Annotated in this window: 56 protein-coding genes; 17 read left to right on the forward strand and 39 right to left on the reverse strand. The window is 73.2% G+C overall.

All coding sequences use genetic code 11. The features are described from left to right. Positions 1-420: 420 nt before the first annotated feature. From ACIBMZ_RS17545 to ACIBMZ_RS17555, 3 genes are all read left to right on the forward strand, one after another. Positions 421-1,083, forward strand: coding sequence for a response regulator transcription factor (locus tag ACIBMZ_RS17545; protein ID WP_396694908.1), 663 nt, complete (start codon positions 421-423; stop codon positions 1,081-1,083). 130 nt (positions 1,084-1,213) lie between these two features. Beyond that, positions 1,214-3,334, forward strand: a complete 2,121-nt coding sequence (locus ACIBMZ_RS17550) for a M14 family zinc carboxypeptidase (protein ID WP_396694910.1) — start codon at positions 1,214-1,216, stop codon at positions 3,332-3,334. Positions 3,335-3,427: 93 nt separating this feature from the next. Next, positions 3,428-4,108: a fasciclin domain-containing protein gene (locus tag ACIBMZ_RS17555; protein ID WP_396694911.1), complete on the forward strand. Its 681-nt coding sequence runs from the start codon at positions 3,428-3,430 to the stop codon at positions 4,106-4,108. 144 nt (positions 4,109-4,252) lie between these two features. On the opposite strand, the gene ACIBMZ_RS17560 is transcribed toward ACIBMZ_RS17555, so the two are convergent. From ACIBMZ_RS17560 to ACIBMZ_RS17590, 7 genes are all read right to left on the reverse strand, one after another. Further along, the gene (locus ACIBMZ_RS17560; protein ID WP_396694913.1) at positions 4,253-5,536 is read right to left on the reverse strand and encodes a citrate synthase; all 1,284 of its coding nucleotides are present in this window, start codon (positions 5,534-5,536) and stop codon (positions 4,253-4,255) included. Between the two features lie 301 nt (positions 5,537-5,837). Then, positions 5,838-7,985, reverse strand: coding sequence for a sulfatase-like hydrolase/transferase (locus ACIBMZ_RS17565; protein ID WP_396694915.1), 2,148 nt, complete (start codon positions 7,983-7,985; stop codon positions 5,838-5,840). After that, positions 7,978-9,477: a methyltransferase gene (locus tag ACIBMZ_RS17570; RefSeq protein WP_396694917.1), complete on the reverse strand. Its 1,500-nt coding sequence runs from the start codon at positions 9,475-9,477 to the stop codon at positions 7,978-7,980. The genes ACIBMZ_RS17565 and ACIBMZ_RS17570 overlap by 8 nt, the downstream gene beginning before the upstream one ends. 10 nt (positions 9,478-9,487) lie before the next feature. Next, positions 9,488-9,685: a hypothetical protein gene (locus ACIBMZ_RS17575; RefSeq protein WP_396695372.1), complete on the reverse strand. Its 198-nt coding sequence runs from the start codon at positions 9,683-9,685 to the stop codon at positions 9,488-9,490. 160 nt (positions 9,686-9,845) lie between these two features. Further along, the gene (locus ACIBMZ_RS17580) at positions 9,846-11,273 is read right to left on the reverse strand and encodes an ATP-binding protein (protein ID WP_396695362.1); all 1,428 of its coding nucleotides are present in this window, start codon (positions 11,271-11,273) and stop codon (positions 9,846-9,848) included. 17 nt (positions 11,274-11,290) lie between these two features. Next, complete coding sequence (locus ACIBMZ_RS17585) at positions 11,291-12,046, reverse strand: response regulator transcription factor (RefSeq protein WP_396694920.1); 756 nt, start codon at positions 12,044-12,046, stop codon at positions 11,291-11,293. 76 nt (positions 12,047-12,122) lie between these two features. Further along, the gene (locus ACIBMZ_RS17590) at positions 12,123-12,347 is read right to left on the reverse strand and encodes a hypothetical protein (RefSeq protein ID WP_396694922.1); all 225 of its coding nucleotides are present in this window, start codon (positions 12,345-12,347) and stop codon (positions 12,123-12,125) included. 168 nt (positions 12,348-12,515) lie between these two features. Between ACIBMZ_RS17590 and ACIBMZ_RS17595 the strand changes: the two genes are divergently transcribed. The 3 genes from ACIBMZ_RS17595 (at position 12,516) to ACIBMZ_RS17605 (ending at position 15,135) form a co-directional block, all read left to right on the forward strand. Then, on the forward strand, positions 12,516-13,460 hold the full coding sequence (locus ACIBMZ_RS17595) for a serine/threonine-protein kinase (RefSeq protein ID WP_396694924.1): 945 nt from the start codon (positions 12,516-12,518) through the stop codon (positions 13,458-13,460). A gap of 53 nt (positions 13,461-13,513) precedes the next feature. Further along, positions 13,514-13,933 carry an OsmC family protein gene (locus ACIBMZ_RS17600; protein WP_350697330.1) on the forward strand — a complete coding sequence of 140 codons (420 nt, stop codon included), beginning with the start codon at positions 13,514-13,516 and terminating at the stop codon, positions 13,931-13,933. Between the two features lie 332 nt (positions 13,934-14,265). Then, positions 14,266-15,135 (forward strand): hypothetical protein, encoded by an 870-nt coding sequence (locus ACIBMZ_RS17605; RefSeq protein WP_396694926.1) that lies wholly within the window; start codon positions 14,266-14,268, stop codon positions 15,133-15,135. A 62-nt stretch (positions 15,136-15,197) separates the two neighbouring features. Here the strand turns inward: ACIBMZ_RS17605 and ACIBMZ_RS17610 are convergent, their stop codons facing one another. The 4 genes from ACIBMZ_RS17610 to ACIBMZ_RS17625 form a co-directional block, all read right to left on the reverse strand. After that, positions 15,198-15,644 (reverse strand): response regulator, encoded by a 447-nt coding sequence (locus ACIBMZ_RS17610; RefSeq protein ID WP_350697328.1) that lies wholly within the window; start codon positions 15,642-15,644, stop codon positions 15,198-15,200. 58 nt (positions 15,645-15,702) lie between these two features. Continuing rightward, entirely contained in the window at positions 15,703-16,062 is a 360-nt protein-coding gene (locus ACIBMZ_RS17615) for an STAS domain-containing protein (protein WP_396694928.1), read from the reverse strand. A 77-nt stretch (positions 16,063-16,139) separates the two neighbouring features. Continuing rightward, complete coding sequence (locus ACIBMZ_RS17620) at positions 16,140-17,201, reverse strand: B12-binding domain-containing protein (protein ID WP_396694929.1); 1,062 nt, start codon at positions 17,199-17,201, stop codon at positions 16,140-16,142. Further along, positions 17,198-18,940, reverse strand: coding sequence for a SpoIIE family protein phosphatase (locus ACIBMZ_RS17625; RefSeq protein WP_396694931.1), 1,743 nt, complete (start codon positions 18,938-18,940; stop codon positions 17,198-17,200). Before ACIBMZ_RS17625 ends, ACIBMZ_RS17620 begins: the two co-directional genes overlap by 4 nt. Before the next feature lie 276 nt (positions 18,941-19,216). Here ACIBMZ_RS17625 and ACIBMZ_RS17630 point away from each other — a divergent pair, with 276 nt between their 5' ends. Further along, a complete protein-coding gene (locus ACIBMZ_RS17630) occupies positions 19,217-19,570 on the forward strand; it encodes an STAS domain-containing protein (RefSeq protein WP_396694933.1) in 354 nt (117 codons plus the stop codon). A gap of 62 nt (positions 19,571-19,632) precedes the next feature. Beyond that, complete coding sequence (locus ACIBMZ_RS17635) at positions 19,633-19,989, forward strand: STAS domain-containing protein (protein WP_396694935.1); 357 nt, start codon at positions 19,633-19,635, stop codon at positions 19,987-19,989. Between the two features lie 90 nt (positions 19,990-20,079). Here the strand turns inward: ACIBMZ_RS17635 and ACIBMZ_RS17640 are convergent, their stop codons facing one another. Beyond that, on the reverse strand, positions 20,080-20,382 hold the full coding sequence (locus ACIBMZ_RS17640) for a hypothetical protein (RefSeq protein ID WP_396694937.1): 303 nt from the start codon (positions 20,380-20,382) through the stop codon (positions 20,080-20,082). A 229-nt stretch (positions 20,383-20,611) separates the two neighbouring features. Here ACIBMZ_RS17640 and ACIBMZ_RS17645 point away from each other — a divergent pair, with 229 nt between their 5' ends. Further along, entirely contained in the window at positions 20,612-21,592 is a 981-nt protein-coding gene (locus tag ACIBMZ_RS17645) for a 4a-hydroxytetrahydrobiopterin dehydratase (protein ID WP_396694939.1), read from the forward strand. Between the two features lie 39 nt (positions 21,593-21,631). Here the strand turns inward: ACIBMZ_RS17645 and ACIBMZ_RS17650 are convergent, their stop codons facing one another. The 5 genes from ACIBMZ_RS17650 to ACIBMZ_RS17670 are packed head-to-tail and all read right to left on the reverse strand — an operon-like array spanning position 21,632 to position 25,669. Next, complete coding sequence (locus tag ACIBMZ_RS17650) at positions 21,632-22,933, reverse strand: NAD(P)/FAD-dependent oxidoreductase (RefSeq protein ID WP_396694941.1); 1,302 nt, start codon at positions 22,931-22,933, stop codon at positions 21,632-21,634. Positions 22,934-22,981: 48 nt separating this feature from the next. After that, positions 22,982-23,269 carry a DUF6510 family protein gene (locus tag ACIBMZ_RS17655; protein ID WP_396694943.1) on the reverse strand — a complete coding sequence of 96 codons (288 nt, stop codon included), beginning with the start codon at positions 23,267-23,269 and terminating at the stop codon, positions 22,982-22,984. Positions 23,270-23,281: 12 nt separating this feature from the next. Further along, on the reverse strand, positions 23,282-24,004 hold the full coding sequence (locus ACIBMZ_RS17660; RefSeq protein WP_396694946.1) for a ferredoxin reductase: 723 nt from the start codon (positions 24,002-24,004) through the stop codon (positions 23,282-23,284). An 8-nt stretch (positions 24,005-24,012) separates the two neighbouring features. Next, positions 24,013-24,612, reverse strand: coding sequence for a sulfite oxidase-like oxidoreductase (locus tag ACIBMZ_RS17665; RefSeq protein WP_396694948.1), 600 nt, complete (start codon positions 24,610-24,612; stop codon positions 24,013-24,015). Positions 24,613-24,652: 40 nt separating this feature from the next. Continuing rightward, positions 24,653-25,669, reverse strand: a complete 1,017-nt coding sequence (locus ACIBMZ_RS17670; RefSeq protein WP_396694950.1) for a TerC/Alx family metal homeostasis membrane protein — start codon at positions 25,667-25,669, stop codon at positions 24,653-24,655. A 263-nt stretch (positions 25,670-25,932) separates the two neighbouring features. On the opposite strand from ACIBMZ_RS17670, the gene ACIBMZ_RS17675 reads away from it, so the two are divergent. Beyond that, on the forward strand, positions 25,933-27,099 hold the full coding sequence (locus ACIBMZ_RS17675; protein WP_396694952.1) for a CaiB/BaiF CoA transferase family protein: 1,167 nt from the start codon (positions 25,933-25,935) through the stop codon (positions 27,097-27,099). 1 nt (position 27,100) lies between these two features. Here ACIBMZ_RS17675 and ACIBMZ_RS17680 read toward each other — a convergent pair whose 3' ends face one another. After that, a complete protein-coding gene (locus ACIBMZ_RS17680; protein ID WP_396694954.1) occupies positions 27,101-27,508 on the reverse strand; it encodes a DUF2267 domain-containing protein in 408 nt (135 codons plus the stop codon). A gap of 142 nt (positions 27,509-27,650) precedes the next feature. Between ACIBMZ_RS17680 and ACIBMZ_RS17685 the strand changes: the two genes are divergently transcribed. Beyond that, positions 27,651-27,923: a DUF2795 domain-containing protein gene (locus ACIBMZ_RS17685; RefSeq protein WP_396694957.1), complete on the forward strand. Its 273-nt coding sequence runs from the start codon at positions 27,651-27,653 to the stop codon at positions 27,921-27,923. Positions 27,924-28,190: 267 nt separating this feature from the next. Here ACIBMZ_RS17685 and ACIBMZ_RS17690 read toward each other — a convergent pair whose 3' ends face one another. From ACIBMZ_RS17690 to ACIBMZ_RS17705, 4 genes are all read right to left on the reverse strand, one after another. Next, on the reverse strand, positions 28,191-28,853 hold the full coding sequence (locus ACIBMZ_RS17690; protein ID WP_396694959.1) for a hypothetical protein: 663 nt from the start codon (positions 28,851-28,853) through the stop codon (positions 28,191-28,193). 44 nt (positions 28,854-28,897) lie between these two features. Next, positions 28,898-29,869: a pirin family protein gene (locus tag ACIBMZ_RS17695; protein ID WP_396694961.1), complete on the reverse strand. Its 972-nt coding sequence runs from the start codon at positions 29,867-29,869 to the stop codon at positions 28,898-28,900. A gap of 32 nt (positions 29,870-29,901) precedes the next feature. After that, complete coding sequence (locus ACIBMZ_RS17700; protein ID WP_396694963.1) at positions 29,902-30,837, reverse strand: hypothetical protein; 936 nt, start codon at positions 30,835-30,837, stop codon at positions 29,902-29,904. A 195-nt stretch (positions 30,838-31,032) separates the two neighbouring features. Further along, positions 31,033-31,377, reverse strand: coding sequence for a MazG-like family protein (locus ACIBMZ_RS17705; protein WP_396694965.1), 345 nt, complete (start codon positions 31,375-31,377; stop codon positions 31,033-31,035). A gap of 108 nt (positions 31,378-31,485) precedes the next feature. Between ACIBMZ_RS17705 and ACIBMZ_RS17710 the strand changes: the two genes are divergently transcribed. Next, the gene (locus ACIBMZ_RS17710) at positions 31,486-31,632 is read left to right on the forward strand and encodes a hypothetical protein (protein ID WP_396694967.1); all 147 of its coding nucleotides are present in this window, start codon (positions 31,486-31,488) and stop codon (positions 31,630-31,632) included. A 31-nt stretch (positions 31,633-31,663) separates the two neighbouring features. Here the strand turns inward: ACIBMZ_RS17710 and ACIBMZ_RS17715 are convergent, their stop codons facing one another. Then, positions 31,664-32,779 (reverse strand): erythromycin esterase family protein, encoded by a 1,116-nt coding sequence (locus ACIBMZ_RS17715; protein WP_396694969.1) that lies wholly within the window; start codon positions 32,777-32,779, stop codon positions 31,664-31,666. Between the two features lie 65 nt (positions 32,780-32,844). Then, on the reverse strand, positions 32,845-33,234 hold the full coding sequence (locus ACIBMZ_RS17720; protein ID WP_396694971.1) for a MerR family transcriptional regulator: 390 nt from the start codon (positions 33,232-33,234) through the stop codon (positions 32,845-32,847). A 63-nt stretch (positions 33,235-33,297) separates the two neighbouring features. On the opposite strand from ACIBMZ_RS17720, the gene ACIBMZ_RS17725 reads away from it, so the two are divergent. Further along, positions 33,298-33,894, forward strand: coding sequence for an NADPH-dependent FMN reductase (locus tag ACIBMZ_RS17725; RefSeq protein ID WP_396694973.1), 597 nt, complete (start codon positions 33,298-33,300; stop codon positions 33,892-33,894). A gap of 104 nt (positions 33,895-33,998) precedes the next feature. Here ACIBMZ_RS17725 and ACIBMZ_RS17730 read toward each other — a convergent pair whose 3' ends face one another. The 3 genes from ACIBMZ_RS17730 to ACIBMZ_RS17740 all read right to left on the reverse strand — a co-directional run bounded on the left by ACIBMZ_RS17730 (position 33,999) and on the right by ACIBMZ_RS17740 (position 37,744). Beyond that, complete coding sequence (locus tag ACIBMZ_RS17730; protein WP_396694975.1) at positions 33,999-34,616, reverse strand: hypothetical protein; 618 nt, start codon at positions 34,614-34,616, stop codon at positions 33,999-34,001. 13 nt (positions 34,617-34,629) lie between these two features. Beyond that, complete coding sequence (locus ACIBMZ_RS17735) at positions 34,630-36,414, reverse strand: DUF4012 domain-containing protein (protein WP_396694977.1); 1,785 nt, start codon at positions 36,412-36,414, stop codon at positions 34,630-34,632. A gap of 79 nt (positions 36,415-36,493) precedes the next feature. Continuing rightward, entirely contained in the window at positions 36,494-37,744 is a 1,251-nt protein-coding gene (locus ACIBMZ_RS17740; protein WP_396694979.1) for a glycosyltransferase family 4 protein, read from the reverse strand. 162 nt (positions 37,745-37,906) lie between these two features. Here ACIBMZ_RS17740 and ACIBMZ_RS17745 point away from each other — a divergent pair, with 162 nt between their 5' ends. Then, positions 37,907-38,461: a low molecular weight phosphatase family protein gene (locus ACIBMZ_RS17745; RefSeq protein WP_396694981.1), complete on the forward strand. Its 555-nt coding sequence runs from the start codon at positions 37,907-37,909 to the stop codon at positions 38,459-38,461. On the opposite strand, the gene ACIBMZ_RS17750 is transcribed toward ACIBMZ_RS17745, so the two are convergent. Continuing rightward, a complete protein-coding gene (locus tag ACIBMZ_RS17750) occupies positions 38,442-39,908 on the reverse strand; it encodes a polysaccharide biosynthesis tyrosine autokinase (protein ID WP_396694983.1) in 1,467 nt (488 codons plus the stop codon). The two genes, ACIBMZ_RS17745 and ACIBMZ_RS17750, sit on opposite strands and share 20 nt — an antisense overlap. 366 nt (positions 39,909-40,274) lie before the next feature. Here ACIBMZ_RS17750 and nhaA point away from each other — a divergent pair, with 366 nt between their 5' ends. After that, complete coding sequence (gene nhaA, locus ACIBMZ_RS17755; protein ID WP_396694985.1) at positions 40,275-41,600, forward strand: Na+/H+ antiporter NhaA; 1,326 nt, start codon at positions 40,275-40,277, stop codon at positions 41,598-41,600. A gap of 15 nt (positions 41,601-41,615) precedes the next feature. On the opposite strand, the gene ACIBMZ_RS17760 is transcribed toward nhaA, so the two are convergent. From ACIBMZ_RS17760 to ACIBMZ_RS17800, 9 genes are all read right to left on the reverse strand, one after another. Continuing rightward, positions 41,616-41,894: a hypothetical protein gene (locus tag ACIBMZ_RS17760; protein WP_396694987.1), complete on the reverse strand. Its 279-nt coding sequence runs from the start codon at positions 41,892-41,894 to the stop codon at positions 41,616-41,618. After that, positions 41,891-42,253: a DUF1622 domain-containing protein gene (locus tag ACIBMZ_RS17765; RefSeq protein WP_396694989.1), complete on the reverse strand. Its 363-nt coding sequence runs from the start codon at positions 42,251-42,253 to the stop codon at positions 41,891-41,893. Before ACIBMZ_RS17765 ends, ACIBMZ_RS17760 begins: the two co-directional genes overlap by 4 nt. 48 nt (positions 42,254-42,301) lie before the next feature. Further along, the gene (locus ACIBMZ_RS17770; protein WP_396694991.1) at positions 42,302-42,889 is read right to left on the reverse strand and encodes a TMEM165/GDT1 family protein; all 588 of its coding nucleotides are present in this window, start codon (positions 42,887-42,889) and stop codon (positions 42,302-42,304) included. A gap of 248 nt (positions 42,890-43,137) precedes the next feature. Further along, positions 43,138-44,103 carry an L-histidine N(alpha)-methyltransferase gene (gene egtD, locus ACIBMZ_RS17775; RefSeq protein ID WP_396694993.1) on the reverse strand — a complete coding sequence of 322 codons (966 nt, stop codon included), beginning with the start codon at positions 44,101-44,103 and terminating at the stop codon, positions 43,138-43,140. Further along, positions 44,100-44,882, reverse strand: coding sequence for an ergothioneine biosynthesis protein EgtC (gene egtC / locus ACIBMZ_RS17780; protein WP_396694995.1), 783 nt, complete (start codon positions 44,880-44,882; stop codon positions 44,100-44,102). The genes egtD and egtC overlap by 4 nt, the downstream gene beginning before the upstream one ends. 22 nt (positions 44,883-44,904) lie before the next feature. Next, positions 44,905-46,239, reverse strand: coding sequence for an ergothioneine biosynthesis protein EgtB (gene egtB, locus ACIBMZ_RS17785; protein ID WP_396694997.1), 1,335 nt, complete (start codon positions 46,237-46,239; stop codon positions 44,905-44,907). After that, entirely contained in the window at positions 46,236-47,471 is a 1,236-nt protein-coding gene (gene egtA, locus ACIBMZ_RS17790) for an ergothioneine biosynthesis glutamate--cysteine ligase EgtA (protein WP_396694999.1), read from the reverse strand. The genes egtB and egtA overlap by 4 nt, the downstream gene beginning before the upstream one ends. 143 nt (positions 47,472-47,614) lie before the next feature. Beyond that, entirely contained in the window at positions 47,615-48,370 is a 756-nt protein-coding gene (locus ACIBMZ_RS17795; protein ID WP_396695001.1) for a hypothetical protein, read from the reverse strand. Between the two features lie 16 nt (positions 48,371-48,386). Further along, positions 48,387-48,995: an RNA polymerase sigma factor gene (locus ACIBMZ_RS17800; RefSeq protein WP_396695003.1), complete on the reverse strand. Its 609-nt coding sequence runs from the start codon at positions 48,993-48,995 to the stop codon at positions 48,387-48,389. Positions 48,996-49,493: 498 nt separating this feature from the next. On the opposite strand from ACIBMZ_RS17800, the gene ACIBMZ_RS17805 reads away from it, so the two are divergent. Together ACIBMZ_RS17805 and ACIBMZ_RS17810 are read left to right on the forward strand one after the other, a co-directional pair. Further along, on the forward strand, positions 49,494-50,849 hold the full coding sequence (locus ACIBMZ_RS17805; RefSeq protein WP_396695005.1) for a protein kinase: 1,356 nt from the start codon (positions 49,494-49,496) through the stop codon (positions 50,847-50,849). A 97-nt stretch (positions 50,850-50,946) separates the two neighbouring features. Next, positions 50,947-52,209 (forward strand): nucleotide sugar dehydrogenase, encoded by a 1,263-nt coding sequence (locus tag ACIBMZ_RS17810; protein WP_396695007.1) that lies wholly within the window; start codon positions 50,947-50,949, stop codon positions 52,207-52,209. Between the two features lie 35 nt (positions 52,210-52,244). Here ACIBMZ_RS17810 and ACIBMZ_RS17815 read toward each other — a convergent pair whose 3' ends face one another. Continuing rightward, positions 52,245-54,731: an ABC transporter permease gene (locus tag ACIBMZ_RS17815; protein ID WP_396695009.1), complete on the reverse strand. Its 2,487-nt coding sequence runs from the start codon at positions 54,729-54,731 to the stop codon at positions 52,245-52,247. Then, positions 54,728-55,519 carry an ABC transporter ATP-binding protein gene (locus tag ACIBMZ_RS17820; protein ID WP_396695011.1) on the reverse strand — a complete coding sequence of 264 codons (792 nt, stop codon included), beginning with the start codon at positions 55,517-55,519 and terminating at the stop codon, positions 54,728-54,730. Before ACIBMZ_RS17820 ends, ACIBMZ_RS17815 begins: the two co-directional genes overlap by 4 nt. Positions 55,520-55,583: the final 64 nt, after the last annotated feature.

Consider the following 55,583-nt stretch of genomic DNA (forward strand, 5'->3'; position numbering starts at 1 on the left):
CGAACGCGCGCCGCCCGGATGCTCGACCCAGGCCGCGAACGCGCGCCGCCCGGATGCTCGACCCAGGCCGCGAACGCGCGCCGCCCGGATGCTCGACCCAGGCCGCGAACGCGCGCCGCCCGGATGCTCGATCCTGGCCGCGAACGCACGGACGGGTCAGCTCGACAGGCGTCGAGGGTGGTCGACCACCGCGACGGCGAGCCGCCCCCAGCGCACAGACCTGGCAGCGACGCGCGGATGACAAATCCTTCCAAGCCGGACGAAACGGGTGCGTGTCGGCCTGCGTCGAGCGGCGGCCAGACCCGTTCGGCCAGAGGTTTTTGTCGTTACGATCTTGTATCCGCACTGGTCACCACTGCTTAACATCCGACAGACTCGCAAGGATTCGGGAAGGCTGCGGCCTCCGCGAGGCCGAGGAGGATGTGCGTGCGGGTGCTCCTGGTGGAAGACGACCTCCGTGTGTCGGCGGGTCTCTCCGCGGCACTGCGGCGGCGGGGGCACGAGGTCGTGCAGGCACTGACGGCCGCCGAGGCGGTCGAGGCGGAGCCGGTGGACCTCATCCTGCTCGACATGAACCTGCCGGACCGCGACGGTCTGGAGGTGTGCCGGCGGATCCGCCAGCACAACGAGGGGGTCGCGATCATCGCCGTGACGGCGCGCGCCGAGGAGCGCGACCGGGTGGCCGGGCTGCGGGCCGGGGCCGACGACTACGTGGTGAAGCCGTTCTCGATGGTCGAGTTGCAGGCCCGGATCGAGGCGGTGATGCGGCGGACCACGCGTACCGCCCGGCCGGCGACGCTGGTGCAGGTCGGCACACTGCGCATCGACGTGGACGCCCGGCGGGTGTGGGTGGCCGACCGGGAGGTCGGCCTGTCCCGCAAGGAGTTCGACCTGCTGCTGGCGCTGGCCCGGCAGCCGGGCACCGTGGTGCCCCGGGACCGGTTGCAGTTGGAGGTCTGGCAGACCACCTGGGCGACCCGGCACAACCTCGACGTCCACGTGGCGGCGCTGCGCGCCAAGCTCGACGACGCCGGACTGGTCGAAACCGTACGCGGAGTCGGTTATCGCCTCCGGGCGGACTGAGCGTCGACTCAGGTCCGGGTTCGGACGAACCTCAAGGCATCCTCAAGAATCCCTGCTCGCAGCCCCGAAGTCGGCCGTCTGCGGGTGTGCTGTCGGTATCCAGCCCTCCCTCCTGTTTGGAGAACCCCCCTTGAGATACAGACGGACAACGGTCGGTGTCTTCTCCACACTTCTCGTCGCCGTGCTCGCGGCGACCGCCCAGCCGGCCCCGGCGCTCGGGCAGCCCACCACCGCGCTGGCCCAGGCGGAGCCGAACCAGGTCCAGGGCCTGACGGTCGTCCAGGGCGACGGGTACGCCACGCTGGCCTGGACGCACGTCGACGGCGCCACCGACTACCAGATCGAGCGGACCGCCCTCGCCGAGGACGGCACCGCCTCCGGTAACGGCGTGATCGTCGGTGTCTGGCGGCCGAACCGTCAGGTCAACAACTCGGAGCCCACCTTCGCCGACGCCGGCTTCGTGCCGGGCAACCGGTTCCAGTGGCGGGTACGCGCCCGCTTCGGCACCGAGGCGCAGCCGTACTCGGCGGCCGTCAACGGCACCACCAAGGCGCACTGGGGCGACCCGAACGTCGCCGGCCAGAACCTGCGTACGCAGTGGGAGAACACCCTCGGCGCGCAGTACACCAGCGACGTCAACGAGTACGCCTACACGGCGACCATCGACGAGCTGAGCGAGCGGGTACGCGTCGTGGAGCTCGGCCGCACCATCAACAACCGGCCGATCAACATGTTCGTCATCGGCTACCCCACCCCCCCGGCGACCCCGGCGGCCGTGGCCGCGACGAACCCGCTGCTGCTCAACTGCAACGTGCACGGCAACGAGCCGGGCGACCGCGAGGCGTGCTTCATCATGGCCCGCCAGCTCGCCTTCACCGACGACCCGGCCACCCTCGACCGGCTGTCGAAGACCACCGTGCTGATCCTGCCGACCATCAACGGCGACGGTCGGGCCGCCAACAGCCGGGGCAACTCCACCGGTCAGGACCTGAACCGGGACTACTCGCTGATCCGCCAGCCGGAGACGCAGACCTTCGTGGAGATGATCCGCGACTACCGCCCGATCGCCAGCTACGACGGTCACGAGTACGGCAACGCCAACACCGGTGACCTGCCGATGCTGCCGCCGCGGCACGCCAACGTGGCGCAGGGGATCTTCGACGAGTCGCAGAACATGATCGAGGGTCACATGTACACCCAGGGCGCCAAGGACGGCTGGTGGGCCTGCCCGTACGGCTGCACCGGGGCCAGCGTCGGCCTGGGTGAGGAGACCATCCTCCGGAACACGCTGGGTCTGAAGAACGTGGTCAACTCCCTGCTGGAGCTGCGCAGCTCCGGCGGCCCGACCCGGCCGGACGAGACCAACACGGCCAACAACCGCCGCCGCAAGACCTACTCGGCGCTGTGGACGTTCAACCAGTTCCTCGCGTACCACCAGGCCAGTGCCACCAACCTCAGCAGTGCCCGGGCCGAGGCGATCAAGTTCCAGTCGGCGAACACCGGCCGGATCGTCTTCCGCGGTTCCCGCCCGATCGAGGCCTACCCCGCGCCGCACCCGGGTGACACCCCGCCGCCGGTCGACGCCCCCACGCCGGCTCGGATCCTGGAGCAGGCGCCGTGCGCGTACAAGCTCACGGAGGCGCAGTACAACGGCGCCCGGACCGACGGTCCCGCCGGTCGGCAGACCACCGTGGCCCAGCGTCTCGCCGCGCACGGCTGGAAGGTGATCAAGGTCGCCGACGGGTACGTCGTCCCGCTGTCCCAGCCGGAGCGGGGCCTGGTGCCGCTGCTGCTCGACGAGCAGGCCGTCGAGGGCCTGGTCGCCGGCGAGCGGATCGCCGCCACCGTGACCGGTACCCGCAACGGTCCGCTGACCGTCTCGGGGGTGACGTGCCTCGCCGACGCCACCATCCGTGGCCCGATCAAGGTCCAGCCGGGTGCCGCGCTGATCGTCAACGGCAGCTCGATCAACGGGCCGGTGGACGCCAGCGGCGCGGCCGGGTTCGTGCTGACCGCCAGCACGGTTCACGGCCCGGTGAACGCCACCGGCGTCCGTGGCCCGGTGGTCCTGATCGGCAACCGCACCAACGGCCCGGTCAACGTGGTCAACAACACCGGTGACGCTCCGCTGGTCGCCGGCAACACCGTGAACGGCCCGCTGTCCTGCTCCGGCAACACCGCCGCGCCGGTCAACCTGGAGGTCGTCAACTCGGTGAGCGGTCCGAAGTCCAGCCAGTGCACACGCCTGTGACCTGCTGAACCTCGACCGACCGACGTACCGGCAGGCCGGATCCGCGCCCGGCCTGCCGGTACCCACCTCTCGCCCAACCCCGTGGAGACAACCGTGACCGACACCCTCAGGCCCACCACGACGGACCCGCGCCGGGCCCGACGGCGCGCGGTCCCGGTCGCCGGTGCGGCCCTGGCCACGCTGCTCGCGGTCGCCGGCTGCACCGGCGGCACGGATCGCGCCGCCGACGCGGCGGACGCCGCGACGCCGGTCGCCGTCGCCGTGACCGGCCCGCTCTGCGAGCAACTGCCGGCGGGCACCGAACCGGGCAACCCGGGCTCGCTGGTGGGCCAGCCCGCCGACCAGGCCCTCCAGTGGATCCCCGTGCTGACCACCTTCGAGGCGGCGGTCCGGGCCACCGGGCTGGGCGGCGAGCTGGCCGGGGTGACCGTGCTGGCCCCCACCGACGACGCCTTCTCGGCGAAGTTCTCCCGGACCAACCTCGACGAGTTGCTGCTGCACGACGTCGACGACCTGCGGGACCTGCTGCGCGAACACGTGGTGACCGGGCCGATGTCGGTCTCCGATCTGGTGGCCGCCGGCACGGTACGGACCCTCGCCGACACCGAACTGAGCGTCACCGGGCAGGGCGAGGCCGCCCGGTTCGGTGACGAGGCGCAGACCGTCTGCGCCGACTACCAGGCCGCCGGCGCCCGGATCCATGTCATCAACCGGGTCCTCGGCTCGCTGCCCACCACCGCGGGCGAGGACGACGACGGCCATCCGGCGCACTGATCGTCCGTGGGGCCAACCCCCTCCTCGCGGACGCACGACGGCCGCCGATCCCCGGAACCCGGGGGCGGCGGCCGTCGTGTCGCTGTGAGAGGAAGGGACCCCTGCTATGCGCGAGGCGTTAGTAGGGGGCCCTTCCTTGCGGGGTCAGCGCTTCTCGAAGGGCAGGTAGTCGCGCTCCGTGGCACCGGTGTAGACCTGCCGGGGGCGGCCGATCTTGGTCTCCGGGTCGTTGATCATCTCGCGCCACTGCGCGATCCAGCCCGGCAGCCGGCCCAGGGCGAACAGCACCGTGAACATCTTGGTCGGGAAACCCATCGCCTTGTAGATGAGCCCGGTGTAGAAGTCCACGTTCGGGTAGAGCCGGCGGTCGACGAAGAAGTCGTCGGCGAGCGCGATCTCCTCCAGTTGCACGGCGATGTCCAGCAGCGGGTCCGGCTTGGCCATCCGGCCGAGCACGTCCTGCGCCGCCTTCTTGACGATCGCGGCCCTCGGGTCGTAGTTCTTGTAGACCCGGTGGCCGAAGCCCATCAGCTTGACGCCGTCCTGCTTGTCCTTGACCTTGCGGACGAAGGACTGCACGTCACCGCCCTCGGCCTGGATCCGCTCCAGCATCTCCAGCACGGCCTGGTTGGCGCCGCCGTGCAGCGGGCCGAACAGCGCGTTCACGCCGGCCGAAACCGAGGCGAAGAGGTTGGCGTTGCTGGAGCCGACCAGCCGCACGGTCGACGTGGAGCAGTTCTGCTCGTGGTCGGCGTGCAGGATGAACAGCATGTCCAGCACGCGGGCCATCACCGGGTCGACCTCGTACGGCTCCGCCGGCACGCCGAACGTCATCCGCAGGAAGTTCTCCACGTAGCCCAGCGAGTTGTCCGGGTACAGCAGCGGCTGCCCGATCGACTTCTTGTAGGCGTACGAGGCGATGGTGGGCACCTTCGCCATCAGCCGGACCGTGGACATCTCCACGTGCTCGGCGTCGAACGGGTCCAGGCTGTCCTGGTAGAAGGTGGAGATGGCGCTGACGGCCGAGGAGAGCACGGCCATCGGGTGCGCGTCCCGGGGGAACCCGTCGAAGAACCGACGCATCTCCTCGTGCAGCAGCGAGTGCCGCCGGATGCGCTCGGTGAACTCGGCGAGCTGCTCGGTGGACGGCAGCTCACCGTAGATCAGGAGGTAGGAGACCTCCAGGAAGGAGCTCTTCTCGGCCAACTGCTCGATGGGGTAGCCACGGTAGCGCAGGATGCCTGCATCGCCGTCGATATAGGTGATCGCGGACGAACAAGCGGCGGTATTGACGAAACCGGGATCGTAGGTCGTCATCCCGGTTTCCTTCAGCAGCTTGCCCACGCCGACCCCGGCGGGGCCCTCGACCGCGGAATGTACCGGCATCGACAGCTGCCCGCCGGGGTGATCGAGCTTGACTTCCGTCATGTGGTTCCTCGCTTCGCCGGCAGATCTACGTTGAATTGCCTTCGCTTCTACCGTAATTGCGGTTGCGGCGACACCGCCTGCCGTGGTTCGGCGGTGAGGTATGCGTCACCCGATTCCCGACCACAGCGCTGGGAAACCCCGACGACGAGGACGTACAGGCACGAAGGAAGCACGAGGAGTATCGGCACGCGACGGGTGCGGAACTGTCCGAGCGCTCAGTCACACGCCGCGCGACGGGCGACGGGCGGGTCGCGTCCAGGCGATGTCCGAGCCGTGTCCCGGCCGTGTGCGGGGGCCGACGTCAGGTGACGGCGAGCCGGCGCAGGTCACCGGCGGCGTCGACCAGGTACAGGTCGAGCTGGTTGGCGCCGGGGCGGAACAGCCGGTCGTCGGCGAGCAGTGCGGCGAAGCGGCGACCGCCCGGATCCGGGGCCACCACCGGCACCACGGCCGCGACCACCCCGTTGACCGCCACCGCCAGCGAGGTGCCGTCGGCGACCTGGTCGGGCACCGTTCCCCAGACCATCGCCGGCAGTCGGCCGTCGTCCGGGTCGACGGCCCGGAACGCGTTCCGCCCACCGACGACGGCGCTGCCGCCCGGCGGCGCGTCGCCCACGGTGGTGCCGAGAAGCGGATGCGGTTTCGGCGACGGCAGAGCGGCGGGCACGCCACCGGAGATCGCGATGGGCTGCGACGGCCGGTCGTAGAAGACCTTGCCCGGATCGGTACGCGGCGACTGGCGGGCCGAACGCCCGTCGACCCGCCACGGCAGCCGGATGGCCGCCTCGTCGGCGATGGTCGGCAGCAGGTCCACGTGTTCCCAGTTGCGGTCGTCCACCCGTCCGGCGCGCTGCCCGGGTGTCCGGACGAACGTCGGCACCCAGGCGACCTGCTCGGGTGCGGCACGGATCGCGTCCTCGCCCCGGCCCTGCACCCCCTCGGTGAAGCTGACGCCGTGGTCGGCGGTGACCACCACCAGCGCCCGGTCCCACAGCCCGGTGGCGCGCAGCGTACGGATGGTCTCGCCGATCAGCCGGTCGGTGTAGCCGAGCTGTGCCAGGTGCCGCTGCCGGGCCAGGTCCACCCACCCGTGTCCCTCGTACGGGAAGTCCTCGGGCGCCTCGTACCGGGCGCCGGACGGCAGGTACGCCCACGGGCTGTGCGGCATCAGCAGGTGCAGGAAGTGCAGCGTGGGCCGGTCCGACGGGGTCAGTCCGTTGAGGAAGCTGGTGAACCGGGCCGGTTGGTTGACGTTCAGGCTGTCCCAGCGGAACTTCGGGTCGCTCGGCACCGGCTCGGCGGCGTCGATGCCCGCCTCCTCGGCGGTGCGCTCCCGGTACGAGTCCTCCGGGTCGATCCGGCTGTCCTGCGGTGCGGTGATCTGCCGCGCGAGCCGGCCGGTCTCCCGCACCAGCACCCCGATCCCCTGTTCCGGGGTGACCGGCTGCTCGCAGCGGCTGGGCGGGCAGAGCCGGGTGATGCTCTCCTCGGCCCGGATGTCGTACAGGCCACCGAAGGCGGTGAAGAGGTTGTCCGGGTAGTGCGAGTAGTGCGGGGCGTACGGCTGGGCCGGGTAGCGGCCGGTCAGCATGGCCGGCAGCGCGTACGGCGTCCAGCCGCTGACCCCGGTCGAGTTGCGGTACCAGGTGGACGCGGCGGCCAGCTCGGCGAAGTGCGGGAAGCGGGCCGCGTCGATGCCGCCGTTGGCGTCGAGCAGCGACACCAGCGGCAACTCGTCCAGCACCAGCATGACCACCGGCGGGTGCCGGTCCCCGGTGGCCGTACCGGCCGCGCCGCCGTCGCCCCGGGGCAGCACCACCGGCCCGGTCGGCGAGGCGAACACGAACAGCCCGACGAAGATCAGCGGACCCACGGCGGCCACCCGCAGCACCCGCCCCGGAGTCCGCCACCGTCGGTGGACGAGCGCCGCTGCGGCCCCGGCCACCGCCGCCACCAGCAGCAGCGGTACGCCCCGCAGCGGCGTGCCGTGCCGGCCCACCTGCACCGCCAGCGCGCCGACCAGCAGGCCGACCAGGAGCGTGTGCGTGGCCGCCCGGGTGAGCCGACCGGCCACCCCGGTCAGCAGGCCGAGCAGCCCGAGCGCGACGGTGGGCACCATCGCGACGAGGGCGACCAGCAGCAGGATCTCGCCCCGGTCGGCCCGGTGGAACAAGAAGAAGTCCGGACTGCGGCCGAGGATGTCCAGCAGTGGCTGGGTGAGCGCCAACCCGACCAGTGCGGTGACCTCCAGCAGCCGAGCGCCCTCGGCCCGCCAGCCGCCCCAGCCCCACGACCACCCGCCCCACCGGCGGCCCGCCCTCCCGGCCCCGGCAGCGTCGGCCCCGGTCCCGGCGGCGTCGATGCCGGCAGCCCCGGTCCCCGCCTCGGCGCCGACACCGTCAGCGCCGGTCGCGGTGGAGTCGGTCGCGTCGGTGGGTCGGTCAGCCACCCAGGGCCACCCGGTACAGGGTGCGGGTGCCCGAGGGCAGTTCCAGGCGGTCGGTGACGGTGCCGTGCGCGGCGAGCAGCGCCTCGAAGGCGTCCCGCCGGTAGTCGGGGAAGAGACCGTCGGGCTTGTTCGCCAGCAGCCGGGCGGCCATCGGGTCGTCGGGGTGCACGAACTCCACCACCAGTCGGCCGCCCCGGGCGACGTACCCGGCCAGGCAGGAGACCACCTCGGGCAGCGGCACGTTGCGTCCGATGGCCAGGTGGTGCACCAGGGCCAGGGCGAGCACGGTGTCCGCGTCGGCGCGGGCGGCGAACGAGGCCCGCTCCACGCCGCGCCACCCACCGCCGGGTGACGGGTCGGCGAGGTCCATCACCAGCGGCAGGACGCGCCGCTCCCCCTCGTCGCGCAGCGTGCGGTAGAGCCGGTCGAGCACCGCCGGGTCCTGTTCGACGGCGACGACGTAGTCGGCGTGCCGGGCCGCGAGGCGGGCGTACCGGCCGTCGTTGGCGCCCAGGTCGAGCACCAGGCGCGGCCGGGCGGCGCAGGTCAACGCGGCGGTGACGAACCGTTCCTTGACGGCCCGGTCGTCGCCGGAGTAGCCGCAGGTGCGCTGGTAGTCCACCCAGTGGGTGGCGGTGGGCCGGTGGTCGAGGCGGCGGACCAGCTTCTCGATGCCCCGGACGGTGGCCAGGGCCAGCTCCCGGCTGTAGCCGGCGGCCCGCAACTGGGCTCGGACGTCCGCAGTGCTGGTGGCGGCGCTGCGGCGCTGCACGCTGCCGTGCAGGTGCACGTGGGTCGGTACGCCCGGCAGCAGCCGCCGTACGCCCCGGAACAGCGGGGCCATCTGCTCCGGTTCGATGCCGTCGATCCGGGCCCGCAGCCAGGGCCGGAAGTCCAGCCCCAGGTGGGCGCCGAGCATCAGCGGATAGAGCAGCGTCTGGCAGAACTGCCGGTAACCGGCCCACGGTTCGCCGTCGCGCAGCGGGGCGAACGAGCCGACGTCGATGAAGACCGGTTCCACGCCGCGCCACTGGAGGTTGTACGCCGAGCCGTCCTTGGTGGTGAACCCGGCCGGCAGGGCCGCGCGGAGGATCTCGAGGTGCAGCAGGGCCGCGTCGCGCAGCATCGCGAAGGACCACTCGTACGGGTGGGAGACGAACGGGATGCGCTCGTGCCGCAACACCGCCGCCCACGCCGGGTGTCCTACGCCGGTCGGGTCGACGCCGACCGGTGTCGCGGCGGGTGGCACCTGCGCGCCCGCCGGGAGTTCCTCGGTGCCGCAGACCTTGCCGGCGGCGAGCAGGGGCGGGAAGAAGGTGCTGCCCGCGAGCTCCCGCCAGTGCTGGGCGGCGGTCTCGTCGAGTGCCCGCAGCACGTCGTTCCCGGCGTGGAAGACCCGGTTGGCCGGGTCGCGGAAGGAGCCGGGTTCGGCCCGCAGCTCGACGCCGGACGAGATCGGTCGGGTGGACCGGCCGAGGTCGGGGATCGCCATGGCGGGCGGGTCAGTTCTGGTCGGTGGGCTGGCGGCGGAACCGGTCGACGAGTCTGCGCCAGTACAGTTTGGCCGCCACCGCGACGCCGGCGACGCCGCCGACCACCGCCTGCACGATCAGGCTGCCGGATCCCGCGTCCAGGTAGGCCAGGTGGTCCACCGACCGCTCCTTCCCCTCGCCGTCTTCTTCGGTGTTCCCGTCCGACATCAAACTCACGTTTGGTGCGTTTTGCCGGACTCCTGCCACCGTACGCGGACTGCCGCTGTCTGTCGGGCACAACACCCGAATCGGCGCACCGGTGAGATCGGCGCACCGATGAAAGGAGGGGACCCCTGCTATGCACGAGGCGTTAGGAAGGTGCCCTTCCTTACATGCGTGGGAGACGGACGGTGAAGACGGTCTCGCCGGGGCGGGTGTCCAGGGTGACGGTGCCGTGGTGCGCCTCCACGACGGCGGCGACGATGGCCAGGCCGAGTCCGGTGCTGCCGTGCGCGCGGGAGCGGGAGCTGTCGCCTCGGGCGAACCGCTCGAACACCTCCGGCCGCAGTTCGGGCGGCACGCCCGGCCCGTCGTCGGCGACGCGCAGTTCGGCCACGCCGTCGGCCAGCCGCAGCCCGGTGGTGACGGTGCTGCCGGGCGGCGTGTGCACCCGCGCGTTGGTCAGCAGGTTCGCCAGCACCTGGTGCAGCCGGGCCGGGTCGCCGGGCACCCGGACCACGGTGTCGGGCAGGTCGAGCTGCCAGCGGTGCTCCGGACCGGCCACGTGCGCGTCGCTGACCGCGTCCACCACGAGTGCGGTGAGGTCGACCGGTTCGACGGCCAGCGGTCGGCCGGAGTCGAGCCGGGCCAGCAGCAGCAGGTCCTCCACGAGCCGGGTCATCCGGGTGCTCTCCGACTCGACGCGGCGCAGTGCGTGGGCCACGTCGGGCGGGACCCGGTCGCGACCCCGGCGGGCTACCTCCGCGTACCCGCGGATCGCGGCCAGCGGGGTGCGCAACTCGTGGCTGGCGTCGGCGACGAACTGGCGTACCCGGGTCTCGCTGGCCTGGCGGGCGGCGAGCGCGGCGGCGACGTGCCCGAGCATCCGGTTGAGCGCGGACCCGACCTGACCGACCTCGGTTCGCGGGTCGGTGTCGGCGACCGGCACCCGTTCGGAGAGGGCCACCTCGCCCCGGTCCAGCGGCAGTTCGCTGACGTGCGCGGCGGTGGCGGCGACCCGACGCAGGGGCCGCAGCGTGGCCCGCACGATCAGCGCCCCGGCGGTGCCGGCGACCAGCACCCCGGCCGCGGTGACGCCGGCCTGCGCGGCCACCATCCACCACACGGTCTCGCGCACCCCGGACAGCGGCACCGCGAGCACCCGGGCGGTTCCGGTGGCCGACGGGCGGGCCACCAGCCGGTAGCCGCCCCGCTCGCCCAGGTCGACGCTGCGCGGGCGACCGTCGGTGGGTACCCGGGCCAGCGCCGACACCTCCGTGACCGGCACCTCCTGCTCCTGACGGCCGACGAGCGTCCACGCCTCGGTGACCTGGCCGTCGACGATCCGCGCGCTGATCGTGCCGGACGGGAAGCCGCGCGGGACCCGCACGTCCCCGTTCCACGGCCCGCCGCCCGGCACGGGCTCCCACGGCACGCCGGGACGACCGCCGGGCATGGACTGCAACTGCTGGTCCAGCCGGGAGATCAGGAACTGCCGCAGCGCCACCGTGGTCAGCCCGCCGATGGCCATGCTGACCACGGCGAGCAGGGCGACCAGCGTGACCACCAGGCGGGTACGCAGCGACCAGCCGGCCAGCCAGCGCCGCAGCATCCTCACTCCGCCGGCTTGAGCAGGTACCCGGCTCCACGCAAAGTGTGGATCATCGGCGGGCGACCGGCGTCGATCTTCTTGCGCAGGTACGAGATGTACAGCTCGACCACGTTGGCCTGGCCGCCGAAGTCGTAGTTCCACACCCGGTCGAGGATCTGCGCCTTGCTCAGCACCCGGCGCGGATTGCGCATCAGGTAGCGCAGCAGCTCGAACTCGGTGGCGGTGAGCGTGACCAACTGCCCGTCCCGGCGTACCTCGTGGCTGTCCTCGTCCAGCGTGAGGCCGCCGACGGTGAGCACCGCGTCGGGCCGGGCGGCGACCGCGAAGCCGGAGCGGCGCAGCAGCGCCCGGAGCCGGGCGATCACCTCCTCCAGGCTGAACGGCTTGGTCACGTAGTCGTCGCCGCCCACGGTCAGCCCGGCGATGCGCTCCTCGACCGCGTCCCGGGCGGTCAGGAACAGCACCGGCAGGGTGGCGCTCTCCTCGCGCAGCCGGCGCAGCACCTGGAAGCCGTCGAGGTCCGGGAGCATCACGTCGAGCACCACCGCGTCGGGCCGGAACTGCCGGGCGGCGCGGACCGCCGCCGTACCGTCCCCGGCGGTACGGACCTGCCAGCCCTCGTAGCGCAGGGCCATCGACAGCAGGTCGGTCAGGGTCGGTTCGTCGTCGACGACGAGGACCCGGACCGGTTCGCCGTCGGGCCGGCGCAACTCGACGCGCCCCGACCCGACCGCTCCCTCGCTCATCATGGTTCCCATCGTGAGCCGACGGACTGCGCTCCGCTTGTGCGGTGGCTGTGTGCCGGCTGTGTGTGTCCCCCGCGCGCGGGTCCGGTCACTCGGTCACGCCGACCGGGTCGGTCCGGACGAAGCGCATCGTCCAGCCCCCCGTGCCGTCGGGCCGCTGCCGCGCGTAGAGATGGTCGGCGGCGGGGTCCGGTGCGGACTCCGGCCGGCGCAGCACCCACAGCCGGGGCGGCGCCCCGTCGGGGCCGGCCGGCAACGCCCGGACCAGATCGTCGGCCGGGCCGCCGACGAAACGTACGGTCACCTCGCTCATCGTGTGCTCCGCTCTCCGCTCGTCCGGTTCGTCGCCGTCCCGGCTCGCACGCTAACGCACCGGCCGCCGCCGGAGGCCGGTTTGCCCTGATCAACGACGGGGTACCGTGCCGGACGCCGTGCAGTCAGGTGCAGCACGGTGTGGCGGCACGAGGGCGAGGAGCGGTCCATGCGGACGCTGGACGGGCGATACCGGCTCGAACAGCGCATCGGCGTCGGCGGGATGTCCGAGGTCTGGCGGGCCCACGACACGGTGCTCGACCGGCCGGTGGCGGTGAAGCTGGTGTCGCCGGGCCAGCCGGACGGTGACGCCTCGGTGGAGCGCATCCGCGCCGAGGCCCGGTCGGCGGCCCGGCTGGTGCATCCCAACGTCGCGAGCGTGCACGACTTCGGCACCTGCGCCGGCCTGCCCGGGCGCGAGCAGCCGTACATCGTGATGGAGCTGGCCGAGGGGATGACGCTCGCCGCGCACCTGCGCGCCGGGCCGCTGGACTGGCAGATAGCCGTCCGGGTCTGCGCCGAGGTGAGTGCGGCGCTGGCCGCCGCCCACGCGCACGGCATCGTGCACCGGGACGTGAAACCGGCGAACGTGATGCTCACCCCGTCGGGGGTGAAGGTGCTCGACTTCGGCATCGCCACCCCGACCGGCACCGCCGACACCGCGCCCGACGGCGTGGTGGTCGGGACGCCCGCGTACCTCGCCCCCGAGCAACTGCGCCGGGCGCCGGTCACCCCGGCGGCCGACATGTACGCCCTCGGCGTGCTGCTCTACTGCTGCCTGGCCGGGCGGCTGCCGTACTCGGCGGACAGCGTCACCCAGTTGCTCGGGCCGCACGGACGGCAGCCACCGCGCCCCCTGCCCGAGGTCCCGGGGTTGCCCGCCGAGGTGGCCGACCTGTGCCGGCGCTGCCTCTCCGACGATCCCGCCCGGCGGCCGACCAGCCTGGTCACCGCCCTGCTACTGGGCGAGGCGGTGGACGCCCGGGTGTACGTGCCGATGCAGCTACCCCTGCTGCCCCGTCAGCGCCCGCCGGTCAGCCCGTGGACGGAGCGGGCGGCGGCCGAGGTCACCGAGGCCGCTCCGCGCGTGCAGTGGAGCCGGCATCCGCGGTGAGTTTCACCCGTTCGGGGTCGGGTAGCCGGGCGGGGAGCGACGGGAGGAACGCGATGAGTTCCTGGCTGAACGAGGTTGCCACGGCCACCGCCGAGGGTGGCCACATCCACACCGACGACGAGGCGCTCTCCACCGGCCTCGCCTCTCCGTTGGCGGCGCACTGCAGCGGGCTCACCCCGTCGCAGTTGCTCGCCGCCGCCTTCGCCTCCTGCCTGCATCACGCGGCGGTCGAGGCGGCCGGCGGGATCACCGACGAGGCACACACCGTGCAGGTACGCGCGGAGGCCAGCCTCGGTCGCGACGACGACGGCCGGTACCGGGCGGACGTGCACGCCTCGATCTCGTCGGTGGGGCTGACCCGCCAGCAGCTCAGCGAGCTGGTGGAGCAGGCCGACCGGCTGTGGCCGTTCTCCAGCGCCGACGGCGGCCGGCACCGGCTGACGGTCACCCCGGCCGAGAACGGCCGGCACTGACCCGTCTGAACGCCGCATCACGGCACATCCGTGGGGCCGGTGGGGCGGGTGGGGACCGGGGGGCCGACCGGGCGGGCCGGTGACGGCCCGGTGGATCGATGCGACGGTCCACCGAACGGACGATGGGCCACCCTCGACCGATCGACGGCGATGACTTCGCAATTTCGTCCGGTTCGCGCTAACAAATCCGGCATGGCGGGAACGACGGATAGCTGAGGTGCATCCGCTATCCGATGAAGCGTGCGGCATTGACCGGTGGACAACCACAAATTGTGACGCATGCCACCAAGCGGGCTGATGGCAGCGGGCCGCGAGCTTTCTAGCCTCGGCGGGTGCATCCCGACGACCCGATCGACCAGAAGCCGAACCCCGAGCGACCGGCGAGCCGTACGACCGACGGAGCATCATCCGAAAGGATGATAGGGCGACACCGTCGCCTGACGGGCCCCCGTCGTGGCGTCCGCTCCCTGCTGGCCTCCACCCCGGTCCGGGTGGCCCTCGCCACCGGCGTGACCTGCTGCCTCGGCGCGGCGGCGGTGGCGACGGCGAACCGGGACGACGACGAGGCCCCCCGGGCCCAGGTCGCCGAGTCGGTGGCCGAGCGCGCCCTGGCCGCCGAGGACGACCCCGCCTCCCGCTCCTTCGACCGCAGCCCCTCGCCCACGCCGACCAGCCCGAGCCCCAGCGCGTCACCGAGCGCCTCGCCGACGCCGAAGAAGACGACCTCCCCCAAGCCGAAGAAGACGACGCTGGCCCCGCCGGCCCGGCCCCGGCCGGTCGCCGGACTGACCCAGGCGCAGATGGACAACGCCAAGGTGATCGTGGAGGTCGGCGAGGACCTCGACATCCCGCGCCAGGGCCTCGTCGTCGCCGTCGCCACCGCCATGCAGGAGAGCACGCTGCTCAACTACGCCAGCGGCGTGCTGCCCGAGTCGCAGAACTACCCGCACCAGGCGATCGGCTGGGACCACGACTCGGTCGGGCTCTTCCAGCAGCGGCCCAGCAGCGGCTGGGGCAGCGTACGCGACCTGATGCGGCCCGCGTACGCCTCGCGCGCCTTCTACGAGGCGCTGCTGAAGGTGCCGGGCTGGCAGCAGATGAGCCTGACGATGGCCGCCCAGGCCGTCCAGATCTCCGCCTACCCGTACGCGTACGCGCAGCACGAGGAGCGGGCCGCCACCATCGTGGCGGCGCTGACCTGACCCGCGCACTCGCCGGTCCGACCCGCCTCGCGCCGTGCGGGCGACGGTCGGGCCGGCGGGCGTCAGGCGCGCTTGGGCAGCACCACGACCCGGCCGAAGAACTCGTCGATGCGGTGCACGACGTCGTTGAAGTCGTCCAGGTCGATCGGCTTGGTGACGTACGCGTTGGCCTGCAACGTGTAGCTGCTGATGATGTCGGTGTCCGCGTTCGACGTGGTCAGCACGACGATCGGAATGGTCCGCAGGTCCTCGTCGTTCTTGACCTCGCCCAGCACCTGCCGTCCGTCCATCCGGGGCATGTTCAGGTCGAGCAGGATCACGTCCGGCCGGTGTGCCCCGGTGTGCCGCCCCTCGCGGCGCAGGAACTCCATCGCCTCCTGGCCGTCGCTGACCACGTCGATGACCTTGTCGACGGTCGAGGTGGCCAGCGCCTCCTCGATCATGAGCACGTCACCCGGGTCGTCGTCGACGACGAGGATGTGTACCGGGTCAAGGGTGCGTGCGCCCATCGTTACCTGCCTCAGGTCGGCGAGGACGGGACCTCTCGGCCCCGCGCTGGCGGGAAATCTAGCCCATCCCCGGGCGGTCGGTGGCCGCCGGGTCGACGGCGTCAGCACCGTACCCCAGCACCTCGGCGAGACCCGTCACCTTGAGCACCCGCTCCACCCGGCCGCTCGCGCCGGTGACGCGCAACCAGCCGCCCTCGGCCGCCGCCCGGTTGTCGCCCCGGACGAAGACCGAGATGCCGGTCGAGTCGCAGAACGTGAGGTCGGTCAGGTCGACCAGCAACCGGCGCTCCCCGGCGTCGGCCAGCCGGTCGATGACGGCGTTGAGCTGTCCGGCGGTACTCATGTCGAGTTCGCCGGCGAGCCGGAGACGGGTGGGCCCGCCGCCGAGGCGCTCGGCGTACGTGACGGTGAACGTCACGGTGATTCCTCCCGCCCTCACGAGACAGATGCTTGCAGTGGCGCAAGTATAGTGCCAGCCCGACGGCCGGCCGGATCTTACGCCTCGGCGGGTGCCGGGCGGGCGCAGCGCGCCGCCACCACGGCGCGGCCCGACCGGAGGTATCCGGCGGCGCGCGGGAAGTCCTGCAGGACGCGCGCGTAGTGGCTCAGGACGACGTCCACCGCGGCCTCCGGCACGCCGCGACTGTCCAGCACGGCCACCAGCCAGTCGACGAACTCGGTGAACAGCGTGTCGTCGTCGACGTAGAGCGCGGCGGCCAGGAAGTCCAGGATGTGGCCGAGGTCGCTGACCGTCGAGTCCATCTGTGCCGGGGTGTAGTCGCGGGCGACCGGGTGCCGCTGCGCCAGGTCGGCCAGCGCGCTGTCGATGAGTTCGCCGCGCCGGGCGACCAGGGCGGCGTACTCGTCGTCGGCGAGGTGCGCCAGGCTGGCCGGCGGCGGCCCGGCCCGCAGCGTCCGCTCGTCGGCGAGCAGGCGGGCGGCGGTCGGCCCGTCGGGCGCCCACAGCACGCCGAGGCGCTGCGCCCAGCGGCCGTCCACGCCGAAGCCCCGCCCGCCGACCACCACCGGCACGTCCGCGCGCCGGCAGGCCTGGACCATGCGGTGCGCGTGCGGCAACCGCATCGGCAGCGCGCACGCCAGCGCGACCACGTCCGCGTCGTGCCGGTGCAGGTACGACACCAGGTGCGCGGCGGGCACGCTGGCCCCGAGGAAGGTCACCTGCCAGCCGCGCAGGCGCAGCATCTCGGCGACCAGCCGGGCCGGCAGCGCGTGCCACTCGCCGTCCATGCAGGCCACCACGATCCGACCCCGGGTCGGCCGCACCTCGCAGTACGCGGCGATGGCCGCCACCACCCGCTCGCTGATGTGCGTGGCGGCGTGTTCCTGCGCCACGCTCCACTCGTTGCGGGCCCACCGCTCCCCCACCTCGGCCTGGGCCGGGGCGACCAGTTCGAGCAGCAGACGCTCGGCGGGCACCCCGCCGTCGAGCAGCCCCCGGGCCACCTCGATGGCGGCGGACTCGTCGGCCTCGGCGAGACAGTGCAGGTAGTCCTCGTACGCGGCGGCGGAGAGGACTCCCCTGGTCGCGGTGGTCACGACCCGGTCGTCCCTTCCCCGTCCCCGGGCGGGGCGGGCACCGCGTGCAGGTGCCGGTGCGAGCGCGGACCGGCGCCGGTGGCGCGCAGCGCGAGCACCGCGATGTCGTCGTGGTCACGGTGCGCCAGCCAGTCGCAGGTGACCTGCTCGATCCGCTCGGCCAGGGCGGGCGCGGGCATCCGCTGGCAGTCGGTGACCGCCTGCACCAGCCGGTCGGTGCCGAGCTGCTCGTCGCCCCGCCGCCCGCCGCGCGCCTCGGTGACGCCGTCGCTGTAGAGCAGACACGTCTCACCCGGGGCCAGCCGGACGGTGACCTGACCGGCGCGCGGGTCCGGCACCACGCCGATGAGCATGCCGCGCAGCGGCAACTGCTCGACCTCGCCGGAGTTCCGCAGCACCAGTGGCGGCAGGTGCCCGCCGCCGGCCAGGGTCAGCGACAGGCCGCCGTCGCGGTGCGGGCGGACCACGCCCAGCACCAGCGTGGCGAACCGGCCCTGCCCGTGGGCCAGGGTGGTCTCCAGCAACGCGTCGTTGAGCAGTTGCAACAGTCGGGCGGGCTGCTGCTCGACCCGGTGCAGCGCGTGCAGGCACTGCCGGAGCTGGCCGGTGAAGACGGCCGCCTCCACCCCCTTGCCCGAGACGTCGCCGAGGAAGAACACCGAGCCGCCGTCGGGCAGCCGGTGGGAGCCGTAGAAGTCGCCGCCGATGCGCAGCCCCGCCTGGGCCGGGCGGTACGCCGTACCCCACTGCACGCCCGGCGCCTCCGCCGGTGCCACCGGCAGCAGGCTGGACTGCAGGGTGTCGGCCACCTCCGCCTGCTCGCGATAGAGCAGCGCGGTGGTCAGCGCGGCACCGGCGCGGGCGGCGAACGCCCGGAGCAGGTCGACGTCCTCCTCGGCGTACCAGTCGGTGGCCGCGCGGGCCACCAGCAGCACTCCTGCGGGTGCGTCCCGACCGGGCAACTGCACCAGTCGGGCACAGACGTCGGCGGCGGCCAACCCGGGCAGCCAGCCCGCCTCGACGGCCTGTTCGACGAGCCAGTCGACGGTGTGCGGCTGGACGCCCTGAAGACTGTCCGCAACAGCCGGCGGCAGGTCGGTGGTGGAGAGCACTCCCCGGTCCACCACCGGTGCCTCGTCGTCGGCGCGGCGGGCCCGCCACCAGCGGGCCCGGCCGGAGCGCGGTGCCAGGACCAGCACCGCCACCTCCGCCAGGGTGGGTACGGCGAGCCGGACCACGGCAGCGGCGGCCCGGTCCGGATGCAGCGGATTGCCCAGCTTCTCGCCGACGACGGCCAGGAAGGCGGACCGGGCGCGCTCGGCGGCGAGCGCCTCGACACGCTCGGCGCTCTCGCTGACGTCCTCCACGTACCAGCAGCTCCGACCGGCCGTCAGCGGCACCCGGCGGGCCCGGAGTCGACGGCCGTGGTGGAGGAAGTCGGTCTGCCCGGTGCGCAGCCCGTCGACCGTGGCCGGCGTGCCGCCGACGGCGATCTCCGGCAGGAGGCGTTCGGCGACCGGGCTGACGTGCCACACGATGTCGTCGGGACCGCACACCACGATTCCCTCGCGGAGGTGCTCGACCACCTCGGGCCAGTCGGCTGCCGAGTGGGAGCGCTCCAGGGCGGAGAGACCGGTGGGCCGGGGCGTCTCCGGGCGCCATGCCGGGACCCGGGCGACTCGTGGCGGGGTAAACCGTCCGTCGCCGGGCTCGAGATCCCTGACGTCGGCACCCGTCACCAGCTCGGCCCTACTCCTTGTCGATTCCGCACCCGCGTTGCGCGGGGCGCACGGTCGTGGTTCCTCCACCCACCCTACGCTGCTCGCGGCATACCGCCACCTGGCAGCGACGGCGGCCGGCGCCCCGCCCGGTACGGCTCACCCGAGGTCGGCCGCGCCCGAGAGGCGGTGCAGCTCAGGGATTGTTACGATCCGGAACGCCGCTGCCCACCCACCCCCGCGGAAGGCTGATCGTTGCTGTCACACGGTCGGAGACCCGAGTCGACGCCACTGAGCATGTCCGTCGACCGGGCCGATCCCCGGGCACCCGTCATCCGGGTCGGCGGCGACCTGGCCTACACCACGGCGACCCCACTCCGGGTGGAGATCGACCGGCTGCTGACCGGCGGTCCGGCCAGGGTCGTGCTGGACTTCGCGGACCTGCAGTTCATCGACAGCACCGGGCTCAGCGTGATCGTGCACGCCTGGCGGGAGGGACAGCGGTACGGCAGCACGGTGGAGCTGTGCGCGGTGCCGCGGTTCCTGGAGACCATCCTCGACATGACCGGCGTCACCGGGCTGCTCGCCCGTCCGGTCGGTGACGGTGGACCGGCGACCGGGCCGGAGGACCAGCCGACCGTCACCGCGTGAAAGTTGTTCTCCGGACGAAAACGCCGACCCCGCGACTTGCGTCAGACGCAGAGGCTGGGAGCATGGAGTCCATGTCCTCCCCGCTGTTGGCCATCGAGGTCAGCCGTCTCGACGCCGGACGCGCCGAGCTGCGGCTGACCGGTGACCTGGACTTCGACAGCGCACCCGACCTGATCGCCGCCGTCGCGGAACTGCGCCGCTCCGGCTACCGGCAGCTCGTCATCGACCTCGCCGGGGTCGGCCTGTGCGACTCCTCCGGGCTGAGCGCCTTCGTGGTGGCCCATCGCAGCGGGTCCGACCCGATCCGGCTGGTCAACGTCAACCCGATCCTGCGTCAACTGCTGGACCGCACCGGCCTGGCCGAGCTGCTGCAACTGCCGCCGGCCGTGGACGGCGACGGCGTCACCGCGGTCGGCTGAGTCACCGCGCGGTCGGCCGAGCGCGCGAGGCGCGGCCCGACCGGGGTGGCCCCCGACCCTGGGACCAGGGGCCGGGGGCCGGAGGAAGGCTCAGGGCGTCGGGACCGGACGGGTTCCCACGCGATGCGGCTCGGCGGTGCTCTCCGCGTCGTCGGGCGGTCCCGCCTCCGGCGGCTGGAACAGATACCGGACGAACTCCCCGTCCGTGCCGTCGTCCTCCGCACCGGGCCACTGGCCGGCGCAGTCGACGCCGATCACCTCGCGGCCGGTGCCGTCGGGCTCCTCCAGCAACGCCCACAGCGTCACCGGGTAGCACCGGGTGTTCTCGGCGGTCAGACGCCATCGCGCGTACCAGCCCGGTCGGGCGGGGACGATCTCGACAATCTGCTTCATCGGACCTTCCCTTCCGCGTGCCTCGGAAGTTCGTGCCTCACACCGGGTTCTCCGGCGACCCCGATCGTCCGACCGGCCCGGGTGAGCGCCCCTCACCCGGGCCGGATGAAGCCCTCCGGCCCGTCCGGGAACGATCGTCTCGCGGGCCGAGCGATCGTTTCCTGCTCGCTGGCAACGGGAACGCGGCACGGTGAGGCCCGACGAGAACCGACGGAAGCGAGGTGTCACCGTGCGCAAGCAGATGGAGGGCGACAACCAGCGCCGCCGCGCTCTGGCCCGGCAGGCCCGTGAGCGCGGTATTCAGGCCGCCGACACCGGTGCGAGTCTGAGCGCCTCCAAGCAGCTCACGCACCTGGAGCAGAGCAAACGCGCCGGTCCGCCGCCGGCCGGAAAGAACCACAAACCGGACACGACGCGCGGTGGGCCCGCGCCTCCGCCGGCCGGGGTCGCCGCGAACCCTCGGCCCCGACCCGAGCCGGGCACGAACGCCCCGGGAGTCACCAGCATGGGCTACCGCGAACTCGTCGAGGACGTCGTCCGGCGGTCCGGCGTCGACTTCCGTACCGCCAAGGTCGGGGTCGAGTCGACGGTGCTCGTACTGGCCACGGCCCTGGAGGCTAGCGAGCGCCGGCGCCTGCTGCGGGCGGTACCGACCTCGCTGCACGACGTCGTGCCGGTCGACGGCATCCGACGCCACCGGGACCTGTCCGGATTCCTGTCCGAGGTGGGCCGGATCAGCGGACGTACCCCGGAGCAGGCCCGATACCAGGCTGAGGCCACCCTGGCGGCGCTCGCCGAGCAGGACCGCGACCTGGTCGACTCGCTGCACGTCCCGGACGAGTTGCGCGACCTGCTCGACCCGCCGGCAGCCGGCGGCGGTGTGGTCGGCGTCGACGGCAGCACCCCGCCGCTCACCGACGGCGAACTGCGCGACGCGCTGAGCGGGCTGCCCTACTGGTCCGGCGACGGCGAGGCGCTGTCCCGGACGCTGGAACTGCCCGCGGACAACCTCGACCGGGTGCTCGACCGGCTCGACCTGCTCCGGGACGAGACCGGCCGACGGCCGCGCATCGGCCGCGCCGGCCCCACCACGGCGGTGCTGACCGTCAGCAGCCGCAACGCCGGAGCGGTGACCGCGATGGACGTCGACCTGGCCCACGCCGTCGACGACGCGATCGACGAGGCGGGCGCCGGGTTGGCCGCCGGCTGATCACCGCCGCCGGGCGGGCGTCCCCCGCCCGGCGGCCGGTCAGCGGGCGTGGCTCGGCAGCTCCGGCGACTCGCTCTCCAACGGCACCGCGTCGGCGGGGATCAGACCCAACTGGGCCGCCGACCGGGGCAACGCGGCGTCGAGCAGCCAGTCCGCGCTCACCCGGGCCCGGTTGCCCGGCATGGCCAACAGGTGGTAGCCACGGGTCACGGCCTTCGCCGGCAGGCCCGACAGGGGCACCTTGAGCGGGTTCGCCGCCGCCTGCTTGCCGCCGAGGTCGACCACCCAACCGAGGTCGTGGTGCTTGTACGGCCGACGCCGACCCTGCCCGTACGAGGCGGCGATGTTGTGCGCGGCGAGCTTGCCCTGCCGCTGGGCGTGCTGCGCGGTCATCGTGCAGATCTCGCCGGGCCGGGTCAGGTCGGGCACGGCGGCGGCGTCACCGCAGGCATACACCTCGGGGAAGCCCGGCACGTTGAGGTACTCGTCGACGACCAGCCGTCCCTTCTCCGTCCGCAGGCCCAGTTGCGCCACGAACGGGTCGGGACGGACGCCGACGCACCAGATCAACGAGCAGGTCGGCACGTACTCCCCGTCGGTGAGGGTGACCCCGTCGGCGGTGGCGACCGCCACCGAGGTGCCCATCCGGACGTCGACGCCGCGGCGGCGCAGCACCCGGTCGGCGGTACGCGACATCCGCTGGTCCAGCTCCGGCAGCACCCGGGGCGCGACGTCCAGCAGCATCCACTTCGGGCGGATCGGCAACCGGGGACGCTGGGCGGTCAACGCGTCGGTGAAGAGTTGCCCGTGCGCGGCCACCTCGGTCCCGGTGTAGCCGGCGCCCACCACCACGAACGTGGCCCGGGCCTGCTGTTCGGCCGGGTCCTCGGCCTGCTCGGCCAACTCGATCTGACGGACCACGTGGTCGTGCAGGTAGAGCGCCTCCGGCAGACCCCGGAAGCCGTGCGCGTACTCGGTCACGCCGGGAATCGGCAGCAGCTTGTTCACGCTGCCGACGGCGAGGACCAGCCGGTCGTACGCCAGGCGGTTGTGCTCCCCCTCGGGCTGGGTGAACCCCACCCACCGGTTCTGCAGGTCGACGTGGTCCGCCTCGCCGATGACCACCCGCACCCCGTCCAGCGTGCCGGTCAGCGGCACCGCGATCCGACCCGGCTCCACCACACCGGCGGCCACCTCGGGCAGCAGCGGCAGATAGAGGAAGTAGTCGGTCGAGTTCAGCAGGACGATCTCGGCCCGGTCGCGGGCCAGGCGGCTGAGCGTCTTCGCCGCGTGGTACCCGGCGAAACCGGCCCCCACGATCACCACACGAGGCTTCGTCATTCCGGGGCCGTTCCCACCCCGCAGGCCGACAAACGTCGCCCCGGCCACCTACCGGCCGAAGGGCCGGTCCGACGGCATCGGGAACTGGAGGAACGTCGCTCCGCGCAGGTCCAGCCAGGCCCGGTCCGGTGCGCGGACCAGCCGGAGCATCACGTCCGCGCAGGCCGGACAACGGGCCACCAGCCCCGGGGCGTGCGAGTAGACCCGCAGGCCGGCCATCGGGCCGGCGGTACCGCAGTGGGCGCAGCGACCGGTGGCCGTGCTCAGGTCCACCGCGAACACCTCCCCCAGCGGGCCGTCGAGCATGTTCCCGTCCACGTACGGCAGCGCGGTCATCCGTGGCTCCTCTCAGCCGGTCGGGCCGAAGCGTTCGGTGCGTACCCGCCGGGCCGGGTGGCCCAGGCCGACGAGCAGGTCGGAGACGGTCTCCACGAAGCCGGTCGGGCCGCAGACGTAGACCAGCGGTGTCAGCTCCGGTGGCCAGCCGTGCGTGTTGACGTCGGCGAGGCCGAGCCGGTGCGGTTCGCCCGACCAGCCGTCCGGGGCCTCGCGGGTGTAGACGTACGCGACGTCGAGACCGGCGTCGTCGCGGATCCGCCGCCGCAGCTCGTCGGCGTAGAACACGTCGGTCGGGGTGCGCACGGAGTAGATCAGCCGGAACGGGGTGCGGCTGCCGGCGGACCGGCGGGACCGGATCATCGCCATCAACGGCACCACACCCGAGCCTCCGGCGACCAGCAGCACCGGGTCGGTCTGGGTGGGCCGCCAGACGAACCAGCCGCCGATCGGGCCGCGCACCTCGATCGGGTCACCCTCGCGGTAGCCGTCGACCAGGAACGGCGACACCTCGCCGTCGGGCACCCGTTGCACGGTCACCTCGATGTGGTCGCCGTCGGCCGGCGCGGCCAGCGAGTACGACCGGGCCGCCTGGTACCCGTCCGCAGCGGTGAGCCGCAGGTCGACGTGCTGCCCGGGCACGTGGGCGGGCCAGCCCGGCACCTGGAGCACCAGGGTGTGCGCGGTGGGCGTCTCGACCCGGCGGTGCACCAGCCGGGCCTGCTGCCACCGCATCCGCCCGCTCAATCGCCCTGGTACCGCTGCTCACGCCACGGATCCCCGTAGTCGTGGTAGCCGGCGGTCTCCCAGAAACCGGGGGTGTCCTCCAGGCCCAGCCGGATGCCGCGCACCCACTTGGCGGACTTCCAGAAGTACAGGTGCGGCACCAGCAGCCGGGCCGGTCCGCCGTGCTCGGCGGGCAGCTCCGCGTCGTCGTACGTGTGCACCAGCCAGGCCCGACCGTCCATCAGGTCCTCCAGCGGCAGGTTCGTGCTGTAGCCGCCGTAGGAGTGGGCGAGGGCGTAGTCCGCCGCGGTGTCCACCCCGTCCAGCAGGGTGTCCAGCGAGACGCCCCGCCAGGTGGTGCCGAGCTTCGACCAGCGGGTGACGCAGTGGATGTCGACCGTCGGGGTCTCCTGCGGCAACGCCATCATCTCGGCCCAGGACCAGCGGTACTCCGTGCCGGTCTCGGTGGTGATGACGAACTCCCAGCTCTCGCGCGGCACCTTCGGTGTGGGGCCGGCGGAGAGCACGGGGAAGTCGGGTGTCAGGTACTGACCGGGTGGCAGGTCCGGTGCGTCGGCGCGTGGCCGACCCTGGAAGCCGGGCGTGACGATACCCACCGCACAGTCGTACCACGCCCGGCCCCGTCACGGGGGCGGGTCACTTCCGTTCGGTGACGACCTCCTTGGAGCCCGGCACCACGTTGCGGGTGGCACGCAGGCTGGTGATCGTCACGACCGTCAGCACACCGATGATGACCAGCAGGGACGCCACGGTCGGGATCTCCGGCACGCCCTCCCAGATGCCGTGCGCCCAGTGCAGGCCGAGCTTGACGCCGATGAACGCCAGGATGATCGCCAGGCCGTAGGTGAGGTGGACCAGGCGGCTGAGCGCGGCGTGCAGCACGAAGTAGAGCGCCCGCAGACCCAGCAACGCGAACGCGTTCGTGGCGAAGACGAGGTACGGGTCCTCGGTGATGCCGTAGACCGCCGGCACCGAGTCCACCGCGAAGACCACGTCGGTGGCGAAGACGGCCACCACCACCAGCGCCAGCGGAGTGAGGGCGCGCCGACCGTCGACCCGGACGACCATCTTGGTGCCGTGGTACTCGTGGACCACCGGCATGAACCGGCGCAGCAGTCGCACCGAGCGCATGTTGCCGATGTCGACCGACTGCTCGTGCCCGGTGAACGCGTCCCGCAACAGCTTCGCCGCAGTGAACAACAGGATCAACGCGAAGATCAGGAACGCGAAGTCCAGCGTCTGCAACGCCGCCGCACCCAACGCGATGAAGATACCCCGCAGCACCAACGCGCCGGTGATCCCGAACAGCAGCACCCGCTGGGCCAACTCGGTCGGCACCGCGAATGCCGCCAGCAGCAGCATGAACACGAACAGGTTGTCCACCGACAGCGACTTCTCGACCAGATAGCCGGTCAGGTACTCGAAGCCCCGTTCCGAACCGAACTCGGACCACACCCAGGCACCGAAGGCCAGCGGCAGCGCGATGTAGAAGGTCGACCAGCCCAGTGCCTCCCGCAGGGACACCTCGTGGGGCTTGCGCGTCACCACGAAGTCGAGTACCAGCAGGGCCAGCACGCCGGCGATCGTCACCGCCCAGAGAGTGGGCGTACCCACCGACTGCAAACCGGCAGCAGCATAGGACAATTCGGACATGGGGCCTCCTCGAACACCGTGTCATGTTCGAGGTCTCCTTCACCCACGTTTCGGTGGGCAACCACCCGAGGCACACCCGGGGTGCGCCGTACTGACCGGTATGGTTCGTGGGAAGTACTCCCCTCGTACCGCCAAGGTTAGGACAGCCCGATCCGACCCGCCAGACGGGGGCTCCCATCGGCGTGGACCGCGTCCGACCAGGTCGGAACGCGGAGTGACGATGCCGGTACCGGACTCGGACACGAGCGCCTATCGTGATGACGATGACCGCAGAACGGGCGGCCGGCCCACTCGCCGGAGTACGCGTGGTCGAGCTGGCCGGGATCGGTCCCGGCCCCTTCGCCGCGATGATGCTGGCCGATCTCGGCGCGGACGTGATCCGGGTGGACCGGGTCACCGAGGTGGACCCCACCGCCTTCGGCACCGCCCATCCGGACCTGCTCAACCGGGGCCGACGCTCGGTCGGCGTGGATCTCAAGTCCGCCGGTGGACGCGAGGTGGTGCTGGCGCTGGTGGAGGGCGCGGACGCGCTGGTCGAGGGGTTCCGGCCCGGCGTGACCGAGCGCCTCAGCCTCGGCCCGGCCGACTGCCACGCGGTCAACCCGAGACTGGTGTACGGCCGGATGACCGGTTGGGGGCAGGACGGCCCGAGCGCCCCGTACGCCGGGCACGACATCGACTACCTCGCGTTGACCGGCGCGCTGCACGGCATCGGGCGGGCCGACGATCGGCCGGTGCCCCCACTCAACCTGCTCGGCGACTTCGGCGGCGGCGGGATGATGCTGGCCCTGGGCGTGGTCTGTGCGCTCTACGCGGTGCGCGGCGGCGCCACCGGCCAGGTGATCGACGCGGCCATCGTGGACGGGGTGGCGGTGCTCGGCACGCAGATCCACGCGTTACGGGGACTCGGCCTCTGGCAGGACCCGCGCGGGGTCAACCTGCTCGACGGCGGCGCGCCGTTCTACGACACCTACGAGTGCGCGGACGGACGGCATGTCGCGGTCGGTGCGCTGGAGCCGCGCTTCTACGAGGAACTGGTCCGCCGTACCGGCTTCCCGGTGTCGGGCGACGAGGCGCCGGACCGGACCGACCCGGCGAACTGGCCGGCGTTGCGGGCCGCCTGGGCGCGGCTGTTCCGGACGCGGACCCGGGACGAGTGGGCGGCCCTGCTCACCGCCTCGGACGCGTGCGTGGCGCCGGTGCTGGACTGGGCCGAGGCGCCGCAGCACCCGCACCTGGCCGCCCGGGACACGTTCGTGGTCCGGGACGGGGTGGTGCAACCGGCCCCGGCCCCCCGCTTCTCCGGCACCCCCACCTCGGTACGCCGGCCGCCGCCCTGGCCCGGCGAGCACACCGACGAGGTCCTCGGCGAGGTCGGCTACGGTCCGGAGCGGGTGGCGGCCCTGCGGGCCGACGGGGCGGTGGGCTGAGTCACCGGCGGCGCAGGGTCGCGCCGGGAGCCAGTGCGGGTTCGACCAGGTCGCGATAGTCGCGGGGCAACTGGACCACCAGCGTGTCGAACTCGCCGGCCAGCGCCTCGCGCAGCGCGGTGAAGACGGCGCGGACCCCGCCCCGGGCCGCCGACGTCTCGACGCCGAGACGGAACGCCACCCGGGCCGCGAACTCGTCGGCGTCGAACCGCTGTGCCGCCTCGCTGTCGGGGGTCGACCGCATCGACTGCCGCAGCGGCACCGGCAGTTGCAGAGCCAGGTCCAGGGCCTCGCCGCCGGTGAGCCGCTCGGCCAGGGTGACCAGCGTCGCCCGGGTCAGCTCCACCGCCCGCTCCGGCGTGGTGCCCGCCCGACGGGCGACCCGGTCGACGAAGGTGTCGTAGTCCATCGCGTACCCCCTCGGGCGGCGGTTACCCGGCGCAGCGGGCCGGAAACGGCGGCCGATTCTGCACCGGGTCGGGCGTGACGGCAGCCGCGGCGGGTAACCGCGCCCGGTCGTGGCCGGATCGAAGCCGGGAGGAGCCGAACCGATGGCGAGTTACGCCGACGTCCTGCAGTACCTGTCCAGCCTGGACTACCCCGCCGGCAAGGACGACGTGGTCCGCGAGGCCGAACGTGAGGGGGCGCCGCCGGACGTGGTGCAGGCCCTGCGCGCACTGCCGCCGGTGGACTACGCGAACAGCACCGAGGTGGCACGTTCCGCCCACATCGACGCGAGCGAGGACGCCGACGACGCGCAGCGCGGCGCGGCCGGACGCGACAAGCGTCACCAACGGGTGTCCCAGCACCTGCGCAGCATCTGATCCGGCGGCCGGTCCACGGGCGAGGGCCCGGACCGGCTGTCGGCATGTCGAGGTGACGGCGCTCGACGGGGCGCCGACAGGCGGGCGCCCCGGTCGCGAACCGCGACCGGGAGCGCCGCTACGTAAACGCCTGCCCTGGTGGCACTGCCGACCCGAACCGGGTCGACATGACCAGACGGCGACAACCACCCGAACCGGGCGGCTGCTACTGCGACCACCTTACCCCACGCCATCAGCCGAACGGACAGGGGGTGCCGACGAAGGTATTCATCCGGTCGGTGCGGCGTACCGCCGCTCCAGATCGACCCGTGCCAGAGCCCCTACCAGCCAGGCGAAGCGCTCCGATTCGCGCCCCCCGGACAGCGCGGCGAGATCCTCGGCGGACCGGCCCAGACCGAGGCGGCGGGCTGCGGTCAGGGCACGCCGGTCGGCCACCGGTCCGACCTCCCGCCACAGCGCCTGCGCCTCGCGGAGGAACAGGTCGACCGCCTCTCCGTCCGCCCCGGGCAACGCCGCCAGCAGGGCCCGCTGCCGCGCCGGGTCGTAGCCGGCCGCGGACCGCAGCCGGCGCAGGTCGCCGCCGTACTCGTCGCGCACCGTCCGGGCCAGATCGCCGAGCAGCGTCGCCACCGCGTCCACGTCACCGCGCCGGCCGCGCTCGCGCAACACCCGGACCAGGTCGGCGTGAGTGGCACGGGCCAACCGGGCCGCGCTGTCCCACCCGGCGTCGGGCAGCGCGTGCGCGCTGTCCAGAGCCCGCCGGAAGTCCCCCCGGCGGGCCAGCAGGACCGCGAGGCAGAGCACCTGGAACAGGCTGGACGGGTTGTTGGTGACCCGGAAGCCGTACTGCTCGGCGAAGCCCCGGCCGCTGCCGGCGAGCCGCCGGGCCAGGCGTCTACGGTCCTCGACGGTGGTCACGGTGCTGGTCATGTCGGCTGTTACCCGCGCCGACGGCGGCCACGCCTGCGACGCGGTCAGTCCCGGAAGCCGCCCGAACGGTCCCGGGCCTTGAGCCGGACCGTGGGCAGCGCCGGGGCGGGCAGCGGCGGGTCGGGGTCGTCGGCGACGGTGCCGAACCGCCGACCGGCCATCCAGTCCTCCCGGGCGGTGGCGATCTCCTCGTGGCTGCGGCCGACGAAGTTCCACCACATCACCAGCGGCTCCTCGAACGGCGTCCCGCCGAGCAGCATCAGCCGGGTCCCCGGCCCGCCGCGCACGGTCAGGACGTCCCGGCCGGTGCCGAGCCAGAGCAGCGCCCCGGGTTCGAGCGCCACCTCGTCCACCTCGGCGGCGCCGTCGAGCGCCAGCAGCGCGTACTCGAAGTCGCGGCGCAACGGCACCGCGACCGGACCGGCACCGCGCAGGTCGAGCTGCGCGCCGAGCAGCGGGGTGTGCACCCGGGCGGGCGAGACCTCGCCGCCGAGGTCGCCGACCAGCAGCGTGACGTCCAGGTCGCCGTCGCGCCACCGGGGCAGCTCGGCGTGGTGGGCGAAGTCGGCCGCGCCGGCCCGGGCCGGGTCCGGCAACGCCACCCAGAGCTGCACGCCGTGCATCAGCGGCGGATGGGCCGCCGGGGACCGTTCGGAGTGCGCGATGCCGTGACCGGAGGTCATCACGTTGAGCTGGCCGGGCCGGATCGGCTGCACGTTGCCGAGGCTGTCGCGGTGCAGGATCTCGCCGTCGAGCAGCCAGGTCACGGTCTGTAGCCCGGTGTGCGGATGCGGTGGCACCTCCATGCCGGGCCGTTGCGCCACGTCGTCCGGACCGAAGTGGTCCACGAAGCACCAGGCGCCGACCATCCGGCGGGTGCGTTGCGGCAGCAGCCTACGCACCGTGGTGTAGCGCCCCAACGGCACGTCGTGACCGGGCAGCAGGACGCTGCCGGGGTCGACGGTGGCCACACCGGGTGGTCGGGTCTGCGCGGGCATCGACTCGGCACGTTCCACCATCCGACTGTACGCCCGTGCGTCCGGCCCGCTCAGCCGCCGCGTACGGTCACCCGGTTCGCGCCCGCCACCAGGTCCAGGAAGATCCGGTCGCCGGCCCGGTCCCAGCCCGGCGACCCGAGCACCGTCTGCGGGGCGACCCCGTCGAGGCGCTCGTCGTACACGGCGACCGCGCCGGCACCGGCGACCGACCGGACGCGGACCGGCACGCTACCGACCACGGTGACGTCGAACCGGTTGACCCCACCGGTGACCCGCACCACGACCAGGCCCTCCACCGCGGGCAGCCGCAGCGTGGTCCGGGTCGCCCCGCCGGCCAGTTCCAGGCCGCTGAGTCGGGCGGCGGCGAGGTCCAGCCGCCGGTCGGTGCTGCCGCCGGTGAGCGACACCTGCCAGCGCACCCGGGCGTTGAGCAGCACCTCGACCTCGCCCGGCCCGTCACCCTCCCGGGACAGGCGCAGCCGCACCCGGTCGCCGACCAGTTCCGGACGCAGCCGGGTCACCGACTCGGCCGGGGTGATGATCCGGTACAGCTCCTCCCCCAGGTCCGCCACCCGCAGGTCGAACCGGGTCACCCCGTCGACCAGCTCGAAGGTGGCCTGTCGGCGGCCGTCCAGCGGCGCGGTCTCCACCTGCTCGGGGCTCTGCGCCGCCGCCCGGGCCGCGCCGCCCAGTCCGCTGGTGCCCTCGGGCGCGGCGGTGACCTCGGGCAGGTCGCCGGAGAAGACCCGACCGAGCCGGTGCGGGTCGGAGAGGATCACCACCACGGCGGTCGCGCCCAGCCCGAGCATCAGCACCGCGGCGGCGGCGAGCAACCGTGCCCCGGCCGACCAGGTCGGTCGTCCGGCCGCGACGTCGGCCGGGCCCCCCGGCTCGTCCCGACGTGCGGGCTGGTCCCGCTCGTCCTCTTCGCCGGGTGGGCCCTGGGACTCGGGTCCGTCCGGGGCGCCGGCCTCGTGTCGACTCACGGCCGCTTCGTCACCCAGGGTCACACCGCCCGCGTGTCGCGGCTCGTCACCGACGGTCACCGGTGGCGCCGGCACCTCGTCTCCCGACCCCTGTCCCGAGGGTCTCGGACGGTACGCCTCGTGCTCCGACTCGGCCATGCCACGTCCCCTTCCACGGTCCCCTACCAGCAGGTACGCGCCAGAGGGCGGGTCGGATCAGTCAACCCGGCGACGAACCTCGCCCCCGGCCGGCGGATCCAGTCGTCCGGCGACCTTGCCGGCACAGTCGCCGAGGACCTCCCGGGCGTCCAGACCCAGGCTCTCGATGGCCACCAGCGCGGTGAACGCCACGTCGGCCAGCTCCGCCGCCACGTCCGCCCGGGTGTGCGTGACCCCCTTGCGCGGGTTCTGGCCGAGGCACCCGATCCAGGCGCCCGCCACCTCACCCGCCTCCTCGGTGAGCTTGAGCATCCGACAGGTCAGCTCCGCCTCCCCGGTGCCGTTGGTCGCGTCCAGCCAGTCACGCGCGGTGCGTACCGTCGTCCAGATCGTCTCGTCCACTCCGCCAGTGAACCGGACGGCGGTCACCATCCGTATCCGGGGGCACCGCCGTGACGGCGGTGCCGAGGCGCGGCGACGACGCCGTGCGCGGACCGCAAGGACGTGTCGGTGATGCCGGAGACGGTCGAGTCGGTGTTCGCCGCTGTGGTCGACCGCAACCCGGGTGAGCCCGATTTCCACCAGGCCCCCGCCTCCACCCTGTTGATCAAGGAGTTTTGGTGCTCGACGCGCCCCGAAAGCACCGAAACCTCTTGATCGACAGGGCGGGACGGCGGCGCGGGACGGTCTAGATCGGGTGGACGGCGGTGATCGTGGGGAGGACCGCGACGACGTCGAAACTGTGTCGGGGGGACGGCAGCTCGTGGTAGTGCTCCTCGTCGCGCTCGGGGTCGTACCTGCCGGAGACCACCCGGGTCCGCGCGGGACGGTCGAGAAGCGGGGCCAGCTCGGTCGGAGACGGCGAGCGCAGGTCCACGATCCGTACGTCGACGCCACCGCCGGCCAGCAGCACCGACTCCAGCGAGTTCGGGCTCGCCCGGGGAAGGTCCCGGCCGGGAATCCGGCCCTGGCCGAAGGTGAGGTGCACGGCGGCGTATCCGTCGCCGAGAGCCGCCCGGAGATGGCCGCCGGTCATCACCTCGTGTGCCGCGACCCGCGTGCTGCCCTCCCAGAAGACGATGCGGGCGCCGGTGCGCCGCTGATGGGCGAGGAGCCGGTCGGCAGTCTCCCGTTCCTCCCGCACCAGGTCGTGACCCACCCCGATGGCGTTGGCGTGGTGCGCCACGATCGCGTCGAGCAGCGACAGTGCCTCGTCGCGCTCCGGGCCGGGGTCGAGCCCGACGACCAGATCGTGGGCGGCGCGGGCGAGGTCGACGAAGGGCGTGCCGGGGTGGGTGCCCCGCGCCCGTCGGACGTGCTCGCCGTCGTCGTGGGCGGTGCGGATGATGTCGAGCAGGCTCTTGGCCTGCGTCGCCGTCGTCGGGTCCAGCCGCGCGAGCAGCCTCACGACACGGTCGTAGTCGGCGGGCAGCACGCGCGAACCGCCGACCGCGACGATCCGCACCGGGTCCGTGGGGTGCCGCTCGTTGTGCCGGCGGAGCCCACCGAGCGCCTCGCGCATCTCGGCCGTCCGCCACGGCCCCCACGCCTGGCCGAGCGCTGCGTCGAGATCGATCGCCCTGCCCTGGACGAAATCGTCGTACCGCTCACCGATGCGCGGGTTGTCGACCACCGCGACGACGCGGAATCCGGATTCGATCAGCGCGTGGGTGCTCTGCTCGACGAGGCCGAAGAGTTCGTGTGCCTCGCGGGTGGAGGTGCCGAGACCGACGATCGTGGCGTGGCCGACGAGGGATGCGATGCGGTGCCCGGTCTGCCGGAGGTCGTACGTCCGTCCGCTCATACGACGCACGATCACAGTTCAACATATGGTGAAGTCAAGCCTCGTCACCGAGGCCGTCCGCGTGCTCACCGGATCGCGTGGCCGCGCCCGATGTCGCACAGCCGGGTGCCGGATCCCAGGGCGGCGAGGTGCGTCCTGAGGTCGGCCAGTCGCTCCTCGGCCTCACTGACCAGCCGGTGCGCGACCTGACCCCACTCCTCGGGCGTCGGGTCCGCCGACAGTCCGTCGAAGAGGGCGGCGATCTCGCGCACGGTCAGGCCGACCCGCTGGGCGACCCTGGCGACCTCGATGCGGCACACGGCCGACGCCTCGAAACGGCGCTGGTTGCCGGTGGTGCGGCCGGCGCTGATCACGCCATGGTTCGCATAGAAGCGCACGGCGGACGGTGCGACGCGACTGCGGGCGGCGACGTCGCCGACGGTGAGCGTCATCGGGGCGTCCGGCTTCACGGTCATACCCGGACGGTAGTCACGCCCCGACTTGACTTCAACCAATGGTGAACCTGGAACCTCGCTGCCATGACCACTTCGCACGCACCGCACGACGACACCCCGCCCTCCGGCGTACGCGTGGCGGTGATCTCGGCGAGCGTACGCAAGGACCGGATGGGGCCGACGGTCGCCGACTGGGTCGTCGCCGCACTGGAGGGTTCCGCCGACGTCGATCTGATCGACCTGGCCGACACGCTCCTGCCCGACGACAGTCTGCTGTATCCCGGCGGTGGGCCGAAAAGCGCCGTGGCCGACCGGATCGACGCGGCCGACGCCTTCGTCTTCGTGATGCCGGAGTACAACCACGGCTACCCGGCCTCGCTCAAGCGCCTGATCGACTGGCACTACCGGGAGTGGCGCCTGAAACCCGCGACGATCGTGGCGTACGGCGTGCACGGCGGACACGCCGCGATCGAGCAACTCCGCGGTGTGCTGGCCGAACTCAACGTCGTGACCACCCGCCGGGTCGTCGGCCTCCCCGCGCCCTGGGACCGCCTGGACGAACAGCAGCGGTACGCGCCGGACGACCGCCTCACCCGTGGCCTGGCCGGTTGCCTCGACGAGCTGCGGTGGTGGGCCGACGTGCTGGCGGACGCCCGCCGGAGCCGCCCCTTCCCCGCGTAGGACCGGCCGGGCGGGCCAGGCCATGAAACGGTGCCGGTGCCCGCCGGAGGGAACGGCGGGCACCGGCACCGGTGTTCACTGCGGGCCGGGCCCGCGGTGTCGGATCAGTTCGCGCTGCCGAAGCGGCGGCGGCGCCAGAGCACCGTGCCGAGCAGCATGACCGCGCCTGCCGCGACGAGACCGCCACCGACCTTCATCGGCGTGCTCGTGTTGCTGCCGGTGACCGGCAGGTGCGGCTTCTTCTTGTGCAGCACGCGCAGTTCGGTCGAGGCGGTCCGGCCGGACTCCCGGCCGACGGCGGTGAAGGTGAGCAGACCGGTCACCGACGGGGTGTACCGGCGGCTGAACTCGCCGCGCGCGTTGGTCCGGGCCGTGAAGGTCAACGGCGCGCTGGCCTGGAAGGCGACCGGGGCCATCGCGACGGTGCTGCCGTCGCTGCGGCGGGCGGTGCCGGCGGCGGGTGCCGCCAGCGGCTGGGTGGTGACGGTGATGTCGACCGTCTCGTTCGGCCCGAAGTTGCGGCCGGTCAGGACGACCGTCTCACCGAGGAAGATGGTCGGTCGGTTCACCGTGAGCGAGGCCAGCACCGGCGGATAGGGCGGTGGCTGGGGTGTTCCACTCACGGATGGCGTCGGCTGCGGCTGCGCCGCCCCCGCCGCGGTCGGCACGGCGACCACGGCCAAACCGACCGTGAGCGCCATGATGATGCGGGATAGCCGCATTGTTGGTTCCCTCCTACTGAGTACAGCTTGGTGCGGTGACAACATGGGTGGTCCATGGGGTGGCGGTGGGCGTGAGCCACAACTCGGCCGAGCCGCTGCCCGTCTTGCCGGTCAGCAACGAGACCTGCAGCGTCCGGGTGTCCCCCGGTCCTGTCTCGACGTTCACCGTGGCCACCTGGCGGCGTCGCTCGGTGCCGTTGCCCACCGACGTCTCGGCCCCGTCGAGGCGGGTGTCGAGCACCGCCCCGCCGGCCGGGCTGTAGACCGAGACCAGGGTCCGAACCGTGTACGGGTCTCCTGCCTGGGCCAGTCCGAGCACGGACTCGGTGAGACCCGAGGCCGGCGCGGTGGATCGCAACGTCACCCGGAGGTGCAGTTCGCGACGACCGTCGGCGAGGCAGTCGCCGACGGTGAGGTCGGCGGTCTGCCGGAGGTAGTAGCCGAGCTTCGCGCCACTGCCGTCGTTGAGGAACACGCCGACAGTGGGCACGGTGTCCTGTTCCGGAAGCGTCCCGGCCATTCGGCTCTCGCCGAACACCCGCTGTTCCTCCGGACGGGCACTCCAGAACAGTATCCGACGTTCTTGTATAGAGCGGCTAAAAGCGGACAATAGCCCGTTCGGGTGTGTGTTACGGGCGAAAAGGGTGTCGAACACGGTCGCGGCGGCGGCGGCGAAGAAGATGTCCTGCTCCGCCGGGGCCATCCGCTGGTACGTGTCGCTGAGCAGGGTCCGCACCGCGTTCTCGGTGCTGAGCGACACCCCGCCGGGCACCCGGACCGGCCCGGTGGCCTGCAACAGGTACGACAGCACCACCGGGTCGACGGCGAGCACCCCGTCCACGGTGTCGCCGCTGTGCCGCCGGTACATCTCCCGGTAGAGCGCGGCGGCGGTCGGGAAGTGCGGGCTGAGGTTGACGTCGGCCGGGTACATCCCGGGCAGCTCGCCCCAGAGCGCCTGCTGCTCGGCCGGGATCTTCAACGGCTTGGCGAACATCCCCAGGCCACTGCTGGCCCCCTGGTCGCCCATCTCGATCCGACCCTTGTTGGCCTTGATCACCGCGTACGCGCCGAACATGCCGCCGGTGGACCGCAGCTCCGCGGAGTTCTGCGACACCAGCAGGTACTGCCGTGCGCCGTCCACGCCGAGCAGCGGCGGCAGCAGTTGGGCGGCCTTGCCGGAGGCCGAGGTCATGTCGGCCAGCCGGTCGATCTCGCCGCGCAGTTCCTGGAGCGCCTCGCGTACCTGCCCGACCAGCCGGTCGACGGGCACCACGGACAGTTCGGCGCGGATCCGCTGGACGGTGGCGTCGACCTCGACCAACTCGTCGCCGACGCCCCGCAGCCCGCCCAGGTCCAGCCGCCCCGACTGCGGCACCAGGCCACCGAGGTCGACCCGCAGCAGTGCCGGGAACGCCTGGCGGGCCAGGTCGTCGACGGCGATGGCGATCTGCCGGACGGCCGCGAGGTTGGCGCCCGCGTACGGCGCGTGCTGGGCCGTCCACCAACCCGGGTCGGCGGTGGCCGCGCGGGCGGCGCCGGACTGCACCTGCAACGCGGCGAGCGTCCGCTGCGCCCGGTCGGTGTCGCCACCGACCAGGTGCGCGCTCAGCTCACCGGCCAGTCCGGCGGCGTTGACCAGGTGCGCGCGGGCCTGCCAGCCCCGGAATCCCACCCATCCGACGACGCCGGCCAGCAGCGAGCCGACCACCAGCGTGACGAGTAGGGCACGACGCAGACGGGCGCGCCGCCGTCGGCGGGACCGGCCGCGGATACGGCGCGGGCTCTCGCGTTCCGTCACACCACTCTCCACTCCAAAATTCGGACAGAAGCCACCATTGTTCCTAACAGGTAACGACATTGTTGGGGAATTGATGACGCTATCGGGCTGTATGTGAGTTTCGGTCGTGACTCGCGTTCCGGGCGCTGCTGCCGGCCGCCGCCCGCAGCAGCGCCTCGATGCGGTCCACCCCGGCCGGCATCGACATCTCCCGCAGGTACGCCTCGCGACCGCGCCGACCCATCTCGGCGCGGGCCGGCGGCGGGATGTGCGCGGCCAGCCAGAACCGGTCCGCCAGGGTGGCCCAGTCCTCCGGCGGGCAGGAGAGCCCGGCCCGGGTGCGCTCGACCAGCGCGGCCGTGTCGCCGCCGGTCGAGGCGACGACCGGCGCGCCACAGGAGAGCGCCGACTGGAGCTTGTCCGGCACGGCGCTGCGCAGCGCCGGCAGGTCCCGGGACATGACCAGTTGATAGTCGGCGGCGGCGTACAGCTCCGGCATGTCCAACGGCGAACGCCGGTCGACGAACCGGACGTTGTCGGCACGCAGTTCGTCGGCGAGCCCCCGCACCCGCCGCTCGTCCGCGCCCGAGCCCACCAGGACCAGGTCGACGGTCTTGTCCAGCGCGGCCGCCGCCCGGACCGCCGTCTCCAGTCCCTGCCGCGCCCCGATGGTGCCGGCGTGCATCACCACGCACCGGTCGTCGCGACGCACCAGTCGACGCGCGGCCGGACCCGCCGTCGCGGGCTGGAAGATCCGCTCGTCGGTCCAGTTCAGCACCACGCGGACCTTGGCCGCATCGACACCGACCCCGACGACCGCGTCCCGCAACGACGGCGAGGTCACCGCCACCACCGTGGCGGCCTGGTAGGTCCGGGTCATCGCGGCGCGCACCCGGGCCGCCCACCGCCCGTCGGCGCCGTCCGGCAGGTCCTCGGCCCACACCTCCGGCACGTGCAGCACCAGCGGCACCGGGCCGAGCAGGCGCAGCAGCGCCGCCGTGGCGAACGCGGCGGCCGGGGGCTGGTGCACGTAGAGCACGTCGACCCCGGTGAGGAACCGGCGTCCGACCAGCGCCGCGCTCCCCGCGAAGGAGAGCCAGGAGGCCGTCCGGCCGCGCGGGGAGAGGTCGCCGGTGCTGTACCGGGGCACCCGCCGCACGGTCAGCCCCCGGCTGCGCGTCTCGTGACGCCAGCGCTGGCGCCACCCCGGGTACACGTGCCCGCCCGGGTAGTCCGGGAAACCGGTCAGCACCCGCACCTCGTGGCCCCGGGCGGTCAACTCCTCGGCCAGGCTGCCGGGGATGAAGGCCGGTTCCGGCGGAAAGTGGTACGTCAGCAGGCCGATCCGCATCCCGCCACCTCCTCTGCCGGGCGCCGGTCCGGCGCGGCGGCCGGGGACCACGACGACCCGGCTGCGTACGATCTCGGCATCCCCTCACCGGGCGGCCACCACCGGCGGTCGTCCCCCGTCGCGGCGTTGCCGTCGACGGCCACGTCGTCGAAGGGGTCACCCATGCTCACCGGGGTGCTGTTCGTCTGCCACGCCAACCTGTGCCGGTCGCCGATGGCCGAGTACACCGCGCGCCGCCTGCTCGCCGGGCGTCCGCTGACCGTCGCGAGCGCCGGCACCGACGCCGTCGAGGGCTTGGAGATGCACCCGTACGCGGCCGAGATCGCCGCCGGAACCGGTGCGGACCCGGCGGCGTTCCGCAGTCGGCGGCTGCTCGCCGCGCACCTCACCGAGGCGGTGCTGGTGCTGACCGCCACCCGACGCCAGCGTTCGCTCTGCACCTCGCTGGCCCCGGCTGCGCTGCACCGGACGTTCACGGTGCGCCAGTTCGGTCGGCTCGCCGCGGCGGCGGAACCCGCCGAGGACGAGCCGGACGACTCGCTGGCGGCCGCGGTGGCCGCCGCCGCCCTGGCCCGGGGGCGACTGCAACCCGCTCCGGCGGAGGCCGACGACCTGCGCGACCCGGTCGCCGGCACACCCGCCGACTTCCGCGCCTGCGCGGAGGAGATCGAGCGGTCGTTGCGCCCCCTGGCGGCGCTCATCGGGGCAGCCGGGTGAGTTCCTGGGTGTGATCGGTCAGGTCGGCCACCGGCTTGCGCTCGGCGTGCCGACCGGCACCGGCCCGCCCGCCCGTCGCGGTCGTCGTCGGCGGTGTCTCGGCGACCACCCGGTACGCCTCGTACTGGTAGGCCTCCGCCTTGGGCACCCGGGCCATGTTCAGCACGCAGCCGAGCAGCCGTACCGAGACCGAGTGCAGCGCCCGCGCCGCCGCGGCGACCTGCGCCCGCGAGGTACGCCCCTGCTGGGTGACCAGCAGCGCGCCGTCGGCCTGTACCGCGACCACCACACCGTCGGTGACCGCGAGCAGCGGCGCGGTGTCGATGACGACGATGTCCGCGGACTCGCGCAGGGCGGTCAGCAGGTCGGACATGGCCTTGGAGCCGAGCAGCTCGCTCGGGTTCGGCGGGGCCGAGCCGCTGGGCAGCACCAGCAGGGACTTGTCGCCCCAGCGCTGGACCACGTCGCCGACCTGGACGTCACCGACGAGCACGTCGGTGAGCCCGACGCCGGAGTCGATGCCGAGGTAGTCGCCGACCTTCGGCCGGCGCAGGTCGGCGTCGACCAGCAGTACCCGCCAGCCCGCCTCGGCCAGCGCGATGGCCAGGTTGCACGACATGGTGGTCTTGCCCTCGCCCTGCAACGCGCTGGTGACGGCGATGACCCGGGCGGGTTCGTGCACGTCGACGAAGCGCAGGTTGGTGCGGAGCTTGCGGACCGCCTCGGCCCGCGCCGAGGTGGCGGCGTCGCCGACGATCAGCGGGGCGGTGCGGGCGCTGGCGTCGATCGGGATCTCGCCGAGCAGTGGGCTGCCGGTCACCCGTTGCAGACCGGCCGCGTCCCGCAGGCGTACGTCCGCCATGCCGCGCAGGATCGCCAGGGCCACGCCGGCCAGCAGGCCGATCAGGGTGCCGATGGCGGTGTTACGCAGCGGCTGCGGCGAGACCGGGGTGGGGGTGACCCGGGGACCGCTGACCACTTCGATCTTGATGGGTCCGGGGCTGCCGTCCGGCCGGGCCTCGACCTTCTGCACCAGCTCGACGAACTTCGCCGAGAGCGCCTCGGTCACCCGCAGCGCGCGGGTCTGGTCGGTGTCGGTCACCGACGCCCGTAGCAGGACCGTGCCGGTCTCGGTGGAGGTGCTGACCCGCTGCTGGATCTCCTCGGCGGTCAGCCCGAGCTGGTTGTCCGCGACCGCGGCCTGCGCCAGCCGGTCGCTGGTCAGCAGCTCGGCGTAGGACTTGACGCGCTGCTGGAGGAAGAGGCCACCCTGGTAGGCGTCGGTGACGCCCTGGCTGGGGGTGGTGACGAAGAAGGTGACCGAGGCGACGTAGCGGGGCTGCGCCCGAACGGTGACCAGGGCGGTCAGTCCGAGGGCCACCACGAGGGTGACCAGGACGATCCACCAGCGTTGACGAACGAGACGCAGTTGGCGGTACAGGTCCATCAGGCGCGCCTCCGTACCGGGCCGGTAACGCCAAAGAAACTCACGAAAACCCCCAAGGTCTACTTAATCTCGTGAACCATTAAAGCCGCTCATAAGCGTTATGTCCGGAGTTAGGGGTTTTCCTCGGCAGAGGACCGCGCCCGCAATGCCCAACCGGACCGACCGTCCGTCGGAATCGCCTGCCGACCGGGAAAAATGCGATTTCTCCGCCGGGGGCGTACCGGATCCGCCGCAGGTGATCGGGGCGGGGCACTCCCCCGGGCGCGCCGCCACCGGCACCGCTGGATAGGGTCGTGGACGGTGTGCCGGGAAGCCTGGTCGGCGTGGCAGTCGCGCTGTCCCCGACCGGCGAGGTGAGAACCAGGCATGTCCACATCCCCACCACCCCGACGCCGCGGCCTGCGGCGTCTCTTCGCGCGTACCTCCTGGCCGGAGGCCCGCTTCCTGGCCGAGGTGCTGCGCACCGAGACCGTCGGCGGCGCGCTCCTGCTCGTCGGCGCGGTGATCGCCCTGATCTGGGCGAACTCCCCCTGGTCCGGCGGGTACGCCGCGCTGGGCGCGTGGGTGCCCTGGCCCGGCGGCGCCGCCCTGCACCTCGATCTCGACCTGGCGACCTGGGCCGCGGACGGCCTGCTGGCGGTCTTCTTCTTCGTGGTCGGGCTGGAACTCAAACGGGAGTTCGTCGCCGGTGGGCTGCGCGACCCACGCCGCGCCGCGTTGCCCATCGTGGCCGCCGTGGGCGGGATGGTGGCCCCCGCCCTGATCTACGTCGGGGTGAACCTCGCGGCCGGCGGCGAGGGCCTGCGCGGCTGGGCCGTCCCGACCGCCACCGACATCGCCTTCGCGCTGGCCGTGCTGGCGGTGATCGGGGCGTACCTGCCGCAGGGGTTGCGCGCCTTCCTGCTCACCCTCGCCGTGGTCGACGACCTGCTCGCCATCACCGTCATCGCGATCTTCTACACCGCCGAGTTCCACCCGCTGCCACTGCTCGGCGCCGTGGCGCCGATCGCGCTGTTCGGCCTGCTGGTGCAGCGTCGGCACACCTGGTGGTGGGCGCTCGGTCCGCTCGCCCTGCTGGCCTGGACGCTGGTGCACGCCTCCGGCGTGCACGCCACGGTGGCCGGCGTCGCGCTCGGCTTCACCGTGCCGGTGCTCGCCGGGCGCGGGCGCGACGGCCGCCACCGTCCCGGCCTGGCCGCCCACCTGGAACACCGGTGGCGACCGGTGTCGGCCGGACTCGCCGTGCCGGTGTTCGCGTTCTTCGCCGCCGGTGTGTCGCTACGCGGCGCCGACCTGGGCGCGGTGGTCACCGATCCGATCGTGGTCGGCATCGTGCTCGGTCTGGTGGTCGGCAAGTGCGTCGGCGTCCTCGGCGCCACCTTCCTGCTGGCCCGGTTCACCCGGGCCCGGCTGGCCGAGGACATCACCTGGCCGGACCTGCTCGGCGTGGCCCTGCTGGCGGGCATCGGCTTCACCGTGTCGCTGCTGATCGGCGAGCTGGCCTTCGGCGCGGCCGGCACGGCCGGGGACAACGTCACGGTGGCGGTCCTCGGTGGTTCGCTGATCTCGGCACTCTGCGCCGCGCTGGTGCTGGCTCCGCGCAACCGCAGGTACCGGGCGATCGCCCGCAAGGAACGGGTGGACGCGAACCGGGACGGCGTGCCGGACGTCTACCAGCGGCCCGCCGACTGAGCCGGGCACGCCCGATCAGCCCTCGGACGCCCGGCCGACCCGCTCGGCCGGGCGGGCCGACCAGCGGAAGTTCTCCGTCAACGCGCTGCTGAGCATCCGCCGCAGCAGCACGATCAGGACGGTGGCAGCGAGTTCCCGCCAGGTCTGCTCCCCGGTCAGCCGCAGCAGGCCGGCGGCGACGAGCATGTCCAGCAGCACCCGCAGTGCGGTCGACCGGGACCCGGTGGTGACCAGCGCGACCCCGGCGCCGAGTACGCCGAGCGCCGCGACGACCAAGGCCAACGCCGGGATCACGACGCCCGTCCCGGTCGACCGACCTGTTCCTGCTCGTGCTCGATCTCCCGGCCGAGGACGTGGTTCAGCACGGTCCGGATGGCGGCGATCGCGGCGAGCTGGCCGATCTGGGTGAAGGTCGGCGACAGCGCGGTCCGCAGGATGTCCGCCGCCAACTGGAACTCCAGCCCGAGCACCAGGAACCGGCCGAGCGTCAACCGGATCCGGGTGAACACGGTCGCGTCGCGGTAGCGGATCCCGTCCACCACGAACCGCAGCGCGGCCCAGGCCGCCCCGATGACGATCACTGCTGCGCCGACCAGCTCCACCGCGATCACCAGGATGTGGTGACCGCGTTCCAGGAGCACGTCGACGTCCACGCGGGCGACTACCCGGGCAGGGCCCGGGTAGTCGCCCGCTCCGCTCGGTCAGGTGAGTTCCGCGACCGCCTCCAGGATCAACCAGATGCCGCTGATGGCGAACAGGGCCGCGGCACCGTACTTGATGGTCCGCTCCGGGAGCTTGCGGCCGAGGAGCCGACCGACGACGATGGCGAGCGCGTCGGCGGCGACCATGCCGATGGTCGAGCCGATCCAGGTGCCGAACCAGCCGTACTGGGTGGCGAGCGTGATCGTGGCGAGCATGGTCTTGTCGCCCAGCTCGGCGAGGAAGAACGCGACACCGACGGCCAGCACGGCCGACTTGCCGCCCTTGGCGGCCTTGCGCTTCTCCTCCTCGGTGAGCGTGTCCCCGCGCAGGGTCCAGAGGCCGAAACCGATGAAGGCCACACCCGCGAGCAACGAGATCCAGCCGGTGGGCAGCGCGGCGCCCAGCCCGACACCGATCGCCACCGAGGCCAGGTGCACCACGGCGGTGGCCACGGTGATACCGATCAGGATCGGCACGGTGCGATATCGGGTGGCGAATGCCAGAGCCATGAGCTGGGACTTGTCTCCCAGCTCGGCAACGAAGATCACGCCGAAGCTGACCGCCAGCGCGACGAGGAACCCCTCCATGACGTCCTTCCGGGTCGGGCCGGGAGGAGGAGACGGGGTGCCCTCGACCCGGCTGTCAAGCCTGGGTCGAAGGTCTCGCCCGCCCCGTCATGACGAGGCCGCGTGGCCGGATGCGGAACGCACCAGTATGTCGACCACGGCGTTGCGGGCTACTCCCCTTCGCTGCGGCACAGCCTAGCCGATCGTCGCCCGCCCGGACCGCCGGGTGACCCGACACACACGCCCGCCGTCGCGGTGCGCCCGCCGGATCAGTCCGCCCGCGCCAGGGTCACGCCGAACAGGCCGCCGGGGTCGGTCCAGAAACGCTCGGCGTGGAACCCCGCCGAGGCGAGTTCCGCCGCGATCCGCTCCGGACGGAACTTCGCCGACACCTCCGTGCGCAGTTCCTCCCCCTCCGCGAAGGTCACGTCGAGGTCGAGTACGCGTACCCGGACCGGCCGCAGTGCCCGCAGCCGCATCTCGATCCACTCCTGCTCCGGATCCCAGAGCGCGACGTGGGCGAAGGCCGCCGGATCGAAGTCGGCGTCCAACTCGCGGTTGAGCACCCGCAGCACGTTGCGGTTGAACTCCGCGGTCACCCCCGCCGCGTCGTCGTACGCGGGCACGATCACCGCCGGGTCCTTCACCAGGTCGGTACCGACCAGCAGCCAGTCCCCCACCTCCAGCGCGGCCCGCATCCGGGCGAGGAACTCGGCCCGCTCGGCCGGCAGCAGGTTGCCGATGGTGCCGCCGAGGAAGATCACCAGCCGCCGCCCGCCGGCGGGGAGCCGGTCCAGGTGCCGGGTGAAGTCGCCGACGATGCCGCGTACCCGCAGCCCGGGATAGTCGGCGGCGAGCGCGGCGGTGGACGCGGCGAGCGCGCTGGCCGACACGTCCAGGGGCACGAACGTGCCCAGCCCGCGTCGCCGGGTGAAGGCGTCCAGCAACAGCCGGGTCTTCTCCGACGAGCCGGACCCGAGCTCGATGAGCGTCTTCGCGCCGGTCAGCTCGGCGATCTCGGGCGCGTGTGCGGCCAGTACCGCGCGTTCGGCCCGGGTCGGGTAGTACTCCGGCAGCCGGGTGATCTCCTCGAAGAGTTCACTTCCCCGCGCGTCGTAGAACCACTTCGGCGGCAACCACTTCGGCTCGGCGGTCAGCCCGACCCGGACGTCGTGCCGCAGGCTGCGCTCGATGTCCCGGTCGTCGAGGTGGATCTCCAGCGGCTCGGTGCTCATCCGTTGTCCCTTCCGTCGGACGGTCGGTGGTGGGGCCCGGGCAGGGGGCGCAGGTGCAGGTCGGTGGCGGTGGCGGTGACGAGGTGGCCGTCCGGCACCTCCCGCCAGGCCGGGTCGTCGTCGTGCGGTTCGGAGGAGAGCAGCACCGAGTCCGGCGTGGTGCGGACGGAGAGGGCGTGCCCGACCACGCTGGCGACCACCGTCACGCCGTCGGTGAGCAACAGATTGAGCCGTGACCCCGGGGCCGCCGCGGTGACCGAGGTGACCGTCTCGGCGATCGCCTGCTCGGGTGGCAGACCGGCGCGCAACCGGTGCCGGACCAGCGCCCACAGCAGCGCCGAGTCGGTGCTGGCGTCCAGCGTGAGCAGATCGCGGACGGGCAGCGCGGCGGCCAGCGGCACCACCGCGTCCGGCCAGCCGCGCACCACCCCGTTGTGGCTGAACAGCCACCGGCCCGCGGCGAAGGGCGCGGCGGCGGCGTCCACCACCGCCATGCCGACCGTGGCCGACCGCACCGCGGCCAGCACCGCACCGGTCGAGGTGACCGCCGCCAGGTCGACGATGGTCGGGTCGCTCCAGATCGGCTGGGCCCGCCGGTACCGCACCGGATCGCCGCCGGTCGACGGATACCAGCCGACCCCGAACCCGTCCGCGTTGATCGTCCCGCCGCCGCGCATGTCGCGGGGCGCCCAGGACTGGCGTACCAGCGAGTGCGGCGGGTCGAACAGCAGTTCCCGCAGCGTCCGTGATGGCCCGAGATAGGCCAGGTGGCGGCACATCAGGCGCCTCGGAGCACGACCGTCACCGGTCGGCCTCCTCGGGCCGGGCGTCGCGGGCCAGGCGGAAGCCGCTGAAGATCTGCCGGCGGATCGGGTAGTCCCAGTTGCGGAAGGTGCCCCGACAGGCGGCCCGGTCGGTGCCGAACGACCCGCCGCGCAGCACCTGGTAGTCGTCACCGAAGAAGACCTCGGAGTACTCCCGGTAGGGGAAGGCGGCGAAGCCGGGATAACCCCGCAGCGGCGTCGACACCCACTCCCACACGTCGCCCACCAACTGGTGCACGCCGAGCGGGGACGCCCCGGCCGGGTACGCGCCGACCGGCGCCGGCCACAGATGCCGCTGCCCCAGGTTGGCGTGGGCCGAGGTGGGATCCTCGTCGCCCCACGGGTACCGGCGGGACCGGCCGGTGGCCGGATCCCAGCGGGCCGCCTTCTCCCACTCCGCCTCGGTGGGCAGCCGCTTGCCGGCCCAGGCGGCGTACGCGCGCGCCTCGTGGAAGCAGACGTGCACCACCGGCTCGTCGTCGCGCACCCGGTCCCACCGGCCGAACCGCCGGTACGCCCAGCCGTCGCCGTCGCGCCGCCAGTGCATCGGCGCGCCCAGTCCGGCCTCCTGCCGGTGCCGCCAGCCCGCCTCGCTCCACCAGCGCGGGTCGTCGTACCCGCCGTCGGCGATGAACTCCCGGTACGCCCCGTTGGTCACCGGGGCGGCGTCGATGACGTACGCGGGCAGCTCCACCCGGTGGGCCGGGCGTTCGTTGTCCAGCGCCCACGGGTCGGTGTCGGTGCCCATGGTGAACGGACCGGCCGGCACCAGCACCTCCCCGGCCACCCGGGCGGTCGGCTCGGGCGGCGGTGGCGCGTGCAGCACCGCGGGACCGGAGCGCAGTTGGTGGGTGGCGAGCATGGTCTCGTCGTGCTGCTGCTCGTGCTGCACGATCATCCCGAAGGCGAACCCGTCGGTGACCAGGCGACGCTCCTCGAAGGAGACGCCGTCGAGCAGGTCGTACACCTTCTCGCGGACGGTCGACACGTACGCCCTCGCCTCGGTCGGCGGCAGCAGCGGCAGCGACGGGCGGTCCCTGCGCGGCTGCTTGAAGGCGTCGTACAGGTCGTCGATGTCGCACCGGACCGGCTCGCGTCCGCCGACGTCCCGGACCAGCCAGAGTTCCTCCTGGTTGCCGATGTGGGCGAAGTCCCAGACCAGTGGGGACATCAGCGGCGAGTGCTGGCGGGTCAGGTCGCCGTCGTCGACCGTCTCGGTCAGCACGACGGTGCGGGCCCGGGTGCGGTCCAGCTCCGCGGCGATCCGGGCGCGCAGCTCCTCCGCGCCGAGGCCGGTGGTGGTGTCGGTCATCGCTGCCTCCTCTGGGCGGCGTCGCGCCGTCGTCGTACTCCCTGGTCGATCTCGTCGTGCAGGGCACCCGGCAGGTCGAGCCGGGGCAGCGCCGCCAGGGCCAGGTCGAGCAGGCCCACGGCGACGGTGGCCAGGCACGGGTCGTGCAGTCCGTGCCGGGCGGCGATGAGCCAGCGGTCGGCCACCGGGGCGGCCAGCACCATCGCGGCGTCGGTGGTCTCGCTGTCGCCGAGCAGCGCGGCGAGCACCGCCAGCGGCAGCGTCCAGCCGCGCCCGGGCTGGGCGTCGACGTAGCGCAGTTCCAGGTAGCCACGGGGCCGTACCGGCGGGAACAGTGTGCTGACGTGGTATTCGAGGTCGTCGACGGTGGGCGCGCGGGGTAACGCCCCGTCGATCCAGTCGGCGAACGTCACGTCCGGGGGCGGGGTCCAGTCGCCGCTGTCGTCGCGGACGCAGAGCAGCGGGGCGGCCAGTGCGTACCGGGTCCAGGCGGCGACCGGGTCGACGCCGGCCACCTCGGGTGTCCAGACCGGGGCGGTGCGGGCCGGGTCGATCCGGGCCCACGCGCCCATCCGGGCCGACGCCCATCCGGTGTTCCGGCCGGCATGGCGGTCGGCGGTGGCGAAGGCGGCCAGCAGCGGCGGTCCGACCGCGTGCACCAGCGCCCACCGGGCGGTGACCTGCTCGGGCCGCCCCGCGTCGAGGCAGACCTGTAGGCCGGCGGTGCTGTACATCATCGTGCGGCCGTCCGGACCGTACCGGTCGAAGACCCGGCGCATGGCCCGGTAGCGGGGTGTGTCGATGACCGGTCGGGGTGGCCGGTACGCGTCGATGCCGGCGCGGCCGAGGCGCAGCCCGGCCGCGCCGAGCAGGCGGGTGACCTGGTCGATGTCGGACTGGGTGGCCTCGATCAGCGCGGTGACGGAGGCTTGCGGCGGGGTGGAGATCTCCACCTGCCCGCCGGGCTCGACGGTCACCGTGCCGCCCCGCAGCAGACGGCGGGCGGGGCTGGTCCGATCCAGTGTGACGGGGCTGTAGGGCCCCAGTGCCGCTCTCAGCCGGGCGGCGTCGACGGGACGCGTGGGGTCGACGGCCTCGTGGACCGTCCATTCGAGCTCGACACCGGTGTAGGTCGGTGGGCCGGTCTTGAAGCAGATCCGGGCGAGATGTCGGGCGGCTGCGGCGCGGTCCCGCAGCACGGGGATGTGATCGACGTCCGGTGAGGTGACCACGCAACGGCTCCCTTGTCCGATGCCGGCTCGGTAATCGTCACCGTAACCCGTCGCAGTGACATCTTCACGTTGTCGGCACATCCGTCGAACCGAATTCACGTTCCCGTCGCAATCGAGGGGCGGGGCGTCGGCGGCCTCCGCCGCTATCCGGTGGCGGACGTGTCGTCCGGGTCGGCGCCGTGCTTGGCCAGCCAGTCCGGGTCGACCTCGGCCAGCAGCGCCCGGCAGTACGCGGCCACGTTCTCGGCGCCACCGGCCGCGTCCCGCAGCTCGGCGAAGCCCGGACTGTCCATCGCCTTCTCCCGCTGCCGCTCGGACTTCGACAGGTACGACCGGCAGTGGCCGGTGTGACCGGGGTCGAGCGGTCCGCCGTACGTCGACGCCTCGGGGGTGCCCGTCTCGGACGGGCTGGGCGAGCCGGTGGGCGACGAGGTGGGCGAGGGCGACGCGGCGGTGGACGTAATCCCCGTCGGGTCGGCGGTGGCGTCCGGCCGGGTCTCGGACGGGGTCGGGGTGGCGGGCGCGGAGGTCTCGGCGGGGGCGGAGGTGGCCGGCGGCACCGGTGGCGGGGCCGGGCGGTCGAGGTTGACCGCGGCGAGGGCGGCCCCGGCGGTGGCGGTCGCCGCGACAGCGGCGATCCAGGCCACCGCACCGGCGGTGAGGCGGCGGCGACGCGGCCGGGCCGACGGGACCGGCGCGTCCCCCCGGCGGGCCGCCCGGAACGCGGCGAGCGCGGCCTGCTCCCCGGTGAGTTCGTGATCGCGCGGCGGGGCGGCGACGGCCCGCAGCAGCCCGGCGAGCGGGTCTCCGGTCCCGGCTGACGAGGGCGCGGCGGCGGTGTCGAGCAGCCGGTCGGACTCGGCCCGGGAGACGGCCGGATCCGACCGGCGCCACCTCATCCACAGTCCGCCCACGTCAGCCGTCCACCGACTCGGCGTGCGGCGCCTGTGCGGGGCCGGTACGCGGACGTGGCGGGACGTCGCCCGGCGCGGCCTGCCGGTCCAGCATCAACGCCAACCGCCGCAGTCCCCGGTGCGCGGCGGTACGGACCGCTCCGGCGCGGCGGCCGAGCACCCGCCCGGCGGTCGCGGCGTCGAGTCCGACGACCGCACGCAGCAGGACCGCCTCGGCCTCGCGGGGTGGCAGGCTGGCGATCATGGCGAGGGCGGCCTCCGTGCCGATGGTCTCCCCGGCGCGTTCGGCGGTGTCGGCGTCACCGGCCAGTTCGCTGAGTTCCTGGACCGGCACCGGGAGTGCCGGCCGACGACGTTGCCGCCGCAGGTGGTCCATGGCCCGGTTGCGGGCGATGGTGACGACCCAGGCACGGAACTCTCCACCCGTGAAGTTGGGCAGGTCGCGCGCGACCTGCAACCACGTCTCCGAGGCCACGTCCTCGGCGTCCCCGCCGACCAGCGCGGTCAGGTACCGCAACAGCCCCGGCTGGAGGCTGCGGTAGAGGAAGCGGAATGCCTCCTCGTCCCCGCTCCTGGCCGCCTCGACCGCCTGGCTCAGTTCACCGGTCATGGCTCTGCCGCTTCCGTCCACCGGTTCGCTCGCGGGACGTGGGCCGGGCGGGCGATCGGGTGCCGGCGCGGTCCACCATCCGGACCTCTTCCCGCACCCCGCCCCCGTGACCTGTTCGCTGACGGACCGCCGTGGCCCGGAAGCGGATTTTTCCCGACCGCGTCGCGATCCACAACCAGCGGTGGAACTTCCGCGACCTCGCCGGATCGGGCTGACGTTAGAGCTTCCGCCCAGGTCGGACAAGCCGCCGGGGGCCGGCAGGCACAGTGACAATTCTCAACCGGGCGGGACGGCGTTTCGCCGTAACGAACCGTGGTCCGCCGACGCTACCGTCGGGCGGGTCCGACCGCCTGACCTCGACCGGTCGACGGAGCATCCCCGTGCTGTGACTCACGGTACACGTGACATCACGACACGCCCCGTGTCGGGTACGGCCGACGGTAAGATGCGCCGTCATGCCGGCGCGCCGTCCGGCCCCCGGGTGGGTACGGTGGTCCCGTGTTGTCTTCGGAGGTCGTACTCAGCGGTCGGTACCGCCTGGACGAACGTGTCGCCACCGGCGGCATGGGTGACGTCTGGCGCGCGTCCGACCTGATCCTCGGCCGGCAGGTCGCGGTGAAGGTGCTGCTGCCCTCGCTGGTCTCCGACCCCGACTTCATCGCCCGTTTCCGCGCCGAGGCCCGGATCATGGCGGCGCTGCGCCACCCGGGCATCGTCCAGGTCTTCGACTGCGGCGAGGACGACCTGCCCGACGGCGGCCGGGCCGACTACCTGGTCATGGAGTTCGTCACCGGCCAGCCGCTGTCCAAGCGGATCGAGGCCGAGGGTCGCCTGGACGTGGGCCTGGCGATGTCGGTGGTGGCCCAGGCGGCGCAGGCGCTGCACGCCGCGCACCTCGGCGGCATCGTGCACCGCGACGTGAAGCCGAGCAACCTGCTGGTGCAGGAGGACGGCACGGTCGTCCTGGTCGACTTCGGCGTGGCCCGGTCGGCGAACGTGACGAGCATCACCAGCACCAACGCGGTGCCCGGCACCGCGCTCTACATGGCGCCCGAACAGGCCGCCGGCCGCCCGGTCTCCGGCGCGACCGACCTGTACGCGCTCGGCGCCGTCGCCTACTGCTGCCTGACCGGCAGCCCGCCGTTCACCGGGGACAACCCGCTCCAGGTCGCCGTGCGGCACCTCGACGACCCGCCGCCGGACCTGCCGTCCGACATCCCGGAGGCGGTCCGCGTCCTGGTCGCCCGCGCGCTGGCCAAGGACCCGGCGGACCGGTTCGGCAGCGGCGCGGCGATGGCCGAGGCGGCGCGGGCGGCGGTCTCCGACGGCTCGCTGCCGACCGCACTGGTCCCGGCCGCCGCCGGGTTGCGGGAGCCCGGCCCGGACACCCGCACGGACGTCCCGGCGGGCGACCCCGCCCCGCCCGGTCGACGGCGGCGCGGCGCGCTGGTCGGCGCGCTCACCGCCGTACTGGTCGGGTTCGTGGCCCTGGGCGCCGCGCTCGGCGCGACCAGCGAGGCGGACACCCCGGCGGTGAACCTGCCGACGAACTCACCGAGCCCCGACGCGACCGGTCCCGCCGAGACGCCGTCGAGCACCGAGGAGAGCAGTCCCGCCCGGGTGCCGCCGCTGCGCCCGGCCGGCTCCACGGCCAGCCCGACCGAGTCGCCGTCGGCGCAGCCGAGCACCTCACAGACCGGCGAGCCGACCGGGTCCCCGTCGCCGACGCCCAGCGCGACCAGCGCCGAGCCGACCGCGACCAGCCCCGCCCCGTCGCAGACGCCGGGCACGACGCCGACCACCACCACCGCACCGCCACCGGTCGATCCGCCGGACAACGGCGAGGCGAGCTGAGTCCCACCAGCCCCTATATCACCGAAACGGACGTACGGGGTCACACTCCGCTCTAGGCTCCTGACCAGCAGGTACTGTCTACCGGTCAGGAGCTCGGGTGAGCCTGGAGAAGTTGGTCGTCATCGGGCAGGGGTACGTCGGCCTGCCGCTGGCCATGCGCGCCGTCGAAGCCGGGCTGGACGTGGTCGGCCTCGACGTCGACACCGACCGGGTCAAGCGGCTCGCCTCGGGTGAGTCGTTCGTGGCCGACATCCCCGCCGACCGCCTCGGCCGGGCCCTGTCCAGCGGGCGGTACCGGCCCAGCAGCGAGTACGCCGACGCGCGGGACTTCGACATCTGTGTCATCACGGTGCCCACTCCGCTGCGCGACGGCACCCCGGACCTGAGCTACGTGGAGCAGGCCGGCACCGGCATCGCGCCGTACCTGCGGCCCGGCTGCACGGTGATCCTGGAGTCCACCACCTACCCGGGCACCACCGAGGAGTTGCTGCGCCCGCTGCTGGAGTCGGCCAGCGGGCTGCGCAGCCCCGGTGACTACCACCTCGGGTACAGCCCGGAGCGGATCGACCCGGGCAACCCGAGCTGGCGGCTGGAGAACACCCCGAAGGTGGTCTCCGGGGTCGACGAGGTCTCCCTGGCCCGGGTCGACGAGTTCTATCGGCGGCTGGTGGAGCGGACGGTCCCGGTCGACTCGACCCGGGTGGCCGAGTTGACCAAGCTGATCGAGAACACCTTCCGCCAGGTCAACATCGCCCTGGTCAACGAGCTGACGATGCTGTCGCACCAGCTCGACATCGACGTCTGGCAGGCCATCGACGCGGCCGAGAGCAAGCCGTTCGGCTTCATGCCGTTCCGGCCCGGCCCCGGCGTCGGCGGGCACTGCCTGCCGATCGACCCGTGCTACCTGTCCTGGCAGGTCAAGCGACGCCTGGGCCGGCAGTTCCGGTTCATCGAGCTGGCCAACGACATCAACCACGAGATGCCCGAGCACGTGGCACAACGGGTGATGGCCGGGCTGAACCGCTCCGGCCGGGCGGTCAGTGGCGCGCGACTGCTGCTGCTCGGGCTGGCGTACAAGCGCAACACCGGCGACATGCGCGACTCCCCGGCGGTGGACGTGGCCCGGCGGCTGCGGGACCTCGGTGCCGAGGTCCGCGCGGTGGAGCCGTACGCCGAGGCACACCACCTGCCGGACGGGGTGGTGATCGTGGACCTGACCGAACGCGAGTTGCGGGAGGCCGACGGCGTGGTGGTGGTGACCGACCACGACACGTTCGACTACGACCTGGTGGCCCGCGAGTCCCGCTACGTCTTCGACACCCGCAACCGCTGCACCGGCCCCACCGTCGAACGCCTCTGACCACTGCGCCTCACCGCGCCCCATCGCGGCGATCCTCACTGATCAGCCAGCGCCTCGACGACCGGGCGAGCCAGCGCGCGCCGCGCCGGCAGCACCGACGCCGACAGCGCGGCCAGTAGCGCGACGGCCAGCACCCCGGCGAGCCGCGCCCAGGGCACGACCAGGGTGAACTCTCCGGCGAGCCGGGCCAGCAACGCCATCGCCCCGGCGGTGACGCCGGTGCCCAGCGCGACCCCGAGCACCGCGCCGACCAGCGCGGTGAGGACCGCCTCGACGGCCAGCATGGCGCGCATCCGGCCACCGGTCAGCCCCACGGCCCGCAGCACGGCGTTCTCCCGGGTCCGTTCGACCACCGACAGGCTCAACGTGTTCGCCACCCCGACCAGGGCGATCACCACCGCCAGCCCGAGCAACGCGACCACGAACGCGAGCAGCATGTCCACCGTGGAGGTGAGCATCCGCTTGTACGCCGCCTGGTCCAGCAGGTTGACCGTCGGGTAGTCGACCAGTACCGCCGCGATGGCGGCACGCGCCGTACCGTCCGGCACGCCCTGGGCCGGGTCGATCTCGGCCTGGAAGCCGCGCTCGTCGGGGAAGAGGCGACGGTGGTCGGTGTCGACCAGGCCCACCGCGTGCCCGGGTGGTACCGCCGATCCGGTGCCGCCGGCCGCCAGTCCGTCGACCACCGCCGCCACCTCGAACGGCTGGGACCGGAGGGTGACCCGGTCCCCCGCCGACCAGCCGCGTCGCTGGGCCAACTCGCGGTCCACCAGGATCCGCCCCGGTGCGAGCCGGTCGAGTTGCCCGGCCACCACCTGCTCGATCCGGTCGCCGACCAGTGCCGGGTGCACCGTCCGGTACTCGACGTCGTCGACGGTCCGGGTCCGGGACTCGTGCACCACGCCCAGCTCGGGCCGGGCGGCCAGCGCGCCGGTGAGCCCGGCGGGCAGGTCCACGCCGATGCCGGTGACCAGGAAGTCCACCCCGATCTCGGCGTCCACGGTCCGTTCGATGGCCACCTTGGTGCTCTGCGCGCCGACCAGGAACGAGGTGACCAGCCCGATGCCGATCACCAACGCGGTGGCGGTCGCGGCCACCCGTCGGGGGTTGCGCACCGCGTTGGCCACGGCGAGTGCGCCGGTGACGCCGAGGATCCGCCGTAGCGGCGACCCGAGCACCCGGACCAGCGCCGGCACCAGCACCGGGCCGAACAGCACGATGCCGAGGAAGCTCAGCACTCCGCCGAGGGCGACCAGCATGATCTGTCCGGCGGAGGCCGCGCCGGCCAGGGCGGCGGTCCCGGCGGCGAGGACCACCGCGCCACCGGCCAGCCGGACCCGGCCGGCGGGTCGGGTGACCTGCACGGCGGCGTCGGTGAGTGCGGCCACCGGGGCGACCCGGGTGCCCTGCCAGGCCGGTACACAGGCGGCGGCGACGGTGAGTGCGGTGCCGGCGACCAGGCAGCCCAGCACGGTGCCGCCGGTGACGGTCAGCTCACCGCGCAGCGGCATGTCCAGTCGCGACACCAGGGCGGTCAGCGCGGCGGCGAGTCCGGTTCCGACCAGGACGCCGAGCGCCGAGGCGGCCAGGCCCACCACCGCCGACTCCAGCACTGCGGCCCGGAACACCTGCCCCCGGGTGGCCCCGACCAGGCGCAGCAGCGCGGTCCGGCGGGTGCGTTGGGCCAGCACGATGGTGAAGGTGTTGCCGATGACGAAGGCCGCCACCACCACCGCCACCGCGGCGAAGGTGAGCAGCACCAGGTGGAACTGGTCCACGTCGCGGACCGCGTCGGCGACGGCGGCGTCCAGGATCTCCGCGCGGGTCCGCACGGTGGTGCCCGCCCCGGCGACGTCGGCGAGCCGGGCGGCCAACTCGGTCTCGGTGATCCCGGGCTCGGCCGCGACCATGATCCGCCCGTACCCGGACCAGCCGGTGACGGCGAGCGCGTCGGCGCCGACCAGCCCGACGAACGGCCCGCCGATGTCGCGCGGGGTGTCGGCCACGTCGACCACGCCGACCAGCGTGTACGGCCGGGCCGCTCCGGCGGCGCCGCCGACGCGTACCGTGCCGCCGAGGCGGAACGACTGGTCGTCGACGGTCCGCCGGTCGAGCACCACCTCGCCGGTCCGGACCGGCAGCCGCCCGGTCACCACGTCGTAGGACTGGAGCGCCGGATCGGTCGGGACGGCGGCGAGGACGCCGAAGCCGAGCACCGGCCGCCCGTCCGAGCCCACCACCCCGGCGGTGTCGGTCAGTTCGCCCTCGGCGGCGCGGACGCCGTCGAGGGCACGGACCCGGTCGACGAGCGTCGGGTCGATCGGCTCCCGTTCGGCGTAGATCCCGGCGTCGGTGTGTCGGTCGAAGGTGCCGGCGCGGTCGTACGCACCGGCCCGCATCCCGTCGACGAAGATCAGCGTACCGGCGACGAAGGCCACGCCGAGCACCACGGCGACGGTGGACATCACCATCCGGGCCACCTCGGCACGCAGCGAACGAAGCGTCAGTCGGAGCACGGTCACCGCCCCCGCGTCGGTGCGCCGGCCCCGGCGGCGGACGGGTCCAGGTGGGCGAGCACGTCGAGGACCAGCTCGGCGGTGGGCTCGGCCAGGTCCCGGACCGGGCGGCCGTCGGCGAGGAAGACCACCCGGTCGGCGTACCCGGCGGCGACCGGGTCGTGGGTCACCATCACCACCGTCTGGCCGAGGCTGTCCACCGCGTCGCGCAGCAGCCGCAGCACCTCGGCCCCGGCCCGGGAGTCCAGGTTGCCGGTCGGCTCGTCGGCGAAGATCACCCACGGTTTGGTGATCAGCGCCCGGGCCACCGCGACGCGCTGCTGCTGGCCGCCGGAGAGTTCGGCCGGGCGGTGCCGTACCCGGTCGGTCAGCCCGACGGCGGCGACCACCTGACGCAGCCAGGCCGGGTCGGCCCGGCGACCGGCGATGTCCAGCGGCAGCGTGATGTTCTCCGCCGCGCGCAGCGCGGGCAGCAGGTTGAACCTCTGGAACACGAAACCGACCCGGTCCCGGCGCAGCAGGGTGAGCCGTCGGTCGTCCAGGCGGCCCAGCTCGGCGTCGCCGACGCACACCGTGCCCGTGCTCGGCCGGTCCAGCCCGGCCAGACAGTGCATCAGCGTCGACTTGCCGGAGCCGGACGGTCCCATGATGGCGGTGAACCGGCCGGCGGCCACGTCGAGGTCGACCCGGTCGAGCGCGACGACGGCGGCCGGGCCGGTGCCGTACCGCTTGGACAGGCCCCGGGCGGTGACGGCGACACCGGCGACGGCGTGGACGGGTGGGGCGAGAGACACGTGCGACTCCCCGTGCGGAGGACGGAATGGGACGTCCCCGACGCTAGGAAGTGCACCGCCCGGT

It is taken from the genome of Micromonospora sp. NPDC049900 (assembly GCF_044461025.1).
Classification (GTDB): Bacteria; Actinomycetota; Actinomycetes; order Mycobacteriales; family Micromonosporaceae; genus Micromonospora.

Coding starts and splice junctions, on each gene's coding strand:
- ACIBMZ_RS17545 (WP_396694908.1), top strand. CDS start 421: ATGTGCGTGCGGGTGCTCCTGGTGGAAGACGACCTCCGTGTGTCGGCG.
- ACIBMZ_RS17560 (WP_396694913.1), bottom strand. CDS start 5,536: ATGACGGAAGTCAAGCTCGATCACCCCGGCGGGCAGCTGTCGATGCCG.
- ACIBMZ_RS17570 (WP_396694917.1), bottom strand. CDS start 9,477: ATGGCGATCCCCGACCTCGGCCGGTCCACCCGACCGATCTCGTCCGGC.
- ACIBMZ_RS17575 (WP_396695372.1), bottom strand. CDS start 9,685: ATGTCGGACGGGAACACCGAAGAAGACGGCGAGGGGAAGGAGCGGTCG.
- ACIBMZ_RS17585 (WP_396694920.1), bottom strand. CDS start 12,046: ATGGGAACCATGATGAGCGAGGGAGCGGTCGGGTCGGGGCGCGTCGAG.
- ACIBMZ_RS17590 (WP_396694922.1), bottom strand. CDS start 12,347: ATGAGCGAGGTGACCGTACGTTTCGTCGGCGGCCCGGCCGACGATCTG.
- ACIBMZ_RS17595 (WP_396694924.1), top strand. CDS start 12,516: ATGCGGACGCTGGACGGGCGATACCGGCTCGAACAGCGCATCGGCGTC.
- ACIBMZ_RS17600 (WP_350697330.1), top strand. CDS start 13,514: ATGAGTTCCTGGCTGAACGAGGTTGCCACGGCCACCGCCGAGGGTGGC.
- ACIBMZ_RS17610 (WP_350697328.1), bottom strand. CDS start 15,644: ATGGGCGCACGCACCCTTGACCCGGTACACATCCTCGTCGTCGACGAC.
- ACIBMZ_RS17630 (WP_396694933.1), top strand. CDS start 19,217: ATGTCCGTCGACCGGGCCGATCCCCGGGCACCCGTCATCCGGGTCGGC.
- ACIBMZ_RS17635 (WP_396694935.1), top strand. CDS start 19,633: ATGGAGTCCATGTCCTCCCCGCTGTTGGCCATCGAGGTCAGCCGTCTC.
- ACIBMZ_RS17640 (WP_396694937.1), bottom strand. CDS start 20,382: ATGAAGCAGATTGTCGAGATCGTCCCCGCCCGACCGGGCTGGTACGCG.
- ACIBMZ_RS17650 (WP_396694941.1), bottom strand. CDS start 22,933: ATGACGAAGCCTCGTGTGGTGATCGTGGGGGCCGGTTTCGCCGGGTAC.
- ACIBMZ_RS17655 (WP_396694943.1), bottom strand. CDS start 23,269: ATGACCGCGCTGCCGTACGTGGACGGGAACATGCTCGACGGCCCGCTG.
- ACIBMZ_RS17660 (WP_396694946.1), bottom strand. CDS start 24,004: ATGCGGTGGCAGCAGGCCCGGCTGGTGCACCGCCGGGTCGAGACGCCC.
- ACIBMZ_RS17670 (WP_396694950.1), bottom strand. CDS start 25,669: ATGTCCGAATTGTCCTATGCTGCTGCCGGTTTGCAGTCGGTGGGTACG.
- ACIBMZ_RS17675 (WP_396694952.1), top strand. CDS start 25,933: ATGACCGCAGAACGGGCGGCCGGCCCACTCGCCGGAGTACGCGTGGTC.
- ACIBMZ_RS17680 (WP_396694954.1), bottom strand. CDS start 27,508: ATGGACTACGACACCTTCGTCGACCGGGTCGCCCGTCGGGCGGGCACC.
- ACIBMZ_RS17685 (WP_396694957.1), top strand. CDS start 27,651: ATGGCGAGTTACGCCGACGTCCTGCAGTACCTGTCCAGCCTGGACTAC.
- ACIBMZ_RS17690 (WP_396694959.1), bottom strand. CDS start 28,853: ATGACCAGCACCGTGACCACCGTCGAGGACCGTAGACGCCTGGCCCGG.
- ACIBMZ_RS17715 (WP_396694969.1), bottom strand. CDS start 32,779: ATGAGCGGACGGACGTACGACCTCCGGCAGACCGGGCACCGCATCGCA.
- ACIBMZ_RS17720 (WP_396694971.1), bottom strand. CDS start 33,234: ATGACCGTGAAGCCGGACGCCCCGATGACGCTCACCGTCGGCGACGTC.
- ACIBMZ_RS17725 (WP_396694973.1), top strand. CDS start 33,298: ATGACCACTTCGCACGCACCGCACGACGACACCCCGCCCTCCGGCGTA.
- ACIBMZ_RS17730 (WP_396694975.1), bottom strand. CDS start 34,616: ATGCGGCTATCCCGCATCATCATGGCGCTCACGGTCGGTTTGGCCGTG.
- ACIBMZ_RS17740 (WP_396694979.1), bottom strand. CDS start 37,744: ATGCGGATCGGCCTGCTGACGTACCACTTTCCGCCGGAACCGGCCTTC.
- ACIBMZ_RS17745 (WP_396694981.1), top strand. CDS start 37,907: ATGCTCACCGGGGTGCTGTTCGTCTGCCACGCCAACCTGTGCCGGTCG.
- ACIBMZ_RS17750 (WP_396694983.1), bottom strand. CDS start 39,908: ATGGACCTGTACCGCCAACTGCGTCTCGTTCGTCAACGCTGGTGGATC.
- nhaA (WP_396694985.1), top strand. CDS start 40,275: ATGTCCACATCCCCACCACCCCGACGCCGCGGCCTGCGGCGTCTCTTC.
- ACIBMZ_RS17770 (WP_396694991.1), bottom strand. CDS start 42,889: ATGGAGGGGTTCCTCGTCGCGCTGGCGGTCAGCTTCGGCGTGATCTTC.
- egtD (WP_396694993.1), bottom strand. CDS start 44,103: ATGAGCACCGAGCCGCTGGAGATCCACCTCGACGACCGGGACATCGAG.
- egtC (WP_396694995.1), bottom strand. CDS start 44,882: ATGTGCCGCCACCTGGCCTATCTCGGGCCATCACGGACGCTGCGGGAA.
- egtB (WP_396694997.1), bottom strand. CDS start 46,239: ATGACCGACACCACCACCGGCCTCGGCGCGGAGGAGCTGCGCGCCCGG.
- ACIBMZ_RS17795 (WP_396695001.1), bottom strand. CDS start 48,370: ATGAGGTGGCGCCGGTCGGATCCGGCCGTCTCCCGGGCCGAGTCCGAC.
- ACIBMZ_RS17800 (WP_396695003.1), bottom strand. CDS start 48,995: ATGACCGGTGAACTGAGCCAGGCGGTCGAGGCGGCCAGGAGCGGGGAC.